General features: G+C 54.8%; 50 protein-coding genes and 1 pseudogene (2 of these 51 only partly in view). 25 read left to right on the top strand and 26 right to left on the bottom strand.

Annotated elements, in window-relative coordinates:
• Positions 1-2,885, bottom strand: partial view of an efflux RND transporter permease subunit gene (locus tag KGP25_RS22190; RefSeq protein ID WP_045910145.1) — the 5' portion only. 229 nt of this gene lie to the left of the window's left edge; only the first 2,885 of its 3,114 coding nucleotides appear in the window; the start codon lies at positions 2,883-2,885; the stop codon falls past the left edge of the window.
• A gap of 11 nt (positions 2,886-2,896) precedes the next feature.
• On the bottom strand, positions 2,897-4,036 hold the full coding sequence (locus tag KGP25_RS22185; RefSeq protein WP_069719890.1) for an efflux RND transporter periplasmic adaptor subunit: 1,140 nt from the start codon (positions 4,034-4,036) through the stop codon (positions 2,897-2,899).
• A 389-nt stretch (positions 4,037-4,425) separates the two neighbouring features.
• Here KGP25_RS22185 and envR point away from each other — a divergent pair, with 389 nt between their 5' ends.
• On the top strand, positions 4,426-5,145 hold the full coding sequence (gene envR / locus KGP25_RS22180; protein ID WP_063622571.1) for an acrEF/envCD operon transcriptional regulator: 720 nt from the start codon (positions 4,426-4,428) through the stop codon (positions 5,143-5,145).
• On the opposite strand, the gene KGP25_RS22175 is transcribed toward envR, so the two are convergent.
• The 14 genes from KGP25_RS22175 to KGP25_RS22110 all read right to left on the bottom strand — a co-directional run bounded on the left by KGP25_RS22175 (position 5,061) and on the right by KGP25_RS22110 (position 17,980).
• Positions 5,061-7,142, bottom strand: a complete 2,082-nt coding sequence (locus KGP25_RS22175) for a bifunctional diguanylate cyclase/phosphodiesterase (protein WP_223539633.1) — start codon at positions 7,140-7,142, stop codon at positions 5,061-5,063. The genes envR and KGP25_RS22175 overlap by 85 nt on opposite strands.
• A gap of 139 nt (positions 7,143-7,281) precedes the next feature.
• Positions 7,282-7,446 (bottom strand): DUF2556 family protein, encoded by a 165-nt coding sequence (locus KGP25_RS22170; protein WP_008502862.1) that lies wholly within the window; start codon positions 7,444-7,446, stop codon positions 7,282-7,284.
• A gap of 177 nt (positions 7,447-7,623) precedes the next feature.
• The gene (fis, locus tag KGP25_RS22165; protein WP_000462905.1) at positions 7,624-7,920 is read right to left on the bottom strand and encodes a DNA-binding transcriptional regulator Fis; all 297 of its coding nucleotides are present in this window, start codon (positions 7,918-7,920) and stop codon (positions 7,624-7,626) included.
• A 23-nt stretch (positions 7,921-7,943) separates the two neighbouring features.
• Complete coding sequence (gene dusB, locus KGP25_RS22160) at positions 7,944-8,909, bottom strand: tRNA dihydrouridine synthase DusB (protein WP_008502861.1); 966 nt, start codon at positions 8,907-8,909, stop codon at positions 7,944-7,946.
• Between the two features lie 330 nt (positions 8,910-9,239).
• A complete protein-coding gene (locus tag KGP25_RS22155; RefSeq protein WP_223540599.1) occupies positions 9,240-9,980 on the bottom strand; it encodes a carbonic anhydrase family protein in 741 nt (246 codons plus the stop codon).
• A 128-nt stretch (positions 9,981-10,108) separates the two neighbouring features.
• On the bottom strand, positions 10,109-10,990 hold the full coding sequence (prmA, locus tag KGP25_RS22150; protein WP_223539632.1) for a 50S ribosomal protein L11 methyltransferase: 882 nt from the start codon (positions 10,988-10,990) through the stop codon (positions 10,109-10,111).
• Between the two features lie 11 nt (positions 10,991-11,001).
• A complete protein-coding gene (gene panF, locus KGP25_RS22145) occupies positions 11,002-12,453 on the bottom strand; it encodes a sodium/pantothenate symporter (RefSeq protein ID WP_032650448.1) in 1,452 nt (483 codons plus the stop codon).
• On the bottom strand, positions 12,443-12,685 hold the full coding sequence (locus tag KGP25_RS22140) for a YhdT family protein (RefSeq protein WP_069719892.1): 243 nt from the start codon (positions 12,683-12,685) through the stop codon (positions 12,443-12,445). Before KGP25_RS22140 ends, panF begins: the two co-directional genes overlap by 11 nt.
• Before the next feature lie 108 nt (positions 12,686-12,793).
• Positions 12,794-14,143 (bottom strand): acetyl-CoA carboxylase biotin carboxylase subunit, encoded by a 1,350-nt coding sequence (gene accC / locus KGP25_RS22135; protein ID WP_024906319.1) that lies wholly within the window; start codon positions 14,141-14,143, stop codon positions 12,794-12,796.
• Between the two features lie 10 nt (positions 14,144-14,153).
• Entirely contained in the window at positions 14,154-14,618 is a 465-nt protein-coding gene (gene accB, locus KGP25_RS22130) for an acetyl-CoA carboxylase biotin carboxyl carrier protein (RefSeq protein ID WP_013098992.1), read from the bottom strand.
• A 21-nt stretch (positions 14,619-14,639) separates the two neighbouring features.
• Positions 14,640-15,092, bottom strand: a complete 453-nt coding sequence (gene aroQ / locus KGP25_RS22125) for a type II 3-dehydroquinate dehydratase (protein ID WP_024906320.1) — start codon at positions 15,090-15,092, stop codon at positions 14,640-14,642.
• Between the two features lie 234 nt (positions 15,093-15,326).
• Positions 15,327-15,926, bottom strand: a complete 600-nt coding sequence (msrQ, locus tag KGP25_RS22120; protein WP_223539631.1) for a protein-methionine-sulfoxide reductase heme-binding subunit MsrQ — start codon at positions 15,924-15,926, stop codon at positions 15,327-15,329.
• A complete protein-coding gene (gene msrP, locus KGP25_RS22115; RefSeq protein WP_048028796.1) occupies positions 15,927-16,928 on the bottom strand; it encodes a protein-methionine-sulfoxide reductase catalytic subunit MsrP in 1,002 nt (333 codons plus the stop codon).
• Between the two features lie 77 nt (positions 16,929-17,005).
• Entirely contained in the window at positions 17,006-17,980 is a 975-nt protein-coding gene (locus KGP25_RS22110) for an MDR family oxidoreductase (protein WP_048028798.1), read from the bottom strand.
• A gap of 182 nt (positions 17,981-18,162) precedes the next feature.
• On the opposite strand from KGP25_RS22110, the gene csrD reads away from it, so the two are divergent.
• From csrD to tldD, 8 genes are all read left to right on the top strand, one after another.
• Positions 18,163-20,103 (top strand): RNase E specificity factor CsrD, encoded by a 1,941-nt coding sequence (csrD, locus tag KGP25_RS22105; protein WP_063622563.1) that lies wholly within the window; start codon positions 18,163-18,165, stop codon positions 20,101-20,103.
• Between the two features lie 281 nt (positions 20,104-20,384).
• Entirely contained in the window at positions 20,385-21,428 is a 1,044-nt protein-coding gene (gene mreB, locus KGP25_RS22100; protein WP_000913396.1) for a rod shape-determining protein MreB, read from the top strand.
• Between the two features lie 62 nt (positions 21,429-21,490).
• Positions 21,491-22,507, top strand: coding sequence for a rod shape-determining protein MreC (mreC, locus tag KGP25_RS22095; protein WP_223539630.1), 1,017 nt, complete (start codon positions 21,491-21,493; stop codon positions 22,505-22,507).
• Positions 22,507-22,995, top strand: coding sequence for a rod shape-determining protein MreD (gene mreD / locus KGP25_RS22090; protein ID WP_023309399.1), 489 nt, complete (start codon positions 22,507-22,509; stop codon positions 22,993-22,995). The genes mreC and mreD overlap by 1 nt, the downstream gene beginning before the upstream one ends.
• 9 nt (positions 22,996-23,004) lie before the next feature.
• Positions 23,005-23,598, top strand: a complete 594-nt coding sequence (locus tag KGP25_RS22085; protein WP_045910135.1) for a nucleoside triphosphate pyrophosphatase — start codon at positions 23,005-23,007, stop codon at positions 23,596-23,598.
• Positions 23,588-25,057 (top strand): ribonuclease G, encoded by a 1,470-nt coding sequence (gene rng, locus KGP25_RS22080; RefSeq protein WP_008502847.1) that lies wholly within the window; start codon positions 23,588-23,590, stop codon positions 25,055-25,057. Before KGP25_RS22085 ends, rng begins: the two co-directional genes overlap by 11 nt.
• Before the next feature lie 41 nt (positions 25,058-25,098).
• Positions 25,099-28,902 carry an AsmA2 domain-containing protein YhdP gene (gene yhdP, locus KGP25_RS22075; protein WP_223539629.1) on the top strand — a complete coding sequence of 1,268 codons (3,804 nt, stop codon included), beginning with the start codon at positions 25,099-25,101 and terminating at the stop codon, positions 28,900-28,902.
• An 84-nt stretch (positions 28,903-28,986) separates the two neighbouring features.
• Positions 28,987-30,432: a metalloprotease TldD gene (gene tldD, locus KGP25_RS22070; RefSeq protein ID WP_045910133.1), complete on the top strand. Its 1,446-nt coding sequence runs from the start codon at positions 28,987-28,989 to the stop codon at positions 30,430-30,432.
• 47 nt (positions 30,433-30,479) lie between these two features.
• Here tldD and KGP25_RS22065 read toward each other — a convergent pair whose 3' ends face one another.
• Together KGP25_RS22065 and aaeR are read right to left on the bottom strand one after the other, a co-directional pair.
• A complete protein-coding gene (locus KGP25_RS22065) occupies positions 30,480-31,094 on the bottom strand; it encodes a YagU family protein (RefSeq protein WP_032642433.1) in 615 nt (204 codons plus the stop codon).
• 219 nt (positions 31,095-31,313) lie between these two features.
• Entirely contained in the window at positions 31,314-32,240 is a 927-nt protein-coding gene (gene aaeR / locus KGP25_RS22060; RefSeq protein ID WP_023309395.1) for an HTH-type transcriptional activator AaeR, read from the bottom strand.
• 179 nt (positions 32,241-32,419) lie between these two features.
• On the opposite strand from aaeR, the gene aaeX reads away from it, so the two are divergent.
• From aaeX to KGP25_RS22035, 5 genes are all read left to right on the top strand, one after another.
• Positions 32,420-32,623 carry a p-hydroxybenzoic acid efflux pump operon protein AaeX gene (aaeX, locus tag KGP25_RS22055; protein WP_003860416.1) on the top strand — a complete coding sequence of 68 codons (204 nt, stop codon included), beginning with the start codon at positions 32,420-32,422 and terminating at the stop codon, positions 32,621-32,623.
• Between the two features lie 7 nt (positions 32,624-32,630).
• On the top strand, positions 32,631-33,563 hold the full coding sequence (aaeA, locus tag KGP25_RS22050; RefSeq protein ID WP_023309394.1) for a p-hydroxybenzoic acid efflux pump subunit AaeA: 933 nt from the start codon (positions 32,631-32,633) through the stop codon (positions 33,561-33,563).
• 5 nt (positions 33,564-33,568) lie between these two features.
• A complete protein-coding gene (aaeB, locus tag KGP25_RS22045) occupies positions 33,569-35,536 on the top strand; it encodes a p-hydroxybenzoic acid efflux pump subunit AaeB (RefSeq protein ID WP_045910132.1) in 1,968 nt (655 codons plus the stop codon).
• A 90-nt stretch (positions 35,537-35,626) separates the two neighbouring features.
• Positions 35,627-37,081: an NAD-dependent succinate-semialdehyde dehydrogenase gene (locus KGP25_RS22040; RefSeq protein WP_032664520.1), complete on the top strand. Its 1,455-nt coding sequence runs from the start codon at positions 35,627-35,629 to the stop codon at positions 37,079-37,081.
• Positions 37,082-37,126: 45 nt separating this feature from the next.
• The gene (locus KGP25_RS22035) at positions 37,127-37,399 is read left to right on the top strand and encodes a barstar family protein (RefSeq protein WP_008502839.1); all 273 of its coding nucleotides are present in this window, start codon (positions 37,127-37,129) and stop codon (positions 37,397-37,399) included.
• 61 nt (positions 37,400-37,460) lie between these two features.
• On the opposite strand, the gene yhcN (KGP25_RS22030) is transcribed toward KGP25_RS22035, so the two are convergent.
• From yhcN (KGP25_RS22030) to argR, 3 genes are all read right to left on the bottom strand, one after another.
• Complete coding sequence (yhcN, locus tag KGP25_RS22030; RefSeq protein WP_008502838.1) at positions 37,461-37,727, bottom strand: peroxide/acid stress response protein YhcN; 267 nt, start codon at positions 37,725-37,727, stop codon at positions 37,461-37,463.
• A 110-nt stretch (positions 37,728-37,837) separates the two neighbouring features.
• The gene (gene yhcN / locus KGP25_RS22025; RefSeq protein WP_045910130.1) at positions 37,838-38,101 is read right to left on the bottom strand and encodes a peroxide/acid stress response protein YhcN; all 264 of its coding nucleotides are present in this window, start codon (positions 38,099-38,101) and stop codon (positions 37,838-37,840) included.
• Positions 38,102-38,476: 375 nt separating this feature from the next.
• Positions 38,477-38,947, bottom strand: coding sequence for a transcriptional regulator ArgR (gene argR, locus KGP25_RS22020; RefSeq protein ID WP_008502836.1), 471 nt, complete (start codon positions 38,945-38,947; stop codon positions 38,477-38,479).
• Positions 38,948-39,344: 397 nt separating this feature from the next.
• Here argR and mdh point away from each other — a divergent pair, with 397 nt between their 5' ends.
• Positions 39,345-40,283, top strand: a complete 939-nt coding sequence (gene mdh / locus KGP25_RS22015) for a malate dehydrogenase (protein WP_045910129.1) — start codon at positions 39,345-39,347, stop codon at positions 40,281-40,283.
• Between the two features lie 56 nt (positions 40,284-40,339).
• On the opposite strand, the gene degS is transcribed toward mdh, so the two are convergent.
• The 3 genes from degS to zapG form a co-directional block, all read right to left on the bottom strand.
• On the bottom strand, positions 40,340-41,407 hold the full coding sequence (gene degS, locus KGP25_RS22010; protein ID WP_008502834.1) for an outer membrane-stress sensor serine endopeptidase DegS: 1,068 nt from the start codon (positions 41,405-41,407) through the stop codon (positions 40,340-40,342).
• A 91-nt stretch (positions 41,408-41,498) separates the two neighbouring features.
• Positions 41,499-42,866, bottom strand: coding sequence for a serine endoprotease DegQ (degQ, locus tag KGP25_RS22005; RefSeq protein ID WP_045910128.1), 1,368 nt, complete (start codon positions 42,864-42,866; stop codon positions 41,499-41,501).
• A gap of 172 nt (positions 42,867-43,038) precedes the next feature.
• A complete protein-coding gene (gene zapG, locus KGP25_RS22000; protein WP_008502832.1) occupies positions 43,039-43,437 on the bottom strand; it encodes a Z-ring associated protein ZapG in 399 nt (132 codons plus the stop codon).
• A 189-nt stretch (positions 43,438-43,626) separates the two neighbouring features.
• On the opposite strand from zapG, the gene zapE reads away from it, so the two are divergent.
• From zapE to KGP25_RS21950, 10 genes and pseudogenes are all read left to right on the top strand, one after another.
• Positions 43,627-44,751, top strand: coding sequence for a cell division protein ZapE (zapE, locus tag KGP25_RS21995; protein WP_223539628.1), 1,125 nt, complete (start codon positions 43,627-43,629; stop codon positions 44,749-44,751).
• A gap of 302 nt (positions 44,752-45,053) precedes the next feature.
• Positions 45,054-45,482, top strand: coding sequence for a 50S ribosomal protein L13 (gene rplM / locus KGP25_RS21990; RefSeq protein ID WP_003860434.1), 429 nt, complete (start codon positions 45,054-45,056; stop codon positions 45,480-45,482).
• 15 nt (positions 45,483-45,497) lie between these two features.
• Entirely contained in the window at positions 45,498-45,890 is a 393-nt protein-coding gene (gene rpsI, locus KGP25_RS21985; RefSeq protein WP_003860436.1) for a 30S ribosomal protein S9, read from the top strand.
• Between the two features lie 308 nt (positions 45,891-46,198).
• Entirely contained in the window at positions 46,199-46,837 is a 639-nt protein-coding gene (sspA, locus tag KGP25_RS21980) for a stringent starvation protein SspA (protein ID WP_025756674.1), read from the top strand.
• Between the two features lie 5 nt (positions 46,838-46,842).
• Complete coding sequence (gene sspB, locus KGP25_RS21975; RefSeq protein ID WP_045355426.1) at positions 46,843-47,340, top strand: ClpXP protease specificity-enhancing factor; 498 nt, start codon at positions 46,843-46,845, stop codon at positions 47,338-47,340.
• Between the two features lie 448 nt (positions 47,341-47,788).
• A complete protein-coding gene (locus KGP25_RS21970; RefSeq protein WP_223539627.1) occupies positions 47,789-48,469 on the top strand; it encodes a DUF1120 domain-containing protein in 681 nt (226 codons plus the stop codon).
• A 120-nt stretch (positions 48,470-48,589) separates the two neighbouring features.
• The gene (locus KGP25_RS21965; RefSeq protein WP_223539626.1) at positions 48,590-49,294 is read left to right on the top strand and encodes a fimbria/pilus chaperone family protein; all 705 of its coding nucleotides are present in this window, start codon (positions 48,590-48,592) and stop codon (positions 49,292-49,294) included.
• A 15-nt stretch (positions 49,295-49,309) separates the two neighbouring features.
• Complete coding sequence (locus tag KGP25_RS21960) at positions 49,310-51,724, top strand: fimbrial biogenesis outer membrane usher protein (protein ID WP_223539625.1); 2,415 nt, start codon at positions 49,310-49,312, stop codon at positions 51,722-51,724.
• Positions 51,721-52,280 (top strand): annotated as a pseudogene (locus KGP25_RS21955) (hypothetical protein). The gene KGP25_RS21960 and the pseudogene KGP25_RS21955 overlap by 4 nt, the downstream one beginning before the upstream one ends.
• 185 nt (positions 52,281-52,465) lie before the next feature.
• On the top strand, positions 52,466-53,140 hold the full coding sequence (locus KGP25_RS21950) for a DUF1120 domain-containing protein (protein ID WP_223539624.1): 675 nt from the start codon (positions 52,466-52,468) through the stop codon (positions 53,138-53,140).
• A gap of 65 nt (positions 53,141-53,205) precedes the next feature.
• On the opposite strand, the gene gltD is transcribed toward KGP25_RS21950, so the two are convergent.
• Positions 53,206-54,624, bottom strand: coding sequence for a glutamate synthase subunit GltD (gene gltD, locus KGP25_RS21945; protein ID WP_014833470.1), 1,419 nt, complete (start codon positions 54,622-54,624; stop codon positions 53,206-53,208).
• Positions 54,625-54,633: 9 nt separating this feature from the next.
• Positions 54,634-57,671, bottom strand: the 3' portion of a protein-coding gene (gene gltB, locus KGP25_RS21940) for a glutamate synthase large subunit (RefSeq protein WP_048225139.1). The gene runs 1,423 nt beyond the window's last position; the window shows 3,038 of its 4,461 coding nt (coding positions 1,424-4,461); its start codon lies beyond the right edge, outside the window; the stop codon is at positions 54,634-54,636.

Raw genomic sequence — 57,671 nt, 5'->3', positions numbered from 1 at the left:
GCCTCAATGATGCCTTTACCCTCTTTCTCCATCAGGTCCTTAGCAAATTCGACGATTAAAATGGCGTTTTTCGCTGACAGACCAATCGTGGTCAGCAGGCCGACCTGGAAATAGACGTCATTGTTTAACCCGCGCAGCGAGGCTGCGAGAAGCGCCCCGATGACCCCCAGCGGCACAACCAGCATGACGGAGAACGGAATGGACCAGCTTTCATACAGCGCCGCCAGACACAGGAACACCACGATCAGTGAGATGGCGTACAGTGCAGGCGCCTGGTTACCCGAAAGCCGCTCCTGGTAAGACATTCCCGTCCAGTCATAACCGATGCCGGAAGGCAATTTTGCCGCGAGGCTTTCCATCATAGCCATGGCTTCGCCGGTACTTTTACCCGGGGCTGATTCACCGAGGATCTCCATAGAGGGCATTCCGTTGTAGCGCTCCAGACGAGGTGAACCGTAAACCCAGTGAGCGTTGCTAAAGGCTGAGAACGGCACCATTTCCCCGTTCGCACTGCGCACGTAAAGGTTGTTAATATCTCCTGGCAACATACGGAATTTTGCATCAGCCTGGACATAGACCTTTTTCACGCGCCCATGATCGATAAAGTCATTCACATAGGTGCCGCCTAAGGCTGTCGAAATCGTCTGGTTGACGTCAGAAAGACTGATGCCCAGCGCCTGGGCTTTCTCCTGGTCGACGTCCAGCTTGAACTGTGGCGTATCCTCCAGACCGTTAGGACGCACGCGTACCAGCAGGTCGGGGTGCTCTTTCACCATGCCGAGCAGTTGATTACGCGCCTGCGTCAGTTGGGTATGTCCGAGGTTAGCCTGATCGATCAGTTCAAAGTCGAAGCCCGTTGCGGTACCCAGCTCAATAATGGCAGGCAGGTTAAACGGGAAAACAAGGCCGTCTTTAATCTGACTGAAGGCTTTCGTCGCACGACCCACAATCGCCTCGACCCCATTTTGTGCCCCAGGTCGCTCCTCCCAGGGTTTGAGGCTGATGAAGGCAATACCGGAGTTCTGGCCCTGGCCGCTAAAGCTAAACCCGTTTACGGTAAAGACGGATTCAACATTCGCCTTCTCTTTATTCAGGTAGTAGTCCTGAACCTGGTCGAGGACCTGCTGAGTACGCGTCTGGGTTGCCCCCGCAGGCAGCTGAACCATCGTCATAAACACCCCCTGATCCTCTTCGGGGAGGAAGGAGGTGGGTAAGCGCAGGAAGAGCACCGCCATCCCACCGACAATAATGACGTATACCACTAGGTAGCGCCCGGTTTTGCGCAAGATACCGCTCACGCTGTGACTGTAGTGCTCCACGCTCTTATCAAAAAGCGCATTAAACCAGCCGAAGAAGCCCCCTTTTTTCTCATGATGATCGGCGGATACGGGCTTAAGCAACGTTGCACAGAGTGCAGGCGTCAGGATTAGCGCAACCAGTACGGACAACGCCATCGCGGAAACGATAGTCAGCGAGAACTGGCGATAGATCGCCCCCGTCGAGCCGCCAAAAAAGGCCATCGGGATAAAGACCGCCGAGAGCACCATGGCGATCCCCACCAGCGCACCCTGAATCTGCCCCATCGACTTCTGCGTGGCCTCTTTAGGCGGCAGCTTGTCCTCGACCATGACGCGTTCAACGTTCTCGACGACCACAATAGCATCATCAACCAGCAGGCCTATCGCCAGCACCATGCCGAACATTGTCAGGGTATTGATGGAGAAACCGAACGCCGCCAGAACCGCGAAGGTACCCAGCAAAACGACCGGAACCGCGATCGTCGGGATGAGCGTTGCCCGCAGGTTTTGCAGGAACAGGTACATGACCAGGAAGACGAGAACGATCGCCTCAAACAGGGTCTTCACCACTTCGTGGATGGAGATTTTCACAAACGGCGTGGTGTCATAGGGGTAGACGACTTTGAGCCCCTGCGGGAAGAACGGCTGCAGTTGTGCCAGCTTGCTCTTGATGGCTGCTGCCGTATCCAGCGCATTGGCCCCGGTTGCCAGCTTAATCCCCAGGCCGGTTGCTGCCTGCCCGTTGATTTTTGTCACCATGTTGTAGTTTTCGCCACCCAGCTCAATGCGAGCCACGTCCTTCAGATGCACCATCGAGCCGTCCTGGTTCACCTTGAGCGTCACGCGACCGAACTCTTCCGGTGATTTCAGACGGGTTTGCGCGATGATCGAGGCATTCAGCTGTTGTCCCGGGATGGACGGCGTCCCGCCCAACTGGCCTGCCGCTATCTGGTCGTTCTGCGTTTTCAGCTGGTTGATGATATCCAGCGGCGTCAGCTGGTATTTGTTCATCGCATTGCTGTCGAGCCAGATACGCATCGCATACTGGGCGCCAAACAGCTGCACGTCACCGACGCCAGACGTTCGGCTGATGGCATCTTTGACGTTCGAGGCGACATAGTCGGAGATGTCATCCTGCGTCAGGTTTTTGTTGTCTGATACAAAACCGGCAACAAGCAGGAAGCTGCTGCTGGACTTCTCAACGCCAATCCCCTGCTGCTGCACCTCTTGCGGCAGCAGCGGCATGGCGAGCTGCAGCTTGTTCTGCACCTGCACCTGGGCGATGTCCGGATCGGTTCCGGACTCGAAGGTCAGGGTGATCGTGACGTTACCCGCTGAATCGCTGGTGGAGGACATATACATCAGGTTATCGATACCGTTCATGTTCTGTTCGATAACCTGGGTCACGGTATCCTGTACCGTCTGGGCATCTGCTCCCGGGTAGGTCGCGGATATCGCCACGGCGGGAGGTGCAATGGTCGGATACTGTGCGACGGGAAGTTTGAGAATGGCCAGTCCGCCTGCAATCATCAAAATGATGGCAAGTACCCAGGCGAAAACCGGTCTCTGAATAAAGAAATTAGCCATGTCGTCGTCCCTTAACTGGCCGGAGCGGTGGTGGTATCAGGCGTAGCGACGACGGTTACGCCCGGTCTGACCTTCTGTAGTCCGCTGACAATCACGCGGTCACCGTTTTTCAGCCCTTCCGTTACCAGCCAGCGGTCGCCAATCGCCTGTGGCGCAACGACGGTGCGAGACTCAACCTGATTTTTATCGTTCACCACCATAACGGTGGCATCGCCTCGCGGTGTGCGGGTCACGCCTTGCTGGGGAACCAGAATCGCATCCGGCTGCGTACCTTCATCAATGCGGGCGCGAACGAACATACCGGGTAACAGCAGATGTTGAGGATTCGGGAAAATGGCGCGTAAGGTAATCGAGCCGGTACTTTCATCCACCGTGACGTCGGAGAACTGCAATGTGCCTTTCAGTGGATAGGGCTGCCCGTTCTCCATCAGTAGCTCAACGCTGCTGGCGGTATCGCCTTTTTGCAGGCTCGTCTGCTTCAGACGCATAAAATCATTACTGGACTGGGTCACATCAACGTAAATCGGATCAAGCTGCTGGACCGTTGCCAGCGCCGCGGTTTGTCCGTTCGTCACGAGCGCGCCTTCCGTCACGCTGGATTTGCCGATGCGACCATCGACGGGAGACGTCACTTTGGTATAAGCAAGATTGATGCGTGCACTTTCAACGCCCGCTTTGGCGGCGACGACGCTGGCATCTGCCTGCTGGGCCGTGGCGACGGCCTGGTCATACTCTTGCTTGCTAACATACTGTGTGCCGACCAGCGGGAGATATCGTTTCACCGTCAGGTGCGCAATATTGGCCGCCGCCTGGGCCTTCGCCAGCTCGCCTTTCGCGTTATCGTAAGCCGCCTGATAGGTAGCAGGATCAATCTGATAAAGCGAATCCCCGGCTTTTACATCGCTGCCTTCCGTGAAGTTGCGGCGCAGGATGATACCGCTAACCTGCGGACGAACCTCTGCCACGCGGAACGCATCAGTTCTGCCCGGGAGTTCAGTGGTGACAGCCAGCGGTGCGCTTTTCACAATATGCACGCTGACCTGGGGGGCCTGCGGATGTTGCGGTTGGTTTTCCTGGCCATCGCATCCTGAGAGCAGTACAGCGCAGACAATGAAACCGGCTAAAGGTAAGCGTCTGAAATGATTCGTCATTACTGGTCCTTTAAATACCCGGAAACCGATATTTGGCGTGAATCGGTAGCAGGGGCAGCGGGATAAAAAATAAAATGTAGCTGCGTATAATAATGAGGGTATTTAATGTTTTTTAATTTATAAGTGCGAATGACAAGGTCTGAGCGGAAAAATCAGAATCAGGCTCGGTTTATTTCTCCGTCATCTTCCGGCAAGCTAATCAGTTAAATAGCGCTTAACGTGATTTAATTATTCATGTTGTGAATTTAAACTTAAATATGTATTTAGCTAAGCTATAAATTAAGAAGATTGACTTTTTTTGTGCAAAATTAAAACGGAATTTGGTGAATACTTTCTTTCTCCTGACCCCTGTGTTACGTATAAATCTTGTGAGTAGCGAGTAGTTGTCTATGGCGCGTAAAAAGAAAGAAGAAGCTCAACAAACCCGGCAGCAGCTGATTGAGGCGGCTATCGGGCAGTTTGCGACGCGTGGCGTAGCCAACACGACGCTGACGGACATCGCGGATGCCGCAAAGGTTACGCGCGGTGCCATTTACTGGCACTTCACCAGTAAAGCCGAAATATTTAATGCCATCTGGGAGCAGCAATTGCCGCTTCGCGACATTATTCGCGACCGGCTTTCCCTTTCCGAAGGTGATGATCCATTGTTAATACTTCGTGAGCAATTTATTACTGCGCTGCAGTATATTGCGCGTGAGCCCCGACAATGTGCCCTTTTACAAATTCTGTATCACAAATGTGAATTTAGCAGTGATATGATTTCTGAGAGTGAGATAAGAAAACGGATTGGATTCAATTATGACACGCTGCGTGCCACGCTGGAGGCCTGTATTTCACGTAACATCATTTCGCCAAAGGTAAATGTTGATCTGACCCTGATCGTATTCCACGGTTTTTTTAGCGGAATCATTAAAAACTGGTTAATGAATAACGACAGTTTCAATCTTTTTCAGCAGGCTCCCGCCCTGGTTGATAGCATTCTGGCGACACTGCCTGTCATTCGCGTATCGCCTCATGATGATGCTTACAGCTCAGCGCAAGGTAACATTTCCCCTCGCGCGCAAAGTGCCTCAATGGTTTGCGCGCTGACGGGTTTACCTAACAGATAACCCTGAAGGGTATTGCAGCCCAGCTCGGTTAAAAAGGCTTGCTGTGCTTCGGTTTCCACACCTTCAGCCACGACTTTCAGGTTGAGTGTTTTGGCGAGGGCCACAATCGCTGAGACAATGGTGGCATCCTCGCTTTCCCCGCTTAGCTCTTTCACGAACGCCCTGTCGATTTTCAATTCACAGGCCGGTAAGCGCTTGAGGTACAGCAGGCTCGAATATCCGGTACCAAAGTCATCAATGGAGGCCTTTACGCCCGCTTCTGTCAGCTCTGTCAGCACCCGTACACTTTCATCCGGGTTGCTCATTGCCGTGGTTTCCGTCACTTCCAGGATCAACATTTCTGGTGGCACATGATGAAGTGCCAGGCAGTTGAGAACCGTGTTGACCAGCGAAGGCTGTTCAAACTGCAGCGTCGACAGGTTTACCGCCATTGACCAGCTTTGATGTCCCTGAAGATGCCATTCACGCAGCTGGCGACAGGCTTCATTAATTACCCAGTTGCCGATAGGTATAATTAGCCCCGTTTTCTCCGCCAGCGGCAGGAAAAGGTCCGGGGTCAGTAACCCCTGCTTGGGATGCTGCCAGCGCAATAACGCCTCAAATCCAAGGATAGGACCGGCGGGAGCGTGAAATTTTGGCTGGTACAGCAGGCGTAGCTCATTGCGATCGATCGCCATCCATAGATCGTTCATCAACTGAAGATGGGTCTGCGCCAGCGTATTCATCGAGGGCTGGAAAAAGTGGTAACCGTTCCGGCCCATGTGCTTGGTATGGTACATTGCCGCGTCGGCGTTAAACATGAGCTCACGTTCGGTTTTGCCGTCGTGAGGATACAGCGCGATCCCAATGCTGAGGGTCACCACCAGTTCATAGTGGTCGAGGTTGAACGGGCTATCGATCGCGCGCACCAGCGAATTCGCCAGCGATGCCGCATCGTCCGGGCCTTCTCCCTCAGCCAGCAGAACAAACTCATCACCGCCGATACGTGCCAGGGTGAACTGGCCCTTCAGGAGATGCAGCAGACGCTCCGTAACGGCAATCAGCAGCTTGTCACCGACATCATGGCCGTAAGCGTCATTGATGGCTTTAAAACCGTCGAGATCCATGAACATCAGGGCGAAATGGGTCCCTTCACGATCGGCTTTGCTGATGGCCTGATCGAGTCGATCTTCCAGCAGGATACGGTTGGGGAGACGCGTCAGGGTATCGTGCAGGGCCAGTTGTGCGAGTTCCCGGTTAGCTTCTGCAAGCGACGAGGCCAGAAGGGCGGTACGTGCCTGAAGGCGGGCATCCAGCATTGATACCAGCAGGGTAATCCCAAGAATAGAAAGCGCGACGACGCTAACCAGCACCGCCAGCCAGCTCCCGTTGATACCCTCATGGTGAACCATTGTGGACATCGGAAACTGTGCGGCTTTCATCCCGGCGTAGTGCATCCCGGCAATGGCAATGCCCATGGTGATGGCGGCACCCGTGCGCATCAGCACGACCTGAGCGGCATCGTGACGCAGGCGGAAGGTCAGCCATAATGCAGCGAGTGAAGCGGCAAGCGCAATGGCGACCGAAATGGCCACCCAGACCTTGTCCCAGATAATCCCGGGCATAACCTCCAGCGCAGCCATGCCGGTGTAATGCATGGCAACAATACCGCTTCCCATCACCAGCGCACCGGGCAGCAGGCGGCGCAAGCGTAACCGATCGCAGCTAACGAGCCAGAGCGCAAACAGTGACGAACCCACGGCGATGACCATCGATAACACCGTCAGGGTGGCGTTGTAGCTCATGCTCATGGAGAGGTCCATCGCCAGCATGCCGATAAAATGCATGGCCCACACGCCTATGCCCATTGCAATACCGCCGCCAGCCAGCCAGACGCGGGCAGCGACACCCTGACTCCCGGCGACACGTGCCGCCATATTCAGTGCGGTATATGCGGCAAGAATGGCAACAACAAAGGAGAGGACAACAAGGATATGGTTGTATTGGCTGACCAGCATGGACGGTTCTACTCGAGTGTGAGGTTACGCTAGAGCGGTTGAGAAGGGCGAGACATTATCACCGTCGGGTAATGGCTCAAAGGGATTTAAATCCCCGTTTTTAGTGGGTAATAACGGGGAGATTTGCGCAATCAGGCGATTAGTCGAGCTCTGAGCAGTTCACCAGTTTCAGGGGATTCACGGAGTTCATATTGCGACACTTATCGGTTTCGGTGCTCATCAGTTCAATCCACTGCATCAGGAGTGCATCGAAAATCAGAACGGAGATTGCAAAGACAACCAGCCACCAGTATTTACGAATCATTGTGTCATTCCGCGAGAAGAGCGCCAGTAGAGTGGGGGAAATATACACCAAAAGCGGCGGTTTTAAAGCGGGATAAGCGAAGGTTTACAAAGCGTTGACGGACTGAAGCAGGCAATAAAAAAGGCGCTTCCCCATGCCGAAGAGCGCCTTTTTAAACAAGCATTTAACTGATTAGTATCAGTTCATGCCGTATTTTTTCAGTTTCTTACGCAGAGTACCACGGTTGATACCCATCATCAGCGCAGCGCGGGTTTGGTTACCGCGGGTGTATTGCATCACCATGTCCAACAGTGGCTGTTCAACTTCAGCCAGTACCAGCTCATACAGGTCATTAACATCCTGACCGTTCAGTTGAGCAAAATAGTTCTTCAGTGCCTGTTTAACCGAGTCACGCAGGGGCTTTTGAGTTACCTGGTCCTGAGAGTTAACGGTAGAAACGGTCAGTACGTCAGAATTTACGCGTTGTTCGAACATAGTTCTGTCAGCTCTTTATTTCATTACGCAAGATTTTCGAAGTATGCCTCCAACGCCTCCAGCTGTTCGCTGGCATCCTCTATGGCGTTGAATGTGCGCCGAAACTGGTCATCTGGAGCGTGCTCCTGGAGATACCAGGAAACGTGTTTACGCGCAATTCGGTACCCTTTCGCCTGACCGTAGTGGTCATGCAGTTCCCGAACATGCGAACAAAGCAAGCGCTTAACCTCTGCCAGAGGCAGTGGAGCAAGCAGCTCTCCAGTGTCCAGATAATGCTGGATTTCCCGAAAGATCCAGGGTCTTCCCTGAGCGGCACGTCCTATCATCAGAGCATCAGCTCCCGTATAGTCGAGCACAGCTCTGGCTTTAAGCGGGTCAGTTATGTCGCCATTCGCGATAATCGGAATGGAAACTTTCTGCTTAACTGCCCGAATGCTGTCGTATTCAGCTTCACCGTTGAACAAACAGGCACGCGTGCGTCCATGAATGGTCAGGGCCTGAATGCCACAGTCTTCGGCCAGTTGGGCAATCTCTACACAGTTACGGTGTTCCGGCGACCAACCCGTGCGAATCTTTAACGTAACAGGAACGTCCACTGCGCTGACAACCGCCGTCAGGATAGCTTTCACCTGGTCGGGGTATTGCAGAAGGGCTGAACCTGCAAGCTTGCGATTCACTTTTTTGGCCGGGCACCCCATATTGATATCAATAATCTGGGCACCACTTTCCACGTTGATACGCGCGGCATCTGCCATCTCTTCAGGCACGCTTCCGGCAATTTGCACGGTGCGAATACCCGGTTCATCAATGTGCACCATCCGAAGGCGGGATTTATCGCTTTCCCAAACCTGCGGGTTAGACGACATCATCTCGGATACGGTTAAACCGGCTCCCATCTCATAGCACAGCGTCCTGAACGGCCGGTCGGTAATACCTGCCATAGGGGCTGCGATCAGGCGATTTCTAAGCTGGTGGTGTCCGATGCGCATGAGTTAAGAAATGACCATACTGTGACTGCAAGGCGGCGTATATTACGCATTTTTTGCACGAGATGAAAGGCCAAACTTTGAACAATCCACTGTTGTAGATCAAGGAATCGCCGCTCAATCTTTCCGTTAAGAATTATTCACTATTTAAATCATTATGTTATGTGGGAATGGCTATTTTATGGGCGCTTACAATTTCCCGTAACTTCTCATCATTTCTGAATAAACGGCTTACCTCAGCGGGATAATCTGCTGTTTTTAGCAGCAGATTTTCCCTCTTCTTTGCGATCTGCGTCGCATTTTAGAACATGATCTTAAGGCTCAGGATGGGCGTTATTCGACCACAACACGCCCATGCAGAGACTGTACCGGACGGTTATTATCGTGATGCATGGTATGAGTAAATTTCTCAAGCTGTTCTGCTGAGACGGTTAACGGCTGTTTGAGCACGATCCAGGTGACCCCTTCAGAACACGGTGGCGTGGTCAACGAGCCACTAAAGCGCCAGTAGGTTTTCACCTTTGGCAGCAATTTGTTCAGGTTGAGATCCTTCTCAAGGGTTACGTTCTGTTCAGCCTGCTGCGGCATCACGCTCCACAGCTTTTCCAGCTCCGGATTCGAAGCACCTTTATCAAACATGACGGCCACCACGGCCAGCTCACCCGCGCTGTTTTTATGAACCAGATGCATCTCCATCGCGTACTTTTTGCCGTGCACGGTGTTTTCGCTCGGCGCATGGAAGTGGAACTGCTGTAGCGTCCAGGTTTGCTTGTCCAGGGTGATCGTGTTGCGTGTATCTGCCTTTTCGCTGGCCTGGATGGTATGGCCATTGTTTGTCAGCCCCACTGGGCCATCAATGTAGTGCGTTTTAAGCGGGGAGAGATGGGCGTTAGCGGTTGAATCAATATTAATTGGAGACTGGTTCATCCCGCTTTGACAGGTCTTGTAAGCCTCGTCCAGTTCGCCCCAGTGTTCCGGTGAACCTTCCCCTTCGTAGCTCCAGTGTGACGCAAATGCTGAAGCCGAAACCATGCTCAGCGCCAGCAGCGCTGCCTTGCCTGTAATGTGTTTCATCATATTCTTCCGGTGAATTTTTATAATACAAATCAACATGATTTGTATGGTTATTTTACCGAAGAATGGCAGAGGGAGAGAGGATTATCAGTGGGAGAAAGGCGTGGTCAGATGACCACGCCAAATGCTTATTTTTTACGACCGGTAATACGACACCACTCTTCTTTCTCCACCACCGGGTCGAGAGTGAAAAGATCGGCGTAGGCGTCGCACACGCTGTCCGCCTGGCTTGCCAGGATACCCGAAAGCCCCAGCAGACCGCCCTCAACGGGCAGCACGCTGATTAACGGGGCCAGCTCACGCAGTGGGCCTGCCAGAATGTTTGCGACTACCACGTCGGCTTTCATGGCTTCTGACTGTGCATCAGGCAAATACAGCTCCAGACGATCGGAAACGCCGTTACGCTCGGCGTTGTCGCGGCTGGCCTGAATGGCCTGCGGATCGATATCGATCCCGATGGCTTTAGCCGCGCCCAGTTTCAGGGCGGCAATCGCGAGGATCCCGGATCCACAGCCGAAGTCGATCACCGTCTTACCGTCCAGATCGATACCATCCAGCCACTGCAGGCACAGGGACGTCGTGGGATGGGTGCCGGTACCAAACGCCAGACCCGGATCGAGCATGACGTTAACCGCGTTTTCATCAGGAACCTCGCGCCAGCTCGGGCAGATCCACAGACGCTTGCCGAACTGCATCGGGTGGAAGTTATCCATCCACTCGCGTTCCCAGTCTTTGTCTTCCAGCTGTTCGATTTTGTGCGCAAACCCAGCGCCCAGCAGAGGGTGGTTTTCCAGAATCGCGACGACCTCTTTCATGTCGGTTTCAGCATCAAACAGGCCGATAACGTCGGTATCACCCCACAGGCGGGTTTCGCCCGGCAGAGGCTCAAAGACCGGCGTGTCATGCGTGTCCTGGAAGGTGATAGAGACCGAGCCGGCCTCCATCAGCGCATCGCTCAGTTCCTCGGCGTTAGCGCCGGTTGTGTTCAGTTTTAGTTGGATCCACGGCATGGCAAAACTCTTTATTTATCAGTAGAAATCATAGCGGGCTGTGGGACGGGCTGACCAAAACGGTTCCCCACCACAAACGCCAGTAAACTTAGCAGTAACGAAGGCACAATCGGATGGAAGCCCAGGTACTGAATCTTAAACGTTGCGAGGACGGCGTACAGCACACCGCCGACAATCATGCCGCTCAGCGCGCCCGCCGCGTTTGCACGCTCCCAGTAGAGCCCTAACACCAGCGGCCACAGGAATACCGCTTCAAGCCCACCAAACGCCAGCAGGTTCAGCCAGATGATCATCTCCGGCGGGCGCCATGCGGCTAACATCATCAGAATGCCGAGCACCAGCGTGGTCCAGGTCGAGATGCGTTTCAGCTTTTGCTCATTATGCATTTTAGCCGGACGCGCGCTAAGCCACAGATCTTTGATGATAGTGGCGGAAGCCTGCAGCAGGTGCGCGTTAACGTTAGACATGATGGCCGCCATTGGTGCAGCAAGGAACAAACCTGCGGCCCACGGGGGCAGGACCTGCACCATCAGCGTAGGGATCACCTGATCCGGCACGGTCAGGTGAGGTAATACGGCCCGCCCCAGCGCGCCCGCCAGATGCATACCCAGCATCAGCAGCGCGACAACGACGGTACCAATCACAATTCCCCGATGAACGGCTTTGCTGTCTTTATAGGAGATACAGCGCACGGCGGTGTGCGGCAGACCGATAACCCCGAAGCAGACCAGCACCCAGAAGGAGGTCATAAACGCGGGCGTCAGGATATCATCAGCACCATGAGGGCTGACCAGTTTAGGATCGATCTGCTCCAGCGTTTGCACCGCATTGTGTAATCCACCGGCCGCGTAGATGACGCCGACCAGCAGCACAAGGGTGCCTATCAGCATCACCATGCCCTGCATGGTGTCGTTCAGCACGCTGGCGCGGAAGCCGCCAAACGCGGTGTACAGCGCAATTGTGATCCCGAAGATGAGCAGCCCGGTCTCGTACTTAATACCCGCTGCCGTTTCCAGCAGTCGCGCGCCGCCAATAAACTGAACGGCAATGGCGCCGACGAAGGCGACAATCAGGCTGATACTGGCAATCCAGACCACCGCGCGGCTCTGATAACGCGCCTGCAGCATATCGTTTAGCGTAATGGCGTTATAGCGGCGAGCGAGTATGGCAAATTTTTTGCCCAGAATACCCAGTGACAGCCAGATCGTGGGCACCTGGATCATGGCCAGCAGTACCCAGCCCAGCCCGTATTTATACGCCGCGCCCGGCCCGCCAATGAACGAACTGGCGCTCACGTACGTGGCGGTCAACGTCATCGCCAGCACAAACCCGCCCATCGAACGGCTGCCGAGGAAATATTCGCTCAGGAACGATCCGGTACTGCGTTTGCGCATGGCATAGAAAGAGAGGCCAAAAACCACGATCAAATAGACAACCAGTACGGTGATGATTTCAGTTTGCATCACTGTCCTCCAGCGGGAAATCGCGGAAGATAAAGCGCACCATTAGCCAGCTCAGCAAAATGAAAATCAACGGTACCAGCAGACACGCCATTTCAAACCAGTGCGGCAGGCCGGTGATACCGGAGGCTGAGCTCGGTAAGTAAGCAGTTACTAACCATGCGGCGAGATAGAGAAGGGTCAGCCACAGCGCCCAGCGCGCTTCTTTATGGGCCTGAACAAAACGTTTGTCCATTTTTTGTCCCTTGTGGATGAAGAAAGCGGGGATTGTACATGATGAGGCTTTCCAGGCCCCAGAAATAAAAAAGGCCGGATAATCCGGCCTTTTCGTGCGCGCGCAGTCTTACTTCTCGTTAAGACCGAGTTTCTTCTCGAGATAGTGGATGTTGGTTCCACCATTCTGGAAGTGCTCGTCGCTCATGATACGCATCTGCAGATCAACGTTGGTTTTGATACCGTCGATGATCAGCTCCTGCAGGGCGTTCTTCATGCGGGCAATTGCCACGTCACGGTTTTCGCCGTAGCAGATGAGCTTGCCGATCATTGAGTCATAGTACGGCGGTACGGTGTAACCGGCGTAGATATGAGACTCCCAACGCACACCAAAACCACCCGGCGCGTGGAAACGCGTGATTTTACCTGGGCTTGGCAGGAAGGTGTTCGGGTCTTCGGCGTTGATACGACACTCGATCGCATGGCCTTTCACCACAACTTCTTCCTGCTTGATGGAGAGCGGCTGGCCTGCAGCGATACGCAGCTGTTCTTTGATCAGGTCAACGCCGGTGATCATTTCGGTAACCGGGTGTTCAACCTGAATACGGGTGTTCATTTCGATGAAATAGAACTCGCCGTTTTCGAACAGGAACTCAAAGGTACCCGCCCCGCGATAGCCGATATCGACACACGCTTTGGCGCAACGCTCGCCGATGTAGCGACGCAGTTCCGGGGTAATACCCGGTGCTGGCGCTTCTTCGACCACTTTCTGGTGACGACGCTGCATGGAGCAGTCACGTTCTGCCAGATAGATCGCGTTACCCTGACCGTCGGCCAGCACCTGAATTTCGATGTGGCGTGGGTTTTCCAGGTATTTTTCCATGTATACCATGTCATTGCTGAAAGCGGCTTTCGCTTCAGCTTTGGTCATGGAGATGGACTGCGCCAGGTCGGCATCGCTACGCACAACGCGCATACCGCGACCGCCGCCGCCGCCAGACGCCTTGATGATAACCGGGTAGCCAATGCGTTTAGCATGAGCACGGTTAGCATCCATGTCGTCGGTCAGAGGGCCGTCAGAGCCTGGTACGGTTGGCACACCGGCTTTTTTCATCGCGGTGATTGCAGACACTTTGTCGCCCATCAGGCGGATGGTGTCGGCTTTCGGACCGATGAAGATGAAGCCAGAGCGTTCAACCTGCTCAGCAAAGTTGGCGTTCTCAGAGAGGAAGCCGTAACCCGGATGAATTGCCACCGCGCCGGTGATTTCAGCGGCGCTGATGATAGCCGGGATGTTCAGATAGCTTTTTACGGACGGAGCCGGGCCAATACAGACCGTCTCATCCGCCAGCAATACGTGTTTTAAATCGCGATCCGCGCTTGAGTGCACCGCGACGGTCTTGATGCCCAGTTCTTTACAGGCACGAAGAATACGCAGAGCAATCTCGCCGCGGTTGGCGATAACAATTTTATCCAGCATGTTCGCCTCGTTACTCGATGACGACCAGCGGCTCGTCAAATTCAACCGGCTGACCACTTTCGACCAGAATCGCTTTCACAGTACCTGATTTGTCTGCTTCGATCTGGTTCATCATTTTCATCGCTTCAACGATGCACAGGGTATCGCCTACGTTGACTTTCTGACCCACTTCGATGAACGCCTTCGCGTCCGGGCTCGGGGTGCGGTAGAAAGTACCAACCATTGGGGAACGTACGATGTGACCACTGATTTCTGCTGCAGCGGCAGGTGCGGCTTCAGTTGCTGCTGGCGCAACGGCTGCGGAGAGCGCAGGCTGCTGCACTGGCGCAGCATAAGCCTGCTGCATTACCGGGAAGCTAGCGGCTGGGGCTGCACGGCTGATGCGTACAGACTCTTCGCCTTCAGAAATTTCCAGTTCGGAGATGCCTGATTCTTCAACCAGCTCGATCAGTTTTTTAATCTTACGAATATCCATGAGTGGGTTCCGTACTCTTGTTTAGTGTGATTGTGACAAGCGTTTTACCGCTGTCTGTAAAGCGTATGAATAGCCGTCTGCGCCCAGTCCACAGATAACGCCAGCAGCGATATCTGACAGATACGAATGGTGGCGGAACGGCTCTCGGGCGTGCACGTTACTCAGGTGGATCTCGATAAACGGGATACTCACCGCGAGCAGTGCGTCGCGGATAGCAACACTGGTGTGCGTAAACGCGGCCGGATTGATCAGGATATAGTCCACATTGTCTTTAGCCTGATGAATACGGTCGATGATTGCGTACTCCGCATTCGACTGAAAATGATCCAAATCCACATTCAGTGACGCTGCTTCCGTTCCCAGACGGTTAACAATTTCACTCAATGTCAGCGTGCCGTACTTCTCTGGCTCACGGGTTCCGAGCATGTTCAGGTTCGGTCCGTTCAAAACTAAGATATGGAACTTATCAGTCATTATGCCGCTATCTCCTGCGATTTTCGGGTAAAAAACAAAATATACCTTCGAAACGCAAATGTCACCTTTTCAGAGGCTTAAAACCGCTGTCAGGCGAACCAAGGTCGCACATTATAACGATTTCGTAGCATTTAGCAGCTAAATACTGGTCTTATCAGGGAAGATTATCAACCGCTATCCGAAAAAGATTTGCGGTTGACGGGGAATATGCGGGAAAACGCACAGTTTCGCGCACTATCGCAACCACTGGCGGAACTTCTTGTAACGCCATGCTAAAAGCGCCACGGCGGCCAGTGCGTACAGGACCGGCTGCGGGGAGAGGATCTTCACCGACCACAGGTAATGAAAAGGGGCGAGGATCGCGACAAGATAGACGAAGTTGTGCAGCAACTGCCAGCGCCTGCCCAGTTTTCGCTGTGCATATTGCGTGGAGGTCAGCGCTAACGCCAGTAAAATCACCCAGCTCACAATACCCAGCGTCAGATAAGGGCGTGTCACCAGTTCGCGGCCAAGCAGTGCCAGATTGTTAATTCCCAGCTCCAGCAGGGCATAGCTGGTGAGATGCAGCGTCGCCCAGGCAAAACACCATAGCCCTAACAGCCGACGGGTGCGTATCAACAGTGGCTGTTTAGCGTAGCGCGCCAGCGGCGAGACGAGCAAGGTGGCCAGCAAAAATTTCAGAGCCATCCGACCGGTAAAATGCTGGATATCCTTGGCCGGGTCGGCGCTAAAGAGCCCCTGGCTGGCGGCCCAGAACAGCCATATAAAAGGAAGCAGCCCGGCCAGATGCAGAAGCACTTTAAGCCAGGTAATCTGTTTTGCCGTTAAACGCACTCAGAAGTTCTCCCGTAAATTGAGGCCACGGTACAGCGAGGCCACTTCATCCGCATAACCGTTAAACAGCAGCGTGGGCTGACGCTTCACGTCCAGCGCACCGCCGGAACCGATAAACCGCTCGGTCGCCTGCGACCAGCGCGGGTGATCCACATGCGGGTTCACGTTGGCGAAGAAACCGTATTCGTCCGGGGCCGCCAGATTCCAGGTGGTAGGCGGGCGCTCGCGGGTGAGCTTAATGCTGACGATGGACTTAATTCCTTTGAAACCGTATTTCCACGGTACGGTTAAACGAATGGGGGCACCGTTCTGCGGCGGAAGCGCCTTGCCGTACACGCCGACGGTCAGCAGGGTAAGCGGGTGCATCGCCTCATCGAGGCGTAACCCTTCCACATACGGATACTCAAGCCCGCCGCCAATAAACCGGTCTTTTTGTCCAGGCATCTCGTCCGGCGCATAGCGCGTCTGGAAGGCGACATATTTTGCGTTGCTGGTGGGCTCAACCATCGCCAGTAATTTATGCAGCGGGAAGCCAATCCAGGGCACCACCATCGACCAGGCTTCCACACAGCGCATACGGTAGATACGCTCTTCGAGCGGGAAACGGGTGGTCAGATCGTGATGATCCAGCGTCAGAGGTTTCGCCACTTCGCCCTCAATCTTCAGCGTCCACGGATCGGTTTTGAGGCTACCGGCGTTGGCGGCAGGATCGGCCTTGTCGAGACCAAATTCGTAGAAGTTGTTGTAGCCGGTGACTTTATCTTCTGGCGTAAGCGCGAGTTTGTTCTGCCATTGGGCGGGTTTCGTAAAGGTGAGCGGGGCGCCGGAAGGGGCCTTCGGCCGATCGTTGCCTTTAAACCAGTCGAGCAGGTCGGCGTGTGCTGCCGGCGAGAGCGAGAGCGCGGTGGCGCTGATGCCAAGCATTTTCAGGATCTGGCGGCGCTGTAACATAAAGACAGACTCAGACGTTACGTCGGCTTCCGTCAGTTTTCGGTTTTTCATGGCATCCTCCGTCATGCGTTTTCCTAAGCATGACGGAGGAGAGGGATTCGCGCGAATATGTCACGAAAATTTGAAGATTAGGCGATTTTCACCAGCGCGCGACCGTGGAACTGGTTGTCCATGATCTTACTGGCATAGTCCGGTGCCTGGCTGAGCGTAATCTCCGTGGCGCTCCGGGTGTAGAAGGATTCCGGCAGGTCGCGTACCAGACGTTCCCATGCCTGCGTACGGCGAGCCGCTGGGGTCATCACGGAATCCACACCCTGCAGGCGGACGTTACGCAAAATAAATGGCATCACGGTGGTGGGCAGGGCAAATCCGCCCGCCAGTCCGCAGGCAGCCACGCAGCCGCCGTAGTTCATCTGCGCCAGGACTTTTGCCAGCACCTTATCACCGACGGTATCTACCGCGCCTGCCCAGACCTGTTTTTCCAGCGGACGGGTTTCAGCGAATTCGTCACGGCTGAGAATGCGGTTTGCACCGAGCTGGCGCAGGTAATCGTGGGTGCTTTCACGACCGGAAACCGCCGCGACCTGATAGCCCAGTTTGTGCAGTAACGTCACTGCCGTGCTCCCCACGCCCCCGCTGGCACCGGTGACGACAATTTCGCCCGATTCAGGGCGGATACCCGCCTCTTCCAGCGCCATTACGCACAGCATCGCGGTAAAGCCTGCCGTGCCGACGATCATCGCTTTGCGGCCATCCATGCCTTTCGGCATCGGCACCAGCCAGTCGCCCTTCACGCGCGCCTGCGTGGCCAGCCCGCCCCAGTGATTTTCACCTACGCCCCAGCCGGTGAGCAGCACCTGCTGGCCCGGGTGGAAGCGCGGATCCTCGCTGGTATGAACCCGGCCCGCGAAATCAATACCTGGCACCATAGGGAAATTTCGGATGATTTTACCCTTACCGGTAATCGCCAGCGCATCTTTATAATTTAAACTAGACCAGTCGATGTCGACGGTTACTTCGCCTTCCGGCAGGCGACTCTCTTCTACCGCCTGCACTGAGGCAAGCGTTTTGCCGTCCTGCTGTTCTAAGATCAAAGCCTGCATACGGGGTCCTCTCGACTCATATGATTGGAAAATAATTTCTGAAGACTATACTCGCTCAGGGAAACGCAGTGCCGATTTAACGCAATAAATTGCCAGATACACCCGATTTGGTAGTATGCCGCATTCGAAATGCAAGTTAGCGCTTACTCGCTACCCCATCAACCCACGGAGTAATCTCAAGGATGCGATTAACGACGAAATTCTCAGCTTTTATCACTTTGCTGACGGGGCTTACCATTTTTGTCACCCTTCTGGGCTGCTCTCTGAGCTTTTACAACGCCATTCAGGACAAACTGGTCAACCGGGTGCAGTCCGTCGCGTCGGTGATTGATACGCGTCTGCTGACGACGCCGCTACCGGCGCTCACCCGTGAGCTCGATGAGTTGATGGTACCTGTTGATATTGTTCAAATCGACATTCAGCAGGGAAAGCATCGTGTGTTAAGCCATGAACGGCCGGGAGGTTATCGGCCTGCGGGCGTGGTGAGCCAGTACCGGGAAGTGACGGTGCATTCCCTGAAAAATCCGGGGATGACCATCCACATGGTCTACCTCGATCCGATGGCCAGCTATTTCCGTTCCATGATGACCACCGCGCCGCTCACCGTGGCGGTGGCGTTTATCGTCCTGCTGATCTTTCTCGCGGTCCGCTGGCTGCGTCGCCAGCTCTCCGGACAGGAGCTGCTGGAGATGCGCTCCGTGCGGATCCTTAACGGTGAGCGCGGCCCGCAGGTGCGTGGTTCCGTCCACGAATGGCCGTCACGCGCCAGCAGCGCGCTGGATACGCTGCTCTCGGAAATCCAGTTTGCCAGCGACCAGCGCAGCCGTATGGATTCGCTGATCCGCTCCTATGCCGCCCAGGATAATAAAACTGGCCTGAACAACCGCCTCTTCTTTGATAATCAACTCGCCACGCTGCTCGACGATTCGGAAAAAGTGGGGACGCACGGGGTGGTGATGATGATTCGCCTGCCTGACTTTGATCTCCTGCGCGATACCTGGGGACAGCGGGCCGCGGAAGAAAATCTCTTTACGCTGATCAACCTGCTCTCCACCTTTATTATGCGCTACCCGGGTGCGCTGCTGGCCCGCTATCACCGCAGCGACTTTGCCGTGTTGCTGCCGCACCGAACGCTGAAAGAGTCAGAAAGCATCGCCAGCCAGTTGCTGAAGGCGGTGGATGCGCTGCCGCAGAGCAAAATGCTCGACAGGGACGATATGGTCCACATGGGGATCTGCGCCTGGCGTGGCGGGCAATCGACAGAACAGGTGATGGAACATGCGGAAGCGGCCACCCGCAACGCCGTGTTGCAGGGCGCGAACGGATGGGCGGTGTATGATGACTCCCTGCCGGAAAAAGGGCGCGGTAACGTGCGCTGGCGAACGCTGATTGAGCAAATGCTGAGCCGCGGCGGACCGCGTATTTATCAAAAACCCGCGGTCATGAAAAACGGCAACGTTCACCACCGTGAACTGATGTGCCGTATTTTTGACGGTACGGAAGAGGTTATCTCGGCGGAATATCTGCCAATGGTCCTGCAATTTGGTCTGTCCGAAGAGTATGACCGCCAGCAAATTACCCGGTTAATTCCGTTTTTATCTTTCTGGCCGGAAGAGAGCCTGGCGCTGCAGGTCACCGTGGAGTCGTTAATACGCCCACGTTTTCAGCGCTGGCTACGTGATACATTAATGCAATGCGAAAAATCGCAACGCAAACACATTATTTTTGAACTTGCTGAGGCCGATGTAGGTCAACACATCAGCCGGTTACGTCCGGTGGTACGTTTGATCAATGCGCTCGGTGCGCGTGTCGCGGTGACGCAGGCAGGTTTAACGCTGGTCAGTACCGACTGGATTAAGGCGCTGGATGTGGAGTTATTAAAGCTACATCCAGGGCTGGTAAGGAATATTGAGAAGCGTACGGAAAACCAGCTGCTGGTACAGAGTCTGGTAGAAGCATGCAAGGGAACGCGAACACAAGTATTTGCTACGGGCGTGCGCTCCAGAGGGGAATGGCAGATGTTAACAGAGCGCGGTGTCATGGGTGGTCAGGGGGATTTTTTTGCTGCCTCTCAACCGCTTGACACCAACGTGAAAAAATATTTGCAAAGATACTCTGTTTGACCTGCCGTTTACGCTGTTTTCACGTAGAATATCGCGCCTGTAGCTTTGAGTATGTCGAGCAAAAAGCCAGTGAACGACCTTAACGGGTTACAAACGTCAGTGGGGAACGCTACTGTTTACTCAGCCCTGAGGGAGTCAGGGGATGATTTTGTAACATCAGGAAACGTACTGCACAAATTTTCACCGTTGCAGATGATTTTTGCGCCTTGTCGCTGCTGCGTGTGGTTGGTAAAGTAAGCGGATTTTGTTTTCCGCCCCAGCTTTCAGGATTATCCCTTAGTATGTTGAAAAAATTTCGTGGCATGTTTTCCAATGACCTGTCCATTGACCTGGGTACTGCGAATACCCTTATTTATGTAAAAGGACAAGGCATCGTATTGAATGAGCCTTCCGTTGTGGCCATTCGTCAGGATCGTGCAGGCTCGCCGAAAAGCGTGGCCGCTGTGGGTCATGACGCGAAGCAGATGCTGGGTCGTACCCCTGGCAACATCGCCGCTATTCGCCCAATGAAAGACGGCGTTATCGCCGACTTCTTCGTGACTGAAAAAATGCTTCAGCACTTCATCAAGCAGGTTCACAGCAACAGCTTCATGCGTCCAAGCCCGCGTGTTCTGGTGTGTGTGCCGGTTGGCGCAACCCAGGTAGAGCGTCGCGCAATTCGTGAATCTGCCCAGGGTGCTGGTGCGCGTGAAGTGTTCCTGATTGAAGAGCCAATGGCGGCGGCAATCGGTGCAGGTCTGCCTGTGTCTGAAGCGACCGGTTCCATGGTGGTGGATATCGGTGGTGGTACCACTGAAGTGGCCGTTATCTCTCTGAATGGCGTGGTGTACTCCTCTTCCGTACGTATCGGTGGTGACCGCTTCGACGAAGCCATCATTAATTATGTACGCCGTAACTACGGCTCTCTGATCGGTGAAGCCACCGCAGAGCGTATCAAACACGAAATCGGCTCTGCGTATCCGGGCGATGAAGTGCGTGAGATCGAAGTACGTGGCCGTAACCTGGCTGAAGGTGTGCCACGCGGTTTCACCCTGAACTCCAACGAAATTCTGGAAGCACTGCAGGAACCACTGACGGGTATCGTGAGCGCGGTAATGGTCGCGCTGGAACAGTGCCCACCAGAGCTGGCGTCCGATATCTCCGAGCGCGGTATGGTTCTGACCGGTGGTGGTGCGCTGCTGCGTAACCTCGACCGCCTGTTAATGGAAGAGACAGGTATTCCTGTCGTAGTTGCAGAAGATCCACTGACTTGCGTCGCCCGTGGTGGTGGCAAGGCGCTGGAAATGATCGACATGCACGGCGGCGATTTGTTCAGCGAAGAGTAGTCGAGTTTGAGAGGGTAGCAATTTGCTACCCTTTCTCTCTGACGCGAGAATACGCATAGCCTATGAAGCCAATTTTTAGCCGTGGCCCATCGCTACAGTTTCGCCTCATTCTGGCGGTTCTGGTTGCGCTTGGGGTCATTATTGCCGATAGCCGCCTCGGTACGTTCAGCCAGATCCGAACGTACATGGATACCGCCGTCAGTCCTTTCTACTTTATATCCAATGGTCCCCGTGAACTGCTCGACTCCGTTTCTCAAACGCTGTCTTCACGTGACCAACTCGAACTCGAAAACCGGGCATTACGTCAGGAACTGTTGCTGAAAAACAGTGAACTGCTAATGCTGGGGCAATACAAGCAGGAAAATGCGCGTCTGCGTGAACTGCTCGGCTCGCCGCTGCGTCAGGATGAGCAGAAAATGGTCACTCAGGTGATCTCCACCGTGAACGACCCTTACAGCGATCAGGTTGTGATCGACAAAGGGAGCGTGAACGGGGTGTATGAAGGTCAGCCTGTTATCAGTGATAAAGGCGTCGTGGGCCAGGTGGTTGCCGTGGCCAAACTGACCAGCCGCGTGTTGCTGATTTGTGATGCCACGCATGCGCTGCCGATCCAGGTACTGCGCAACGACATCCGCGTGATTGCGGCCGGGAATGGCTGTACGGATGACCTGCAGCTGGAACACCTGCCAGCCAACACGGATATCCGCGTGGGCGACGTGCTGGTGACCTCCGGTCTGGGTGGCCGCTTCCCTGAAGGCTATCTGGTTGCGGTGGTCTCTTCGGTGAAGCTGGATACGCAGCGTGCCTATACCGTGATTCAGGCGCGTCCAACCGCCGGTTTGCAGCGTCTGCGCTATCTGCTGCTGCTGTGGGGCGCCGATCGTAACGGGGCTAACCCGATGACGCCTGAAGAGGTGCATCGTGTGGCAAATGAACGCCTGATGCAGATGATGCCGCAGGTTCTCCCGCCTGCGGACTCCATGGGGCCGCCTGCGCCAGTCCCGGCGCCGGCAACCGGGTTAACGCAGCCGCTGCCGGATGCGCCGCCACCGCCTAAACTCTCTTCGGGAGGGCAGTAGTGGCAAGCTATCGTAGCCAGGGACGCTGGGTCATCTGGCTCTCGTTTCTCATTGCACTGTTGCTGCAAGTGATGCCCTGGCCGGATGACATTCTCGTTTTCCGGCCAAACTGGGTATTGCTCATTTTGCTCTACTGGATCCTTGCCCTGCCGCATCGCGTAAATGTCGGCACAGGTTTTGTGATGGGTGCCATACTGGATCTCATTAGCGGCTCAACGCTTGGCGTACGCGCCTTGTCCATGAGCATTATTGCGTACCTCGTCGCACTCAAATTCCAGCTCTTCCGTAACCTTGCGCTCTGGCAACAGGCCCTGGTTGTGATGTTGTTGTCGCTCGCTGCGGATATCGTTGTTTTCTGGGCAGAGTTTTTAGTGATCAACGTCTCTTTCCGACCGGAAGTGTTCTGGAGTAGTGTAGTAAACGGTGTGCTCTGGCCATGGCTGTTCCTGCTGATGCGTAAGGTTCGCCAGCAGTTTGCTGTGCAATAAAAGGTTTCTATGACGTCTTTGTATCTCGCTTCCGGCTCCCCGCGCCGTCAGGAACTCCTGACGCAGCTAGGGGTCTCTTTTGAACGCATCGTGACCGGCATTGAAGAAAAACGTGCTGAGGGCGAAAGTGCTCAACAGTACGTGTCACGTCTGGCGCGTGAGAAAGCGCAGGCGGGCGTGGCCAGTGTGCCACGCGATCTCCCTGTGCTGGGGGCAGATACCATCGTTATCCTGAACGGTGAAGTGCTGGAGAAACCGCACGACGCCGATCATGCAGCGCGCATGCTGCGCAAGCTGTCCGGACAAACGCATCAGGTGATGACTGCCGTCGCGCTGGCCGATCGCCAGCACGTGCTGGACTGCCTGGTGGTGACGGAAGTGACCTTCAGAGTACTTACCGACGACGACATCGCCGCTTATATTGCCAGCGGTGAACCGATGGATAAAGCAGGTGCATACGGTATTCAGGGGCTGGGTGGCTGTTTTGTCAGGAAGATTCATGGCAGCTATCACGCCGTAGTCGGCTTACCGCTGGTGGAAACGTATGAGTTGCTGAGCAATTTTAACTCACTGCGTGAGGGAAGGGATAATTATGACGGCTGAATTGTTGGTAAACGTAACGCCATCGGAAACCCGTGTGGCCTATATTGATGGTGGCATTCTTCAGGAAATTCATATTGAGCGTGAAGCGCGGCGCGGAATAGTAGGCAATATCTACAAAGGTCGTGTCAGTCGTGTACTACCGGGTATGCAGGCGGCTTTTGTAGATATTGGACTCGATAAGGCGGCATTTTTACATGCCTCCGATATCATGCCGCACACCGAGTGCGTCGCGGGCGAAGAGCAAAAGCAGTTTGCCGTGCGCGACATTTCTGAGCTGGTGCGTCAGGGACAGGATCTGATGGTGCAGGTGGTGAAAGATCCCCTCGGCACCAAAGGCGCCCGTCTGACCACCGATATCACCTTACCTTCCCGCTATCTGGTCTTTATGCCCGGCGCGTCGCACGTGGGCGTCTCACAGCGTATTGAGAGCGAAAGCGAGCGCGAGCGTCTGAAAAAAGTGGTCAGCGCCTACTGCGATGAACAGGGCGGATTTATCATCCGTACCGCCGCGGAGGGGATCAGCGAGGAGGACCTGGCGTCGGATGCGGCTTACCTGAAGCGCGTCTGGACAAAAGTGATGGAGCGTAAAAAACGCAACCAGACCCGCTATCAGCTCTATGGTGAGCTGGCGCTGGCGCAGCGCGTTCTGCGTGATTTTGCCGACGCGCAGCTCGACCGCATCCGCGTGGACTCTCGCCTGACGTATGAAGCGTTGCTGGAGTTTACCGCCGAATATATTCCGGAGATGCCAGGCCTGCTGGAGCACTACACCGGGCGTCAGCCGATCTTCGATCTCTATGATGTCGAAAACGAGATCCAGCGTGCTCTGGAGCGTAAGGTTGAGCTGAAGTCCGGCGGCTATCTGATCATCGATCAGACCGAAGCGATGACGACCGTCGATATCAACACCGGTGCGTTCGTCGGCCATCGCAATCTCGATGACACCATTTTCAACACCAACATCGAAGCCACGCAGGCCATTGCGCGCCAGCTTCGTCTGCGCAATCTGGGCGGCATTATCATCATCGACTTCATCGATATGAGTAATGAAGACCATCGTCGCCGCGTGCTGCACTCGCTTGAGCAGGCCCTGAGTAAAGATCGTGTGAAAACCAGCATCAACGGCTTCTCACAGCTGGGGCTGGTGGAAATGACGCGTAAGCGTACCCGCGAGAGCGTGGAGCATGTGCTGTGTAATGAATGCCCAACCTGCCATGGACGCGGAACGGTAAAGACGGTTGAGACCGTCTGTTACGAGATCATGCGTGAAATTGTGCGTGTGCATCATGCCTACGACTCCGACCGTTTTCTGGTCTATGCTTCCCCTGCGGTGGCTGAAGCGCTGAAAGGCGAAGAGTCACACGCGCTGGCGGAAGTGGAAATCTTTGTCGGCAAACAGGTAAAAGTACAAATTGAACCGCTCTATAACCAGGAGCAGTTTGACGTCGTGATGATGTAAGCGCAGTACGCTGCGTGACGAATGCTGACAAGGAGAGATGCGTGAGGCGATTGCCGGGGATTTTATTGCTTACAGGGGCAACGCTGGTCGTGATTGTCGCGTTGCTCGTGAGCGGGCTACGCCTCGTTTTACCGCATCTGGACAGCTGGCGTCCGCAGCTGCTGGCGAAAATCGAATCCACTACCGGCGTGCCGGTGGACGTCAGCCAGGTCAGCGCTAACTGGCAGAATTTTGGCCCGACGCTCGATGTCCGGGATATCAACGCCAGCCTGAAAGATGGCGGCTACCTGAAAATCAAACGCGTGACCCTGGCGCTGGACGTCTGGCAAAGCCTGCTGCATCTTCGCTGGCAGTTTCGCGATCTCACCTTTTATCAGCTCCAGTTCCTGACCAATACGCCGCTGTCTGGCGGCGATAGCGGTCAGGGTCTTGAAGCCAACCGCTTCAGCGATCTTTTCCTCCGCCAGTTCGATCATTTCGATCTGCGCGACAGCGAAGTGAGCTTTATTACTCTTTCCGGCCAGCGCGCCGAGCTGGCAATCCCGCAGCTGACCTGGCTCAACGGTAAGGATCGGCACCGCGCCGAGGGGCAGGTCAATCTCTCAAGCCTGAACGGCCAGCACGGCGTGATGCAGGTGCGCATGGATCTGCGCGACGATGACGGCCTGTTAAATAACGGCAAAGTCTGGCTGCAGGCCGACGATGTGGACGTCAAGCCGTGGCTGGGCGACTGGCTCCAGCAAAATATGCAGCTGGAAACGGCCCGCTTCAGTCTTGAAGGCTGGTTGACCCTGACGAAAGGCGAATTTGCCAGCGGCGATATCTGGCTCAAGCAGGGAGGCGCGAGCTGGAAAGGTGAAAACCAGCAGCATCAGCTTTCCGTCGATAACCTCACCGCGCACGTGACGCAGGAGAAAGAGGGCTGGCAGTTTGCCATTCCCGATACGCGCATCACGATGGACGGCAAGCCGTGGCCGCGCGGTGCGCTGACGCTGGCCTGGATGCCGGAGCAGGACGTTGGCGGCACGGCCAGTAAACGCAGCGACGAGCTGCGTATCCGTGCCAGTAACCTGGATTTGGCCGCTATTGAAGGGCTGCGCTCGATGGCGGCAAAGCTCTCTCCTGACCTGGGCGAGATCTGGCTGGCTACGCAGCCGAGCGGAAAGATTGATTCTCTGGCGCTGGATATCCCGCTTCAGGCGACGGAAAAAACCCGTTTCCAGGCGACATGGAAAGATCTTGCCTGGAAGCAGTGGAAGCTGTTGCCGGGTGCGGAGCACTTTAGTGGCAAGCTGGAAGGCAGCGTGGAGAACGGCAGGCTGACGGTTGATATGCACGACGCCAAAATGCCTTACGAGACGGTCTTCCGCGCGCCGCTGGAAATCGAACAGGGCAACGCAGTGCTTAACTGGCTCCGTAACGACAAGGGTTTCCAGCTCGATGGCCGGCATATCGACGTCAAAGCGAAAGCGGTGCACGCGCGCGGCGACTTCCGCTATTTGCAGCCTGAAGGGGATGAGCCGTGGCTGGGGATTCTGGCCGGGATCAGTACCGATGACGGCTCCCAGGCCTGGCGCTATTTCCCGGAAAACCTGATGGGGAAAGCGCTGGTAGACTATCTGAGCGGTGCGATTCAGGGCGGTCAGGCGGATAATGCCACGCTGGTTTACGGCGGTAATCCCCATCTGTTCCCGTATAAGCATAATGAAGGTCAGTTCCAGGTTCTGGTGCCGCTGCATGACGCCACCTTCGCGTTCCAGCCGGGCTGGCCCGCGCTGAAAAACCTGGATATCGAACTTAATTTCCTTAATGACGGCCTGTGGATGAAGTCCGACAGCGTGGCGCTGGGCGGCGTGACGGCCAGCAACCTGACGGCCAACATTCCGGACTACTCAAAAGAGAAGCTGCTGATTGATGCCGACATCAATGGTCCCGGCAAGGCGGTGGGACCGTACTTTGAGGAGACCCCTCTGAAAGAGTCGCTGGCCGCGACGCTTCAGCAGCTCCAGCTTGATGGCGATGTGAATGCTCGCTTACATCTTGATATCCCGCTGGACGGTGAGATGACCACCGCGAAAGGCGACGTCCGTCTGAAGAACAACAGTCTGTACATCAAACCCCTTGAGAGCACCCTGAAAAATCTCAGCGGGCAGTTCAGCTTTGAGAACGGTAACCTGAAGAGCGAACCGCTTACCGCCAGCTGGTTTAATCAGCCCGTGAATATCGACTTCACGACCACAGAGGGTGAAAAGGCGTATCAGGTGGCCGTCAATCTGGACGGCAACTGGCAGCCAGCGCGAATGGACGTCCTGCCGAAGCCGATTGAGGCGTCCGTGGAGGGCGCGGTCGCCTGGAAAGGTAAAGTGGCAATAGACCTGCCTTATCACGCGGGCGCGCAGTACAAGGTCGACATCACGGGCGATCTGAAAAACCTTCACAGCCAGCTGCCTGCGCCGCTGGATAAACAGGCCGGACAGCCGCTGCCGGTGAAGCTGAACGTGGATGGCAACCTGAACAGCTTCGCGCTGACCGGCAGCGCGGGCGGGACGAACCACTTCAACAGCCGCTGGCTGCTTAACCGCAAGCTCACCCTCGACAAAGCCATCTGGACGACGGATAGCCGCTCCACGCCACCGCTGCCGGAGCAGGCGGGCATTGAGCTGAATCTTCCGCCGATGGACGGTGCAGAGTGGCTGGCGCTGTTCCAGAAAGGCGTTGGGCAAAACGTCGATGAAACCGCCCAGTTCCCGCAAGCCATTACCGTACGCACGCCGTCGCTAATGCTCGGCGGGCAGCAGTGGAACAACCTGAGCATCGTCTCACAGCCTGGCGCTAACGGTACGAAGGTGGAAGCCCAGGGCAGAGAGATCAACGGTACGCTGACCATGCGCAATCACGCGCCGTGGCAGGCGGCGATCCGCTACCTCTACTACAACCCGGCAAGCGCCGCGAGCGGGAAAGACAAACCGGCTGCGACGTCGCCGCTGAGTCAAATCTCCCGCGTCGATTTTAGCGGCTGGCCCGATCTCCAGCTGCGCTGTGCAGAGTGCTGGCTGTGGGGGCAGAAATATGGCCGCATCGACGGTGATTTTGCCATCCAGGGAAACACGCTTACGCTCTCGGGCGGCCTGGTTGATACCGGCTTCGGCCGCATGACGGCGGGCGGGGAATGGGTGAATAATCCGGGCGAGCAGCGGACGTCCCTCAAGGGCGACATTAAAGGCAACAAACTGGATGCAGCAGCCAATTTCTTTGGCATCAGCACGCCGCTGCGCGGTTCATCATTTGACGTTAATTACGATCTTCACTGGCGCGACGCACCGTGGAAGCCAGATGAGGCCTCGCTGAACGGCATTCTGAAAACCCACTTCGGCAAAGGTGAGATCGCCGACGTGAGCACGGGGCGCGCCGGGCAGATCCTGCGCCTCCTCAGCTTTGATGCGCTGCTGCGCAAGCTGCGCTTCGATTTCAGCGATACCTTCAGCGAAGGGTTCTACTACGATTCCATCCGCAGTACGGCGTGGATCAAGGATGGCGTTCTGCATACGGACGATACGCTGGTGGATGGCCTGGAAGCGGACATTGCCATGAAAGGCTCCGTTAACCTCGTGCGCCGCGAGCTGGATATGGAAGCCGTGGTGGCACCGGAAATTTCCGCGAGCGTGGGCGTTGCGGCGGCCTTTGTGGTGAACCCGATTGTCGGTGCGGCGGTGTTTGCCGCCAGCAAAGTGCTGGGGCCGCTGTGGAGCAAGGTCTCCATTCTGCGCTACCGCATTACCGGTCCGATCGATAAACCGCAGATTAACGAGGTGCTGCGCCAGCCGCGCAAAGATGCACAGCAATGATTTGACGTGGGCAGGTAATTGCCTCACTCTCAATAAATACGATCTTTATACCGCCACGGGCGGCAACGAACGAGTAGCAATACGATGAGTCTGAACCTGGTAAGTGAACATTTGCTCGCAGCGAACGGCCTGAGCCATCAGGACCTGTTCTCCATTCTTGGTCAACTGACCGAACGCCGTCTCGACTACGGCGACCTTTATTTCCAGTCGAGCTATCACGAATCCTGGGTTTTAGAAGACAGCATCATCAAAGATGGCTCTTACAACATTGACCAGGGCGTCGGCGTCCGCGCCGTCAGCGGCGAGAAAACCGGTTTTGCCTATGCGGATCAGATTAGCCTCGCCGCACTTGAGCAGAGCGCGCAGGCGGCGCGCACCATTGTGCGTGATACCGGTGATGGACGTGTGAAAACGCTGGGAGAAGTGCAGCACTCTGCGCTCTATACCAGCATCGATCCGCTGCAGAGCATGAGCCGTGAAGAGAAGCTGGATATCCTGCGTCGCGTGGACAAAGTCGCCCGCGCGGCGGATAAACGCGTGCAGGAAGTTTCTGCCAGCCTGAGCGGTGTGTATGAACTGATTCTGGTGGCGGCAACCGACGGCACCCTGGCGGCTGATGTCCGTCCGCTGGTGCGTCTCTCAATCAGCGTGCAGGTCGATGAGGACGGCAAACGCGAGCGCGGCTCAAGCGGCGGCGGCGGTCGTTTTGGCTATGACTGGTTCCTGGGCGACGTTGACGGTGAAGCGCGCGCTGACGCGTGGGCAAAAGAAGCCGTGCGCATGGCGCTGGTGAATCTGAATGCCGTCGCGGCACCGGCGGGGTCATTCCCGGTGGTGCTGGGTGCCGGCTGGCCGGGTGTGCTATTGCACGAGGCGGTGGGTCACGGTCTGGAAGGCGATTTTAACCGTCGCGGGACCTCAGTGTTCAGCGGTCAGATCGGGCAACTCGTCTCCTCTGAGCTGTGCACCGTGGTGGATGACGGCACCATGCTTGACCGTCGTGGCTCGGTGGCTATCGACGATGAAGGTACGCCAGGTCAGTACAATGTGCTGATTGAAAATGGCGTGCTGAAAGGCTACATGCAGGACAAACTCAACGCGCGCCTGATGGGCGTCGCGCCGACGGGCAACGGACGTCGCGAATCTTACGCGCACCTGCCGATGCCGCGCATGACCAACACGTATATGCTGCCGGGCAAATCCACACCGCAGGAGATTATCGAATCCGTTGATTACGGTATCTTTGCGCCAAACTTTGGTGGTGGCCAGGTGGACATCACCTCCGGTAAGTTTGTCTTCTCTACCTCAGAAGCGTACCTGATTGAGAAGGGCAAAGTGACCAAAGCGGTGAAAGGTGCGACGCTAATTGGCTCCGGTATTGAAGCCATGCAGCAGATCTCGATGGTCGGTAACGATCTGAAGCTGGATAACGGCGTGGGCGTCTGCGGTAAAGAGGGCCAGAGCCTGCCGGTGGGCGTGGGCCAGCCAACGCTGAAAGTGGACAACCTGACGGTAGGCGGCACAGCCTGACCTGAATCGGCATAAAAAAATGGCGCTACTGATGTAGCGCCTTTTTTTTAACGTAAGTTACCCAGCGGTATCTCCGGATCCGGCTCGTGTGTGATGCGGTTACGCAAGTCACGACGAATAATTTCGATCGACCAGAACCAGACCAGATGGCCTACGATCTCTGAAACGTGTTCATACCACGGCAGCTCAAACAGCGGTGGCGTCAGCCCCATCAGCGGGAAGGAGATCATATGCACAAAGAGCTGAGCTAACGCACCCGCCAGCAAACCCTGCCAGAGTTTAATTTTCGGGAAGACTTCAGCCACGACACAATAGCCAACAGCGAAGACGATTGAGAAAATAATATGCGTCACGCCAACCCAGTTAAATATATGTCCGGCAAATGTATAAACTGCCGCGTTAGGATCAACAACGCCCAGCCAGTCGCGTAAAAATACATAGGGAGGGTTTAAAAAATTGCGGGAACAGTCAATCTGGCTTGCGGCTCTTATTAATTGCTCGGGTCCACATGCGCCGGTGAATAAGTCGGTGGGGCTGCGTGGCGGAAGCGGTACTTCGGCTCCCCATTTGACAAACGCGGAGACAATCCCTGCAATTAAACCGATGAACGCGGCGAGTCCATAGCGCCTGCGTGAAGGCGGTGTTTGTTCAAATAGATTCATTTCTTTTCCTTGTTTAACGTCATCCTGCGGAATACATTTTATTATTCATATCAGCAACAAATTAATAACAGTCCGACAAGCAGACTGCATATAAAGTAATGGGCTGGCGGCAGTAGTGTCAATTCTCTATTCCTGATAGTGGCGAAGGAATATTCCTGAATGAACAAGAGATTCATCCTGGGAATATTCATTGCCTCTATGCGTTCAGAAATAAATTGATTATTCCTTTCTTCTTCCTCGCATCCCCTGAAACAGCTCCGCCACGTCCACAAAATACTCGGTCAGATAGTTAATACACACCTGGACTTTCAGCGGAAGCTTGTCTTTTTCGGTATACAGGGCGTACACCGGACGCGGATCGGACTGGTAGCGCGGGAAGAGGATCTCCAGCACGCCGCTGTTGATCTCGTTGATCACCCACATCAGCGGCACGTAGGCGATCCCGGCACCGGCCACCAGCCAGCGCGAAATGGTCATCGGATCGTTAGTGACAAACCGTCCCTCCGGCAGCAGCCGGGTGGAGATCCCCTCCGGGGCAATCAGCTCAAATTCATTGTCGGGCCGCACGCTGTACTCCAGCCACGAGTGGTTGGTGAGGTCGGCGGGTTTCTCCGGCACACCGTACTGGGCCAGATAGCTCTTCGAAGCGCAGACGACCATCGGCATGCTGCCCAGCCGACGCGAGAACAGGCTGGAATCCTGCAGCGCGCCGACGCGGATCACCACGTCCAGACCGTCGGCTATCAGATCCGGCGCCGGGATGCCCGTCACCAGATTAACGGTAAGCCCGGGATACTCTTTCAGCATATCCGCCGTCATGGCAGCGAGAACATTTTGTGCCATAGTTGAAGAACACCCGATGCGCAGCGTGCCGATGGGGGTGTTGTTGAAGGCGTAGAGCTGTTCGTGAACATCCTGCACTTCCAGCAGCATACGGCGACAGCCCTGATAGTAAATTTTGCCCGCTTCCGTCAGCCCAATGCTGCGGGTACTGCGGTTGAGCAGCTTGACCTGAAGCTCATCTTCCAGTTTAGACACCGTCTGGCTGATGGATGAGACGCTCATCTGAAGCTGGCGTGCAGCGGCGGTAAAGGAGCCCAGTTCAACCACTTTGGCGAAGACTGACATGCGTTTTAAACGTTCCATTGTTCACTCTGGCTTAAAAGTGATTTAGATCACATATTATAGATAACAGCATAACAGTTACGTTAATATATTATTTATTACATAACGGCTGCGCCATTCTCGCCCGGCGTTTCTTGCTCTCCTGCGATGGCGTGCGCTAAAAAATTCTGAAGCCTGCACTCTCTCTAATCAAGGTCAACATGAGTCTGTTTCCCGTTATCGTGGTGTTCGGTTTGTCCTTCCCACCGATATTTTTCGAGCTTCTTTTATCACTGGCGATCTTCTGGCTGGTGCGCAAGGTGCTGGTCCCTACCGGGATCTACGATTTCGTCTGGCACCCTGCATTGTTCAATACCGCGCTGTATTGCTGCCTGTTCTACCTTATATCGCGCATGTTTGTCTGAGGTTGATGTGAAAACGCTAACAAGAAAAATCTCCCGCACTGCCATCACCATGGCGCTGGTTATCCTCGCCTTCATCGCTATTTTCCGCGCCTGGGTCTATTACACCGAATCACCGTGGACGCGTGATGCACGCTTCAGCGCCGATGTGGTGGCGATCGCCCCTGACGTGGCCGGTCTCATCACGGCGGTCAACGTACACGATAACCAACTGGTGAAAAAAGATCAGGTTCTGTTCACCATCGACCAGCCTCGTTACCAGAAAGCACTGGAAGAGGCGGAAGCGGACGTGGCCTATTACCAGGCGCTGGCTGCGGAGAAACGCCGCGAAGCTGGCCGCCGTAACCAGCTTGGCGTTCAGGCAATGTCCCGTGAAGAGATTGATCAGTCCAACAACGTGCTGCAAACCGTGCTGCACCAGCTGGCGAAAGCACAAGCAACGCGCGATCTGGCGAAGCTCGATCTGGAGCGTACCGTGATCCGCGCGCCGTCTGATGGCTGGGTGACCAACCTTAATGTGTATGCCGGGGAATTTATTACCCGTGGCTCAACCGCCGTGGCGCTGGTGAAACAGAACTCCTTCTACGTACTCGCCTATATGGAAGAGACCAAGCTGGAAGGCGTACGTCCGGGCTACCGGGCAGAAATCACGCCGCTGGGCAGCAACCGCGTCTTTAAAGGTACCGTCGACAGCGTCGCCGCAGGAGTGACCAACTCCAGCAGCTCGAACGATGCAAAAGGAATGGCAACGGTGGATTCCAATCTCGAGTGGGTGCGTCTGGCCCAGCGCGTGCCGGTCCGTATCCATCTGGACGAACAGCAGGGCAACCTGTGGCCTGCGGGTACCACGGCGACAGTGGTGATTACCGGTGAAAAAGATCGGGATGCCAGCCAGGACTCGTTCTTCCGTAAAATCGCCCACCGTCTGCGCGAGTTTGGTTAATCGCTATGGGCATCTTTTCCATCGCCAGCCAGCACATTCGCTTCGCCGTGAAGCTGGCGTGTGCCATTGTGCTGGCGCTGTTTGTTGGCTTTCACTTCCAGCTTGAAACCCCTCGCTGGGCAGTGCTGACGGCTGCGATTGTCGCGGCGGGCCCGGCCTTTGCTGCGGGTGGGGAACCCTATTCAGGCGCGATCCGCTATCGCGGGATGCTGCGTATCATCGGGACGTTTATCGGCTGTTTCGCGGCGCTCACCATTATTATTCTGATGATCCGCACGCCGCTGCTGATGCTGATGGTGTGCTGTATCTGGGCGGGCTTTTGCACCTGGATCTCGTCTCTGGTGAAAGTGGAGAACTCCTACGCCTGGGGGCTGGCGGGCTATACCGCGCTGATTATTATCATCACCATCCAGTCCGAGCCGCTGCTGGCTCCGCAGTTTGCGGTGGAGCGATGCAGCGAAATTGTCATTGGTATCGTGAGTGCGATTGTCGCGGATCTGCTGTTCTCCCCGCGCTCCATCAAGCAGGAAGTCGACCGTGAGCTTGACGCGCTGATTGTCGCTCAGTACCAGCTGATGCAGCTCTGCATCAAGCACGGCGACAGCGAAGAGGTGGATAAAGCCTGGAGCGGACTGGTTCGCCGCACGCAGGCGCTGGAGGGGATGCGCAGCAATCTTAATATGGAGTCGTCACGCTGGGCCCGCGCTAACCGTCGTCTGAAAGCCCTTAATACGGTCTCGTTAACGCTGATTACCCAGGCATGTGAAACCTATCTGATTCAGAACACCCGGCCGGAAGCGGTCACCGATACCTTCCGCGAACTGTTCGCCGAGCCGGTGGAAACGGTGCAGGACGTGCACAAGCAGCTGAAGCGTATGCGCAGGGTGATCGCCTGGACAGGGGAGCGCGACACGCCGGTAACCATCTACACCTGGGTCGGCGCCGCGACGCGCTACCTGCTGCTGAAACGCGGCGTGATCGGAAATACCAAAATCAGCGCGGCGGAAGAAGAGGTGCTGCAGGGCGAAGTGGTGATCAAGGCGGAATCCGCCGAGCGCCATCACGCGATGGTTAACTTCTGGCGTACGACGCTTGCCTGTATGCTCGGCACGCTGTTCTGGCTGTGGACGGGCTGGACGTCCGGCAGCGGCGCGATGGTGATGATTGCCGTCGTGACCGCACTGGCGATGCGTCTGCCTAATCCGCGTATGGTCGCCATCGATTTCCTGTACGGCACCATTGCCGCCCTGCCGATAGGCGCGCTCTACTTTCTGGTCATCATCCCGTCGACGCAGCAGAGCATGCTGCTGCTCTGTATTAGCCTGGCGGTAATGGCGTTCTTTATCGGCATTGAAGTGCAAAAGCGACGTCTGGGATCGCTGGGGGCGCTGGCGAGTACGATTAACATCATTGTGCTCGATAACCCGATGACCTTCCATTTCAGCCAGTTCCTCGACAGTGCGTTAGGTCAGCTGGTGGGCTGTTTCCTGGCAATGATGGTGATTCTGCTGGTCCGCGATAATTCGCAGGCAAGAACGGGCCGCGTGCTGTTGAACCAGTTTGTGTCGGCCGCCGTGTCGTCGATGACAACCAACACCGCGCGCCGTAAAGAGAACCATCTGCCCGCGCTCTACCAGCAGCTGTTTTTACTGCTGAACAAGTTCCCGGGCGATATCGGCAAGTTCCGGCTGGCGCTGACCATGATCATTGCACACCAGCGTCTGCGTAACGCACCGGTGCCGATCAACGACGATCTGTCGGCCTGGCACCGCCAGCTGCGTCGTACCGCTGACCACGTGCTTTCCGCCAGCAGTGATGACAAACGACGTCGCTACTTTACGCAACTGCTTGAAGAGCTGGATATCTACCAGGAGAAGCTTAAAACCTGGGAAGCGCCGCCTCAGGTGACCGAGCCGGTAGGACGGCTGGTGTTTATGCTGCATCGCTACCAGAATGCCCTCACGGATAGCTGACCGAAGTAAAAAAACCGACGCCAAAAGCGTCGGTTTTTTTGTGGCTATACTTATTCCAGCACGTTCTTACATTTCAGGAAGGGAGGACACATGACGACCCAGGCGCTTCAGGATCACATCCTTTTTCAGACCGGTTATCTGGTCAACGGAATCTGGAAAACGCTGGACACGACCTTCGATGTGCTTAACCCCGCAACCGGGGAAGTCATCGCGAAAGTGGCAAAAGCGGGTAAAGCACAAACCGAAGACGCTATCGCAGCGGCCACCAAAGCCTTTCCGGCCTGGCGTGCCAAAACCGCAAAAGAGCGCTCGGCGATTCTTTATCGCTGGTACGAACTGATCATTGAGAATAAAAGCTGGCTCGGGCAGTTAATGACCACCGAGCAGGGTAAGCCGCTGAAAGAGGCCGAAGGCGAGGTGGAGTACGCTGCCAGCTTTATCCAGTGGTTTGCCGAAGAGGCCAAGCGCGCGAACGGTGAAATTATTCCGCCGATCAAACCCGGCTCGCGCATTCTGGCGACCCGTGAACCCATTGGTGTGGTCGCGGCGATAACGCCGTGGAACTTTCCGATGGCCATGCTCACCCGCAAGTTAGGCCCGGCGCTGGCTGCAGGGTGTACCGGGGTGATCAAACCGGCCAATAACACGCCGCTCAGTGCCTTTGCGCTGCTTACTCTGGCAAAACAGGCTGGCGTGCCCGACGGCGTGCTCAACGCCGTGGCCGGGAATACGCATGAAATCAGCGATGCGATCATGGCAAGCCGCGACGTGCGTAAAATCTCCTTTACCGGCTCGACCTCCGTCGGCAAAACGCTGGTGCGTAATGCTGCCGAAACCATGAAGAAAGTCTCGATGGAGCTGGGGGGAAATGCCCCGTATATCGTTTTTGAGGATGCAGACATCGACGCGGCGGTGAAGGGGGCGATTGCCAACAAGTTCCGCAATGCCGGGCAGGTCTGCGTCAGCGTGAACCGTTTTTATATTCAGGAAACCGTCTACGACAAGTTTGTGAATAAACTTGCCGATGCCGTGAAGGCGCTCAAGGTGGGGAATGGCCTTGACGAGGGCGTTGTTGTCGGGCCGCTGATTGAATCTGCTGCGGTCGACAAGGTGCGTGAGCATGTCGACGATGCCGTCTCTCGGGGGGCAACCGTACTGGCAGGGGGTAAGCCCCATCCGCTTGGCGGGAATTTCTGGATGCCAACCGTGCTGGGCGACTGCCATGAAGGCATGAAGCTGGCAGAAGAAGAGACGTTTGGCCCGGTTGCGGCATGTTTCCGTTTCACCTCGGAAGATGAAGTTATCCAGCGTGCCAATAACACGCCCTATGGGCTGGCGGCTTACTTCTATACCCAGAATCTCTCACGTGTTTTCCGCGTTTCGCAGGCCATCGAGAGTGGGATGATCGGCATTAACGAGTGTGCCGTCTCCACGGAGCTGGGGCCCTTTGGTGGCGTAAAAGAGTCAGGCCTGGGTCGTGAGGGCTCCGTGCTGGGCCTGGAAGAGTACCTGGAAGTGAAAACCCTTCACATCGGGGGATTATAATAGACAGGGCGGCATCTGCCGCTCGCCTGGACTGGGTGGCTGGCAATGAAAACCTATACTTTTGATTTTGACGAGATCGACAGTCAGGAAGACTTCTACCGCGAATTTATCCGGGTGTTTGATCTTGAACGGGAAAGCGTGACGAATCTGGATACGCTGTGGGACGTGGTGACCGGGAGTCTGCTGCCGCTACCGCTGGAAATTGAGTTCATCCATTTGCCCGATAAGCTGCGCAGACGCTTTGGCGCACTGATATTACTGTTTGATGAAGCGGAAGAAGAGCTGGAAGGGCAGCTGCGTTTTAACGCGCGGCACTGAATGAAAAAAGCCCCTGACCTTGAGGCCAGGGGCAAGTCGTATGATGAGATACGACGAGGGTTTATTTATACAGTTCTGCAGTTGCATGCCAGTGGTCACCCTGATTCAGTTCGGTGACGCGATAGCTGCTGGCACCCGCTTTTTCAGCTTTGGCAGCCAGTTCGTGACGGATATCCATCGGAGAGCCGGTAACAGACGTCACGGAGATGCTGCCCATAGGCTGCAGATTTTGTGCCTGGTCGGCATTCACCTGCTGTACGGCTGCGCTTGCGCCGAAAGAGAGAACAGATGCCAGACCGAGGGTTGCGATGATCAATTTGGTTTTCATAGTCTTTACTCCTGAATAGGGTTTTTGCTCAACGGCGAGAAGGGTTGAACCACTATTTTTATGCCTGGTGCCGTTGAGTGGAGATTTACGTTTTCAGTTATTGCCCAAACTTATTTGTACAGCTCAGCGGTGGCGTGCCAGTGGGCACCAGAACGCGCTTCGATGATGCGGTAGGATGACGCACCCTTTTCTTCCGCTTTTTTGTTCAGCATCTCACGCATGTCCATTGGCGATGTGCCGACCGCGCCGACAGAAACCGTACCGATGGTCTCGCGTGATTGCGCCTGATCAGCATTGATAGCGTCAGCCGCGAAAGCACCGAATGACAGGACAGACAGGACGCTCAGCGCCGCTACAGTTGATTTGATTTTCATGATTTTTACCTCGTCGAATTTTTTAGTGGGGTCTTGTTTCGTGACCCTCATCACAAAATCAAGTATACACTAATAACGGTAAAAATTAATACCAGACTAATGGTTTCTATTGTTATTACGTGTTAACCACTCAGTTTTTTATAACCAAATTGCATAATATTGGGCATTTTTTGCGCATTTATGTTGGTTATATCTAATAAAATCATATGGATATCAGCTTTTGATTTTTTGTGCGATTTTTTGATTTAGCATTCACCAGATGAATGTTAATGGGCGGTAAAAAGCACTATTTGTCAAAGTCAGGGGCAGTGGAAAAGAGGGGGAAACGGCGTGGGGGCAGAACGATCCCCGCAGCGGCGCTACGGGGAAAGGGGATTAGAGTTCCTGTTCGAACAGAACCAGAATCGCTTCGTGGAGATCTTTAACGGAGAAACCGCTAGCCGGCGTGGTAAAGATGGTGTCATCGCCGGCGATAGTCCCGAGGATGCCTTCTGTTTTACCCAACGAGTCCAGCATGCGGGCAATCAGCTGTGCGGCCCCAGGGCTTGTGTGGATCACCACAACGGCGTCGTTGTAGTCGATATCCAGAACCAGATTCTTCAGCGGGCTGGAGGTGGTCGGCACGCCAAGTTCCGCCGGCAGGCAATAGACCATCTCCATCTTGGCGTTACGGGTACGCACCGCGCCAAATTTCGTTAACATGCGGGAGACTTTCGACTGATTGATGTTATCGAAGCCTTGTTCCTGCAGCGCCTGAACAATTTCTCCCTGAGAACTGAATTTCTCTTCTTTAAGTAGCGCTTTAAACGCCTTGACTAATTCTTCTTGCTTAGACGAGCTTCGCATAAGTCACCCGGAATATGACGATAGAAACAACATTATTATGCATGTGGATGAATTTTTATGCAAATTATCTACTCAGCGCCAGGCTGAAATAATGTTATGAAAGGGAGTGATTTTATCAGAATTCGTTATCAGAAAACATGCCTGGGTCACGCCGCGCAAATAAGCTTAAAAGTAAATTAAATGTTATCAAAATGATGTTGTTTTGGTGGCGGGGCAGGGTGTATTGTAACCACCTCTTAATTCGTCGCCGTCTGTCGTCAGAGCGTCTTCTGAAGAGAGATAAAGTCGCGTGACCTCAAATTCTTTAGCTACGAAAATTGTAATTATTTACTTGCTGAATTATGGTCGCCGCAACGGATTTACAGATACTTAAGTTAACCATAATAAGGAGTTTAGGATGAAAGTCGCAGTCCTCGGCGCTGCTGGTGGTATCGGCCAGGCGCTTGCCCTACTACTGAAAACCCAACTGCCTTCAGGCTCAGAACTCTCCCTGTACGATATTGCTCCGGTAACCCCAGGTGTGGCGGTTGACCTGAGCCACATCCCAACTGCTGTAAAAATCAAAGGCTTCTCCGGTGAAGATGCGCGTCCTGCACTGCAGGGTGCCGACGTGGTGCTGATTTCTGCAGGCGTGGCGCGTAAGCCAGGCATGGATCGTTCAGACCTGTTCAACGTCAACGCGGGCATCGTGAAAAACCTGGTGCAGCAGATTGCAGAAATCTGCCCGAAAGCATGCATCGGTATCATCACTAACCCGGTGAACACCACCGTTGCTATCGCGGCAGAAGTGTTGAAGAAAGCGGGCGTTTACGACAAAAACAAACTGTTCGGCGTAACCACGCTGGATATCATCCGCTCCAACACCTTTGTTGCTGAGCTGAAGGGCAAACAGCCAACAGAAGTGGAAGTGCCGGTCATCGGCGGTCACTCTGGCGTTACCATCCTGCCTCTGCTGTCGCAGATCCCAGGCGTAAGCTTCACCGAGCAGGAAGTAGCTGACCTGACCAAACGCATCCAGAACGCGGGCACCGAAGTGGTGGAAGCGAAGGCGGGTGGCGGTTCTGCAACCCTGTCTATGGGCCAGGCGGCTGCACGTTTCGGTCTGTCACTGGTTCGCGCGCTGCAGGGCGAGAAAGGCGTTGTTGAATGCGCTTACGTTGAAGGCGATGGCGAACACGCTCGCTTCTTCTCTCAGCCGCTGCTGCTGGGTAAAAATGGTATCGAAGAGCGTAAATCCATTGGCAAGCTGAGCGCGTTTGAACAACACGCGATGGAAGGCATGCTGGATACGCTGAAGAAAGATATCACCCTGGGTGAAGAGTTCGTTAACAAGTAATACGAACCGTCTCCTGGCAAAAAAACGGAGCTTATCGCTCCGTTTTTTTATGCCTGTCAGTTCGTTGCCGGGTATTCCTGAATGGTGACTTGCAGCGTCAGTTTCTTATCGTTGCGCATGACTTCAACAGGGATAATAGAGCCCGGGCGAATTTCTGCCACCTGGTCCATCGTCTCCAGCGCAGAAACCGCTGGCGTACCGTTGACCGACACAATGACGTCATTGACCTGAATCCCCGCGTTGGCCGCCGGACCCCCTGGCGCCACCTCGTTCACCACGATGCCCTGGATCTGATCGATACCGCCACCCTGGGTATGCATCGGCGCAATTTCGCGACCACCGATACCGATATAGCCGCGGATCACGCGTCCGTCGCGGATCAGCTTATCCATAATTTTGGTCGCCAGCTGGAACGGAATGGCAAAGCCGATCCCTTCCGGCGTCTCACCGTCGTTACTCTTATCGAACGACAGGGTGTTGATCCCCATCAGTTCGCCCAGCGAGTTGACCAGCGCACCGCCGGAGTTACCGTGGTTGATGGAGGCATCGGTTTGCAGGAAGTTCTGCCGCCCGGAGGGGTTCAGACCAATACGGCCGGTCGCGCTGATGATCCCCTGAGTGATGGTCTGGCCCAGGTTGTAAGGGTTACCAATCGCCAGGACGACGTCGCCTATATGCGGGGTACGTTTACGGTTGATCGGGATGACCGGCAAACCGCCCGTGGCGTTAATCTTCAGGACGGCGAGGTCGGTCAGGCTGTCAGAGCCAACGAGTAATGCCTCAAACACGCGGCCATCCTGCAGGGCGACGATGATCTGGTCGGCATCGTTTATCACGTGCTTGTTGGTAATAATGTAGCCGCGCTCGTCCATGATCACGCCGGAGCCGAGGGTGCGGATCTCCAGCTGGTTGTGGGCTGAGGTATTCAGGCCACGGTTATAGACGTTAACCACGGCAGGTGCGGCTCGGCGGACGGCCTGATTATAGGTGGCCGGTGTTTCATCCGTGCTATCGAACTGGGGAGCCGACAGTTTATTGAACTGACGTAAAGACGGCAGCGCCAGCAGCAGCAGGCCAGCGACAATCAAACCGATGACAATAGAACGTAAGAGCTTTAAAAGCATGATGCGCGTGTCGTTAAAAAAGGAACGATTTGCAGCATAACATGAGTTATCCGGACATCACACGCAGCGGTGATGTCCGGGTCGCAAATGCTTAGCGCAACAGAATATAGATAGACTCATTGCCGCGCATGACCTGCAGGGCAATAACCGCCGGTTTACTCTCCAGCACCTTGCGCAGTTCGGCAATGGACTGCACGCGATTGCGGTTTACGCCAATGATCACATCTTCCTGATGCAATCCGGCCTGAGCGGCAGGGCTGCTCTTTTCAACGGTGTCGATGCGAATGCCTTTCGTACCATCTTTCAACTGTCCATCGCTCAGCGTCGCACCCTGCAGCGCCGGGGCGATCAGCTCCGCACTGGCAGAGGAGGAGGTGCTCTTATCCAGCGTCACTTCAACGTTCAGCGGCTTACCGTCACGGATCAGACCCAGCTTCACTTTGGCGCCGGGTTCGGTGGTGGCTATCCGCGAGCGCAACTCGGCAAAGCTGCTCAGCGGCTTGTCGTTGAGGCTGACGATCACATCGCCCGATTTAATACCTGCTTTTGCCGAGCCGGAGTTAGGCAGCACTTCACTGACAAACGCCCCGCGCTGTACGTTGATGTTGAACGCTTTTGCGATATCCGCGCTCATCTCCATACCTTTAATACCCAGCAGCCCGCGTTTGATTTCACCGAACTGAATGAGCTGCTGTGCCAGCGTTTTGGCCATATTGCTGGGAATCGCAAAACCGATCCCAATGCTGCCGCCGCCCGGGGCCAGAATCGCCGTGTTGATCCCAATCAGCTCACCGTTAAGGTTGAGCAATGCCCCGCCGGAGTTCCCGCGGTTGATTGAGGCATCGGTCTGGATAAAGTTTTCCAGCCCTTCCAGATTGAGGCCGCTACGTCCCAGCGCGGAGACGATCCCGGAGGTGGCGGTTTGCCCTAAGCCAAAGGGGTTGCCTACGGCGACGGCAAAGTCGCCGACGCGCAGTTTGTCGGAATCCGCGATGGCAATCTGGGTCAGGTTGCTCGGGTTTTGCACCTGCAGCAGCGCGATGTCGCTCTGGTCATCGCCGCCAATCAGTTTGGCATCAAATTCGCGGCCATCGTTTAGCTGGACGCTGATTTTATCGGCCTGGCTGATGACATGATTGTTAGTCAGAATATAGCCTTTTGCCGCATCGATAATGACGCCAGACCCCAGGCCTTCAAAAGGCTGGGCCTGCTGGTCGGGAGACTCATCGCCAAAATACTTCTTCAGTTCTTCAGGGACGCGTTGGCTTTGTACCGCCGTGCCTTCAACCTGAACGCTGACGACCGCAGGCAACACTTTTTCCAGCATGGGTGCAAGGCTTGGAATGGCCGCCTGGCCAGGCACCTGGGAGGGAATGGCGGCAAATACAGGAACGGACGCCGAGAGAGATAACCCGACACTTAACGCGATAGCGCTCAACAGCTGGTTTTTTTTCTTCATCGATGTTGACTCTCGTAACCTGGAATAAAAGGAAAAACGGCCCCAAAAACACGTTGATGTTATTGAATTTTAAACCGCTGAACAATGAGGTGTTTAACTAAATGATAGCTGGGGTCATGAAGAAAGGACGGGCGCAATCGCTGCGCCCGTAAAATAAATTCAGGTTGTGCGATTAATCGCGTTTTACACCGCCACGCAGCAGGCCGGACGCGCCGTCTGAATAGTCGCGAGGCATCTGAACGGGCGCCTGATCGTTACCGGCCTCAGAGTCTGCCAGACGGTTGCGGAACGGGTTGGTTTCCGCCGTCATTTCCGGCAGCAGGCTGCTGGAGCTTTTTGCCATATGCTGATACAGCTGGCGATAGTCGGTCGCCATGTTGTCCAGCAGCTCGGCGCTACGGGCAAAATGGCTGACCAGCTCTTCACGATACTCTTCCAGCTCGGCTTTGTTCTTTTCCAGTTCGTACTGCAGTGACTGCTGCTGACGCAATTTGCGATTACCGAAACGCATGGCCACAGCACCAATGACGATGCCGACGACTAAACCGATTAGCGCATATTCCCAGGTCATGAACTTCTCCCGTTGTCTTGTTGTTCCGTAGGGTGTTGGCTCGGCTCCTGCCTGTGCCTGATAATGCCACTATAACCGCTATTTCCGTAGAAGTGGAATCCTGACGTATCATCGCGTAGTGTAGAACGGCCTTTTTTTCATCAGTCACGTCTGCTGGTGAGCGTTAATTGAAGGAATAACAATAAGATTATGCAAAACCTGTCCCCTGCATCGCGATATCAACTGGCCCTTACCGAGGGTACCCATCAGCCGGATGACGTTCAACGTGAGGCGGTAAGCCGTCTGGAGATGATTTATCAGGAACTCACGGCCAAACCCGCTGAAACCGAGCAGAATGGCGGGCTAAAGGCGGCATTTGGGCGGTTGCTCGGAAAAAAAACGCCACAGGCTCACGCGCCGGTGCGCGGTTTATACATGTGGGGCGGGGTCGGTCGCGGAAAAACCTGGCTGATGGACATGTTCTACCAGAGCCTGCCGGGGGAGCGTAAACAGCGTCTGCACTTCCACCGCTTTATGCTGCGGGTACATGAAGAGTTGACTGCGCTGCAGGGTAAAAGCGATCCGCTGGAGATTGTGGCCGACCGGTTCAAGGCGGAAACGGACGTGCTCTGCTTCGATGAATTTTTTGTGTCTGATATCACCGATGCCATGCTGTTAGGCGGCCTGATGAAGGCGTTATTTGCCCGCGGGATTACGCTGGTGGCCACGTCGAATATCCCGCCGGACGAGCTGTACCGCAACGGCCTGCAGCGGGCACGCTTCCTGCCCGCCATCGACGCCATTAAGCAGCACTGCGACATTATGAACGTCGATGCCGGTGTCGATTATCGTCTGCGCACGTTAACCCAGGCGCACCTGTGGCTCTCGCCGTTAAATGCAGAGACCACCCGCGAGATGGATACACTCTGGCTGGCGCTGGCGGGGGCAAAACGCGAGCACGCCCCGGAACTCGAGATTAACCATCGCCCGTTGCCTACGCTCGGCGTTGAAAACCAAACGCTGGCGGTCTCCTTTACGACGCTCTGTGTCGACGCCCGTAGCCAGCACGACTACATTGCGCTTTCGCGTCTGTTCCACACCGTGATGGTGCTGGATGTACCGGTGATGACGCGGCTGATGGAGAGCGAGGCGCGGCGCTTCATTGCGCTGGTGGACGAGTTTTATGAGCGCCACGTCAAGCTGGTGGTCAGCGCCGAGGTTCCTTTATATGAGATCTACCAGGGCGAGCGGCTGAAGTTTGAGTTCCAGCGCTGCCTGTCTCGTCTGCAGGAGATGCAGAGCGAGGAATACCTGAAGCTGGAGCATATGCCATAATAAATGCCACCCTCTCCCTGAGAAGGGAGCCTTGTAGGCCGGGTAAGGCGCAGCCGCCACCCGGCATTTTCACCCCCCTCGAAAAACCCATTCCAAATCACATTTAAGGGTCGATCTTTGACCTCAACTTCTCTATAATCTTGCGACCCCACGTTACGAGAAGGTTTTTTTCCCGAAACTTTCTATGTGTCGGCATGAGCTATTCGAAGGGGTAGGTTTGCCGGACTTTGTCGTGTGAACCTCAACTGACTAAACGTTTGGGTGTTCACCAACGTGTAACTTATTATTTGGGTAAGCTTTTAATGAAAACTTTTACAGCTAAACCAGAAACCGTACAGCGCGACTGGTATGTTGTTGACGCGACCGGTAAAACTCTGGGCCGTCTGGCTACTGAACTGGCTCGTCGCCTGCGCGGTAAGCACAAAGCGGAATACACTCCGCACGTTGATACCGGTGATTACATCATCGTTCTGAACGCTGATAAAGTTGCTGTAACCGGCAACAAGCGTACTGACAAAATGTACTACCACCACACCGGCCACATCGGTGGTATCAAAGAAGCGACCTTTGAAGAGATGATTGCTCGCCGTCCTGAGCGTGTGATTGAAATCGCGGTTAAAGGCATGCTGCCAAAAGGCCCGCTGGGTCGTGCTATGTTCCGTAAACTGAAAGTTTACGCAGGCAACGAGCACAACCACGCGGCACAGCAACCGCAAGTTCTTGACATCTAATCGGGATTATAGGCAATGGCTGAAAATCAATACTACGGCACTGGTCGCCGCAAAAGTTCCGCAGCTCGCGTTTTCATCAAACCGGGCAGTGGTAAAATCGTAATCAACCAGCGTTCTCTGGAACAGTACTTCGGTCGCGAAACTGCCCGCATGGTAGTTCGCCAGCCGCTGGAACTGGTTGATATGGTAGAAAAACTGGATCTGTACATCACCGTTAAAGGTGGTGGTATCTCCGGTCAGGCAGGTGCGATCCGTCACGGTATCACCCGCGCTCTGATGGAGTACGACGAATCCCTGCGTTCTGAACTGCGTAAAGCTGGCTTCGTTACTCGTGACGCGCGTCAGGTTGAACGTAAGAAAGTGGGTCTGCGTAAAGCACGTCGTCGTCCACAGTTCTCCAAACGTTAATCCATTCTGCTTACGCAGAACGATTGGCGAAAAACCCGCTTCGGCGGGTTTTTTTATGGATAATGCGCAGGTTATCCACAATATCCATGCATATATCTTCTCTTTTTCCACATTTCCAGAATCCCCTCACCACAAAGCCATCAAAATCTGGTAAACTATCATCCAATTTTCTGCCCAAATATCGGTGAATACTCGATTTTTGTTCGATTCTTGAACAATGTGTCTTCTCTGGGATGGGCGATACAACATCTGGCTGGCCCCTGTTGGGCTGGTAGCAGTAAAAATTCTGAATATACCTGGAGGTTTTCATGGCTGTCGCTGCCAACAAACGTTCGGTAATGACGCTGTTTTCTGGTCCTACTGACATTTATAGCCATCAGGTTCGTATCGTGCTGGCCGAGAAGGGTGTCAGTTTTGAGATCGAGCATGTGGAAAAGGATAACCCGCCTCAGGATCTGATCGATCTCAACCCGAGCCAAAGCGTACCGACGCTGGTGGATCGCGAGCTGACCCTGTGGGAATCCCGTATCATTATGGAATATCTGGATGAGCGTTTCCCACATCCGCCGCTGATGCCTGTTTACCCTGTTGCGCGTGGTGAAAGCCGCCTGTACATGCAGCGTATCGAGAAAGACTGGTATTCGCTGATGAACGTGATTACCAGCGGATCCGCTGCCGAAGCCGACGCTGCGCGTAAGCAACTGCGTGAAGAACTGCTGGCAATCGCCCCGGTGTTTGGTCAGAAGCCGTTCTTCCTGAGCGATGAGTTCAGCCTGGTAGACTGCTACCTGGCACCGCTGCTGTGGCGTCTGCCAACCCTGGGCGTAGAGTTCAGCGGTCCTGGCGCGAAAGAGCTGAAAGGCTACATGACTCGCGTATTCGAACGCGACTCTTTCCTGGCATCTTTAACTGAACCGGAACGTGAAATGCGTCTCGGCCGAGGCTAATGACTGTGGAAATGTCACAACTTACCCCACGCCGTCCGTATCTGCTGCGCGCCTTCTATGAATGGCTGCTGGATAACCAGCTCACGCCGCACCTGGTTGTGGATGTGACGTTGCCGGGCGTGCTGGTTCCAATGGAATACGCACGTGACGGACAGATCGTACTGAACATCGCCCCGCGCGCGGTGGGTAACCTGGAACTGGCGAACGATGAAGTGCGCTTCAACGCGCGTTTCGGCGGCGTACCGCGTCAGGTTTCCGTGCCGCTGGCCGCTGTGCTGGCTATCTACGCCCGTGAAAACGGGGCGGGTACTATGTTTGAGCCGGAAGCGGCGTATGATGAAGAGGTTGCCAGCCTGAATGATGACAATGCATCTGATGAGCGCGAAAGCGACACGGTGATGTCACTTATCGATGGCGACAAACCCGATCATCACGACGACAATGACCCTGATGACGATCCGCCTCCGCGCGGTGGTCGCCCGGCGCTACGCGTCGTCAAATAAATCCCTTTGTCGTCCGTTTATAAAAGCCAGTGATTCACTGGCTTTTTTCTTTATATCCATCAACCGCTGCAACATTTTTAAATAAGCATTGTTTATATCTCTTATTTCTTTATTGTCTGGTTAATAATTAACTAGATTTATAAATGGTGTGAATCAATGAGGTGTAAAGTAATATCAAAGCGCTGAGAAAAGTAAAGTTAAATTCAGAGTAGTATTCTTTTTTTGATGTTAATCTCTTTTTTTAAATGGGTAATTCCTTAATAAATTAAGGAAAAGATCAGTTTTTCGTTATCCTTAATAGAATCGTTAATTTTGCTAAATTGCATGTATTTATAAAAACAATACTATGTGCACATGCTGACAAGCATGACGACAATCAGTAACTGGTAAAGGTATTTATCATTACTGGATTAAATATTGCAATTACTCATATGTTAAGGATTAACAAGTGAAAAAAGTTTTACTCGCGACTGCGCTTTCTCTGTGTGTGACATCAGCATTTGCTGCAGACCCTTCAGCGGTACTGAAGGTTAAAGGTACGCTGACGAATGCAGCATGTACACCCGTTCTGAGCAACGGTGGTACTGTTGACTACGGTACAATTAACCTGGGCGATCTGAGTGCGACTGCAACCAACCAGTTGGGCCAGAAAAATATCGACCTGACCATTAACTGCACCGCGGCAACAAAAGTGTCCTGGAATATGGTAGACGACCGCGTGGATTCTAACGCGAACCTGACGGTAACAAACGGTCAGTTTGGTGGTGGCTCTCAAGGTAGCGGCACTGGCCAAACTTACGGTGTGGGCAAAACCGAAGGTGGCGTTAACATCGGTACTTACGCTCTGTTTGTTAAAGCAGACAGCGTAACGGCTGATGGTGCTGCGGCAGATCCAATCTATCAGCAGAACGCAACGGGTAACTGGACCAAAACCACCAATGGTTCTACTCAGGGCAGCCATATTCGTGACTTCACCGTCGCGTCTACGGGTACTCTGGACCCGCTGGCTTTCCAGACTGCGACCTTCCCACTGGTGACCTCACTGGCTGTTCAGAACACCGCAACTCTGGCGATTACCGATGATACTCAGCTTGACGGTCAGTTGACCATCAGCCTGCGTTATCTGTAAGACTTTATTGAGTAAAAGTAATTTTAAAATAATCCAGAGAGTGAATGTTCTGCATTTACTCTCTTTTTAACAGCGCGATAAACATGGAATGTTCTGTTGGGCTATCAAGGAGATAATATTATGCAATGCGTAAAATCGAATATATTTAAAACACTTTTCACCCTCGCTTTATTTTCTACCCATTTTGCAGTACATGCAGAAGGTATGGTGCCGGAAACCAGCCTGCTGATTATTGATGAAGCCACGCACAGCGGTACCATCAACGTAAAAAATACGGATTCACACCCATCCCTTTTATATACGAACGTGGTTGACCTGCCGGATGATCAGGGGCTTAAGCTGATCGTCACGCAGCCTGTAGTTCGCCTTGAACCCGGTCAAACGCAGCAACTTCGTTTTATTTTGCAAAGCAAGCAACCGCTGGACGTTGAGCATTTCAATCGCGTAACGTTTGACGGCATTCCGCCAAAAAATGACGATAAAAAAATTAAAATTGGTATTAACATCCGCCAGGATATTCCAGTGCTAATACGCCCGGCTACGCTGGGGGTTGTGACGGACGCATGGAAATACCTCAAATGGTCAACCGTCGGGTCGTCTGTAAAAGTCACCAATCCAAGTAAGTACGTTGTCCGTCTGGCACAAAAAGTCGTATTACAGCCTTCAGGCGCAAACGCCACGCTTTCCAAAACTTACCTTCTGCCAGGTGAGACGATGACGGCTGCGTTGAATAAAACAACCAGTGGTGACAGCCACGTTAAATTTTTCCCGGCCAGCCGCTATGGCGTTGAAGTGCCGAGCTTTACCTCTGAATTAAATAAATAAAATAGGGATAAAACGGTGAATAAAAAAAGCCGTATTGCACTTTGTGTCCGCGCAGTTCTCTGCGGCACCTTGCCTCTGATGATGTTTGACTCCGCTTCCGTACTCGCAAGGGAAGTGACGTTTGATACGGGAGTAATGAAAACGCTGGGGTTAACGAGCGATTTGAACCATTACTTCGCTGAAGCACCGCGTTTTCTGCCCGGAACCCATTCCGTGAACGTCAAAGTGAATGGTGAAGATCGCGGCATGGCCGCCGTCCGTTTCGATAAGGACGGCGTGCTGTGTTTTGATAACGATCTGCTTGATTTCGCCGGTCTTATGCCGGTTCCGCTGAAGGCAGGCGAGGCGTGCCATGACATCCGTGACGATTACCCGAAAGCGGTGATCAACGCGTTGCCAAACCAGGAAGCCGTTGAGTTATACCTGCCGCCTGAAGCGGTAAACAGCCTGTCGTCGGATATCCGAAACTTCCAGCACGGCGGTGCCGCCGGGATGCTCAACTATTCGCTATTCAGCACCCGTAACGAATATGGCGGTAGCGACAATTCCCGCTACTCGCAGGCCAATCTGGAAGCGGGTTTCAACGCTTTTGACTGGTCGCTTCGCAGTAATTACATCCTGACGGATGACAATGGCAAGAAAAATGCCGACAGCATTTACACCTATGCGGAGCATGTTTTTGTCCCGCAGAAGTTAACCATGCAGGTTGGTGAAATTAACGCCCTGTCTAATGTGTTGAGCGGCATACCCATTACCGGCATCCAGCTTATGCCGACCAACGGGCTGACAAGAGACGGTAGCGGCGTCAGCGTGTCCGGCATTGCCCGTTCTTCGCAGGCTCGCGTGGAGATTCGCCAGAACAATCAGCTGATTTTCAGTACGCTCGTGCCCGCGGGGCCATTTACGCTGGATGACGTGCCGATTGCGCGTAACAACGTCGATTTGGACGTTTCCGTCGTGGAGTCTGACGGCTCAACGAATCACTTTATTGTTCCTGCAGCCGCCGTGAAGCAGCGCAACCTTTCACGCCCGCAGGGGCTTACCGTGTCAGCGGGTCAGGTGCGCAGCATCGACAGCGACTACAGCGATCCGCTAGTGATGAACGTGTCCGACGGCTGGCGCATTTTCCCGTGGATGAACCTTCTGGCCTCCGGTACTGCCGCTCAGGATTACCAGGCGGCTGGCGGTCGCACCGATTTTCTGATCAACGACCTCTGGTCTGTCTCCACGACGGTTGCGGCAAGCCAGGAATCGTTTGGTGACAGCAACAGTGGCCTTAAAACCGAGCTGGGAAGCGACCTTACGCTTTCCTCCCATGTCTCGCTTTCCACCAGCGCGACGCACTACAGCGGCGGCTATCGTGAGATGGCAGAAGCAATGGACGACGATTACCAGGGATACGATAACGCCTATTCCGGCAGCGTACATTTTTCATCCGATCTGGCAGGCGTTTTCTCAGCAGGCTTCAACTACAACCAGAGCAGCGGGGACTATGAAGATTCCCGCTATCTGCTTCTGTCGTGGGGTAAGACGTTCAAATATGCCAGCGTGACTGCAAACTGGCAAAGCGCTGTGGGCAACGTCGATGACGACCAGGATGATGAAATGCTGTACATCAACGTCAGCATTCCGTTGAGTCCAGGGCAATCTGTGAGCACCTACATGCGCAAGCAGGGCGACAATACCACTTACGGTGTCGCCAACAGCGGCTCGATGGGCGACAACACGCACTACTATATCGCCGCGGATCGTGACCAGTCCTCCAGTGATAATAGCTTCAACGGTAACATCAACACCAACCTGCATTATACCCAGCTGAGCGTGGGTGGCGGCACCAGCGGTGATAATCAGCGTAACTATAACGCCACCCTGGCGGGCGGCATCGCTATGCACAAAAATGGCGTGACGTTCTCGCCGTATGCGATTCGCGATACCTTTGCCATTGCCAGACTGAGCGAGAAGAAAAGCGGGGTAGAAATCGCCACACCACAGGGTACGGTCTGGACCGATGCCTGGGGGCAGGCGGTCGTACCTTCGCTAAACGAGTGGCGCAATTCGCGTATTGAAGTGGATGCCAACAAGCTGCCGCAGAATATGACGCTGGCAAACGGCACCCGATATATCGCCGCAGGTCACGCTTCAGTCAGCGAGCTTGACTTCAGGGTGCTAAACAGCCGTCGTGTGATGCTGCGTATGAAGCAAGCCGATGGTCAGCCGCTGAAAAAAGGGCTGACGGTCGTGGATGAGAAGGGCAACTACATTGTTACGGTCGTTGATGATGGTCATGTCTTTATCAACGATGCGGATCAGCTATCGGCGCTCTACGCCATGGATGCCAACAACAATCGTCTGTGCAAACTCGATTTCGCTCTTCCAGAGAAACGCGATGAAGATGCCTTCTATGAAGAAGTAAACGGAGTATGCCGATGAATTATCAACAAACAGTTGGATTAACCGCGCTGGGGATACTTTTCTTCGCGGCGACTGCACATGCGGAAGATTGCCAAATAACGCTCTCGCAGCCGGTGGTGGATTACCACGAAATGCGTCGAGATAATATCGATAAAACCCAGCAGAACTGGCACAAAATGGCGGACCGTACCCTCAACGTTAACGTTTACTGTCCGCAGCCGCAGCAAATGGCGGTGTTGCTGCAGGGGACGGCAGGCGATAAAGGGCGCTTCACATTCGGCCAGTCTGGCGGAATGGCGGTGAAAATCGATGAGATGACCGTCGATGGTAAAAATTATACCGTCGGTAAAACGGTCGACCAGCTCAATTTTACTCCGCAAAGCGGCACGCCTTCGCCATTTTATGTGCGTAATAATGAAGCGGTTATTGCGGTTGATAATAATCAGGTGCCTTCAGGCCAGCAGATGAATTTCCGGGTGACGCTATCCCCGTGCTGGATGACAATGCGTTTAGCCGCATCACCGATCAAACCGCACTGGAAAGTGATTTAACCTGGACCCTGCTGACGAAGTAGCGGTTCGGGTATTAAATAAAAATAATGAAGAGAAAATAAGCTTCATTATTTTTGTCGTCGATGAAATGAATATTTTTATCCTTTCTGATAAGTGAATGCGCTGGGAGGAAAGATATATATTCATTTAACGGCATGAATGCCGTAATTGGTTTGTTATAAATAGATTAAACGTTAAGGATTAACGAATGAAAAAAGTATGGCTTGCAACTGTTCTGTCTCTTTGTGTCTCTTCTGCATTTGCAGCTGACCCGAGCGCCGTTTTGAAGTTAAAAGGTACGTTAACTAATGCGTCCTGTACCCCAACGCTGAGCGGCGGCGGCACCATTGACTACGGCACCGTCAATCTGGGCTCGCTGAGCGCCACTGCAGTTAACCAACTGGGACAAAAAGACTTCTCCCTGACGATTAGCTGCCAGGCGCCTGTCAAAGTGGGCTTTAGCGTGAATGATGACCGTAGCGGCACGGCGGCGAATGTGGTCGTTAAAAACGGTACCGTAGCCGGTGTTGACGTCCTCCAGCCGGTAAACCTGTTTGGCGTAAACACCACGGCAGGCAACGTGAAGATTGGTAACTACAGCATGTTTGTTAAAACCGACAGCGTAACGGCAGATGGTAATGCAGTCGGAGTGACCTACAGCTCAGATAATGGAACGTCCTGGTCTAACGTGGGTTCACTGATGCAGAACAACGCCAGTGAAATTGTGACTGTTGCAACCACCGGAGAAACGGCACCACTGGCCTTTACTCAGGCCGTTGTACCAATGGCTATTTCGCTTGCGATTCAGGACACCACGACGCTGGCAATTACCGATGATACCAGCATTGATGGGCAGGCAACCTTCACGCTGAAATATCTGTAATTTATATTTTAATTACGCTTTATTTAGCAAAGGGAATAAACCGGAAGGTTTATTCCCTTTTTTTCTTACACTTCCAGGTAATTCAGTATACCGTCAGCCGCCTTGCGGCCTTCGGCAATCGCCGTCACCACCAGGTCGGAACCGCGAACGATATCGCCACCCGCGAAGATTTTCGGGTTGCTGGTCTGGAATGCGTTATCGCTACCTTCTGGCGCAATAATACGGCCCTGTGAATCCAGCTCAACGCTGTGCTTCGCCAGCCATTCCATGCTGTGAGGGCGGAAACCGAACGCCATCACCACGGCGTCGGCCGGGATCACGTGTTCAGAACCGGCCACGATCTCGGCGCGACGACGGCCTTTCGCATCCGGTGCGCCCATCTCGGTACGCGCCATCTTCACGCCGCTCACTTTACCGTTGGCATTCACTTCTATACCCAGAGGCTGGATGTTGAACTGGAACTCCACGCCCTCTTCACGCGCGTTTTTCACTTCGCGCTTAGAGCCCGGCATGTTCTCTTCGTCACGACGGTAGGCGCAGATCACGTGTGCCGCATTCTGACGAATGGAGGTACGCACGCAGTCCATCGCGGTATCACCGCCGCCCAGCACCACTACGCGTTTGCCTTCCATGCTGACGAAAGGCTCATCGGCGGTTTCGCCGTAGCCCATGATCTGCTTGGTGTTGGCAATCAGGAACGGCAGCGCGTCGTACACGCCCGGCGCGTCTTCGTTCTCCAGACCGCCGCGCATGGACTGATAGGTGCCCACACCCAGGAACACGGCGTCGTAATCCTTCAGCAGGTCGTCGAGCTGCACGTCGCGGCCCACTTCCACGTTCAGTTTGAACTCAATGCCCATGCCGGTGAAGATTTCGCGGCGACGGGTCATGACCTCTTTTTCCAGCTTGAAGGCCGGGATACCGAAGGTCAGCAGGCCGCCGATCTCCGGATGACGGTCAAAGACCACCGCCTTCACGCCGTTGCGGGTCAGCACGTCCGCACAGGCCAGGCCCGCCGGGCCCGCGCCGATGATCGCCACGCGCTTGTCGGTTTGCTTCACGCCGGTCATGTCCGGACGCCAGCCCATCTCAAACGCTTTATCGTTGATGTAGCGCTCGATGTTGCCAATCGTCACCGCGCCGAACTCGTCGTTCAGCGTACAGGAACCTTCGCACAGACGGTCCTGAGGACACACGCGGCCGCACACTTCCGGCAGGGTGTTGGTCTGGTGAGAGAGCTCGGCGGCTTCAAAAATACGTCCTTCGTTGGCCAGCTTCAGCCAGTTCGGGATGTAGTTGTGTACCGGACATTTCCATTCGCAGTAAGGGTTACCGCAGGACAGGCAGCGGTCTGCCTGTGCTTTGGCCTGGCCTTCTGAAAACGGCTCGTAGATTTCAACAAATTCAATTTTACGGATCTTCAGCGGTTTCTTTGGCGGATCAACACGCTGCAGGTCGATAAACTGGTATACGTTCTGGCTCATCTGAATTCCTTACTGCGCCTGCACGCGCAGCTCTGCTGCGCTACGACTACGGTGACCCAACAGGGCTTTAACATCGCTGGACTTCGGCTTAACCAGCGCGAATTTCGCAGAGAACGCCGGCCAGTTCGCCAGGATCTCTTCGCCGCGCGAAGAACCGGTATGCTGCACGTGTTCGGTAATCAAACCCCGCAGGTGTTCTTCGTGGATAGCCAGCGTGTCAACGTCCAGCACTTCCACCAGCTCCGGGTTCACGCGTTTGCGGAACTCACCGTCTTCATCCAGGACGTAGGCAAAACCACCCGTCATGCCTGCGCCGAAGTTCACGCCGGTTTTACCCAGAACGCAAACAATCCCGCCCGTCATGTATTCACAACCGTTATCGCCAATGCCTTCCACCACGGTGATGGCACCGGAGTTACGCACCGCAAAACGCTCGCCCGCACGACCTGCTGCGAACAGACGACCGCCGGTCGCGCCGTACAGGCAGGTGTTACCGATAATGCTGGCTTCATGGCTGCGGAAGGCTGAGCCGACCGGAGGACGCACCGCCAGCAGACCACCCGCCATGCCTTTGCCGACGTAGTCGTTGGCATCGCCAGTCAGATACAGCTCAACGCCGCCTGCGTTCCACACGCCGAAGCTCTGACCCGCGGTACCGCTGAAGTGCGCGGTAATCGGATCGGCCGCCAGCCCCTGGTCACCGTGCGTTTGCGCGATGTAACCGGAGAGGGAGGCACCCACGGAACGGTCGGTGTTGCGGATATCAAACCAGAACGTTTTGCTCTGCTTGTCGTCCACATACGGCTTCGCCTGCTGCAACAGCTGCGCGTTCAGCACGCCGTTATCGAACGGCGGGTTGTTCTCGGTGCAGTAGACCGCTTTGCCAGGGTGCGGCTGCGCGGTTTCCAGCAGCTTGCTCAACTCCAGCTTCTGCTGCTTGGCGGTGAAGCCTTCCAGCTCTTTCAGCAGATCGGTGCGGCCAATCAGGTCTACCAGACGCTTCACGCCCAGCTGCGCCATCAGCTCGCGGGTTTCGCGGGCGATGAACTCAAAGTAGTTGGTCACTTTGAACGGCAGGCCGTGATAGTGGTTCTTACGCAGCTTCTCGTCCTGGGTTGCAACGCCGGTTGCGCAGTTGTTCAGGTGGCAAATACGCAGGTATTTACAGCCCAGCGCGACCATTGGACCGGTACCGAAACCGAAGCTTTCCGCACCGAGGATCGCCGCCTTGATGATGTCGAGGCCGGTTTTCAGACCGCCATCCACCTGCAGGCGGATCTTATGACGCAGACCGTTAGCCACCAGCGCCTGCTGGGTTTCCACCAGGCCAAGCTCCCACGGACAGCCTGCATATTTCACGGAGGAGAGCGGGCTTGCACCGGTACCGCCGTCATAACCGGCGATGGTGATAAGGTCCGCATAGGCCTTCGCCACGCCGGTCGCGATGGTGCCGACGCCCGGTTCGGAAACCAGCTTCACGGAGATCATCGCCTTCGGGTTGACCTGCTTCAGGTCGAAAATCAGCTGCGCCAGGTCCTCGATAGAGTAGATATCGTGGTGCGGCGGCGGGGAGATCAGCGTCACGCCCGGTACCGAGTAGCGCAGTTTGGCGATGTACGGCGTAACTTTATCACCCGGTAACTGACCGCCTTCGCCCGGTTTCGCACCCTGAGCGACCTTAATCTGAATCACGTCGGCATTGACCAGGTACGCTGGCGTCACGCCAAAGCGGCCGGATGCCACCTGCTTGATACGGGACACCTTGTTGGTGCCGTAACGGGCCGGATCTTCACCGCCTTCGCCGGAGTTAGAGTTGCCGCCGATGCTGTTCATGGCTTCCGCCAGCGCTTCGTGGGCTTCAGGGCTCAGGGCGCCGATGGACATCGCCGCGGTATCGAAGCGTTTGAACAGTTCGGATGCCGGCTCAACGTCGTCAATGCTGACCGCTTCATCACCCGGATTCAGGGCAATGAGGTCGCGCAGCGTTGCTGCCGGACGGTTGTTCACCAGCTCAGCGTACTGCTGATAATCACGGTATTCGCCGCTCTGAACCGCCTGCTGCAGCGTGCGCACCACGTCCGGGTTGTAGGCGTGGTATTCGCCGCCGTGAACGTATTTCAGCAGACCGCCCTGATCCAGCGGCTTACGTGCCAGCCAGGCGCGTTTGGACAGGTTCACCAGATCCTGCTGGAAGTCAGCAAAACCGGCGCCGCCGATGCGGCTGACCACGCCCTGGAAGCAGAGGTTGGCGACCTCGTCATGCAGGCCGACCGCTTCAAACAGCTTCGAGCAGCGGTAGGAGGCAATGGTCGAGATGCCCATTTTGGACATGATCTTGTACAGGCCTTTGTTGATGCCGTTACGGTAGTTCAGCATCACCGCGCGGTAATCTTTGTCGATCGCGCGGGTATCCACCAGACGGGCCAGCGTTTCGTAGGCCAGGTACGGATAGATCGCCGTCGCGCCAAAGCCCAGCAGCACGGCAAAGTGGTGCGGATCACGCGCGCTTGCGGTTTCAACAATGATGTTGGCGTCGCAGCGCAGGCTCTTATCGACCAGACGCGTCTGGATAGCGCCCACTGCCATCGGGGCTGGTACCGGCAGACGGTTTTTCGCGATGTTACGGTCGGACAATACCAGCAGCACGGTACCGTTACGCACCATCTGTTCGGCTTTGTCACACAGCGCATTCACCGTCTCTTCGAGGCTCGCTTCGTTCACGTCGAAGGTAATGTCGAGCGTGTCGGCGCGGTAGTGCTCCTCTTTCATGGTGGTGAGCTGTTTGAAATCGGAGTACAGCAGGATCGGCGATTTAAAGGTCAGACGGTGCGCCTGGCCTTCGGCCTCGCAGAAGACGTTCATCTCGCGACCGATGCTGGTGGCTAGCGACATCACGTGTGCTTCACGCAGCGGGTCGATTGGCGGGTTAGTCACCTGCGCGAACTGCTGACGGAAGTAGTCATAGATGATGCGCGGCTGGCTGGAGAGCACGGCAAACGGGGTATCGTCACCCATCGAGCCGACCGCTTCCTGGCCGTTTTCACCGA

The organism is Enterobacter sp. JBIWA003, from assembly GCF_019968825.1.
In the GTDB taxonomy this organism is placed as follows: Bacteria; Pseudomonadota; Gammaproteobacteria; order Enterobacterales; family Enterobacteriaceae; genus Enterobacter; species Enterobacter quasiroggenkampii.
Note: the sequence above shows the minus strand (reverse complement) of the source record. Positions and strands in the feature narration are given on the sequence as shown.

Bases quoted from the DNA above. Each gene is read 5' to 3' on its own strand.
- KGP25_RS22185 (WP_069719890.1), bottom strand. From the start codon at position 4,036: ATGACGAATCATTTCAGACGCTTACCTTTAGCCGGTTTCATTGTCTGC.
- envR (WP_063622571.1), top strand. From the start codon at position 4,426: ATGGCGCGTAAAAAGAAAGAAGAAGCTCAACAAACCCGGCAGCAGCTG.
- KGP25_RS22175 (WP_223539633.1), bottom strand. From the start codon at position 7,142: ATGCTGGTCAGCCAATACAACCATATCCTTGTTGTCCTCTCCTTTGTT.
- KGP25_RS22170 (WP_008502862.1), bottom strand. From the start codon at position 7,446: ATGATTCGTAAATACTGGTGGCTGGTTGTCTTTGCAATCTCCGTTCTG.
- fis (WP_000462905.1), bottom strand. From the start codon at position 7,920: ATGTTCGAACAACGCGTAAATTCTGACGTACTGACCGTTTCTACCGTT.
- dusB (WP_008502861.1), bottom strand. From the start codon at position 8,909: ATGCGCATCGGACACCACCAGCTTAGAAATCGCCTGATCGCAGCCCCT.
- KGP25_RS22155 (WP_223540599.1), bottom strand. From the start codon at position 9,980: ATGAAACACATTACAGGCAAGGCAGCGCTGCTGGCGCTGAGCATGGTT.
- prmA (WP_223539632.1), bottom strand. From the start codon at position 10,990: ATGCCGTGGATCCAACTAAAACTGAACACAACCGGCGCTAACGCCGAG.
- panF (WP_032650448.1), bottom strand. From the start codon at position 12,453: ATGCAAACTGAAATCATCACCGTACTGGTTGTCTATTTGATCGTGGTT.
- KGP25_RS22140 (WP_069719892.1), bottom strand. From the start codon at position 12,685: ATGGACAAACGTTTTGTTCAGGCCCATAAAGAAGCGCGCTGGGCGCTG.
- accC (WP_024906319.1), bottom strand. From the start codon at position 14,143: ATGCTGGATAAAATTGTTATCGCCAACCGCGGCGAGATTGCTCTGCGT.
- accB (WP_013098992.1), bottom strand. From the start codon at position 14,618: ATGGATATTCGTAAGATTAAAAAACTGATCGAGCTGGTTGAAGAATCA.
- aroQ (WP_024906320.1), bottom strand. From the start codon at position 15,092: ATGACTGATAAGTTCCATATCTTAGTTTTGAACGGACCGAACCTGAAC.
- msrP (WP_048028796.1), bottom strand. From the start codon at position 16,928: ATGAAAAACCGAAAACTGACGGAAGCCGACGTAACGTCTGAGTCTGTC.
- KGP25_RS22110 (WP_048028798.1), bottom strand. From the start codon at position 17,980: ATGCAGGCTTTGATCTTAGAACAGCAGGACGGCAAAACGCTTGCCTCA.
- csrD (WP_063622563.1), top strand. From the start codon at position 18,163: ATGCGATTAACGACGAAATTCTCAGCTTTTATCACTTTGCTGACGGGG.
- mreB (WP_000913396.1), top strand. From the start codon at position 20,385: ATGTTGAAAAAATTTCGTGGCATGTTTTCCAATGACCTGTCCATTGAC.
- mreC (WP_223539630.1), top strand. From the start codon at position 21,491: ATGAAGCCAATTTTTAGCCGTGGCCCATCGCTACAGTTTCGCCTCATT.
- KGP25_RS22085 (WP_045910135.1), top strand. From the start codon at position 23,005: ATGACGTCTTTGTATCTCGCTTCCGGCTCCCCGCGCCGTCAGGAACTC.
- rng (WP_008502847.1), top strand. From the start codon at position 23,588: ATGACGGCTGAATTGTTGGTAAACGTAACGCCATCGGAAACCCGTGTG.
- tldD (WP_045910133.1), top strand. From the start codon at position 28,987: ATGAGTCTGAACCTGGTAAGTGAACATTTGCTCGCAGCGAACGGCCTG.
- KGP25_RS22065 (WP_032642433.1), bottom strand. From the start codon at position 31,094: ATGAATCTATTTGAACAAACACCGCCTTCACGCAGGCGCTATGGACTC.
- aaeR (WP_023309395.1), bottom strand. From the start codon at position 32,240: ATGGAACGTTTAAAACGCATGTCAGTCTTCGCCAAAGTGGTTGAACTG.
- aaeX (WP_003860416.1), top strand. From the start codon at position 32,420: ATGAGTCTGTTTCCCGTTATCGTGGTGTTCGGTTTGTCCTTCCCACCG.
- aaeB (WP_045910132.1), top strand. From the start codon at position 33,569: ATGGGCATCTTTTCCATCGCCAGCCAGCACATTCGCTTCGCCGTGAAG.
- KGP25_RS22040 (WP_032664520.1), top strand. From the start codon at position 35,627: ATGACGACCCAGGCGCTTCAGGATCACATCCTTTTTCAGACCGGTTAT.
- KGP25_RS22035 (WP_008502839.1), top strand. From the start codon at position 37,127: ATGAAAACCTATACTTTTGATTTTGACGAGATCGACAGTCAGGAAGAC.
- yhcN (WP_008502838.1), bottom strand. From the start codon at position 37,727: ATGAAAACCAAATTGATCATCGCAACCCTCGGTCTGGCATCTGTTCTC.
- yhcN (WP_045910130.1), bottom strand. From the start codon at position 38,101: ATGAAAATCAAATCAACTGTAGCGGCGCTGAGCGTCCTGTCTGTCCTG.
- argR (WP_008502836.1), bottom strand. From the start codon at position 38,947: ATGCGAAGCTCGTCTAAGCAAGAAGAATTAGTCAAGGCGTTTAAAGCG.
- mdh (WP_045910129.1), top strand. From the start codon at position 39,345: ATGAAAGTCGCAGTCCTCGGCGCTGCTGGTGGTATCGGCCAGGCGCTT.
- degS (WP_008502834.1), bottom strand. From the start codon at position 41,407: ATGCTTTTAAAGCTCTTACGTTCTATTGTCATCGGTTTGATTGTCGCT.
- degQ (WP_045910128.1), bottom strand. From the start codon at position 42,866: ATGAAGAAAAAAAACCAGCTGTTGAGCGCTATCGCGTTAAGTGTCGGG.
- zapG (WP_008502832.1), bottom strand. From the start codon at position 43,437: ATGACCTGGGAATATGCGCTAATCGGTTTAGTCGTCGGCATCGTCATT.
- zapE (WP_223539628.1), top strand. From the start codon at position 43,627: ATGCAAAACCTGTCCCCTGCATCGCGATATCAACTGGCCCTTACCGAG.
- rplM (WP_003860434.1), top strand. From the start codon at position 45,054: ATGAAAACTTTTACAGCTAAACCAGAAACCGTACAGCGCGACTGGTAT.
- rpsI (WP_003860436.1), top strand. From the start codon at position 45,498: ATGGCTGAAAATCAATACTACGGCACTGGTCGCCGCAAAAGTTCCGCA.
- sspA (WP_025756674.1), top strand. From the start codon at position 46,199: ATGGCTGTCGCTGCCAACAAACGTTCGGTAATGACGCTGTTTTCTGGT.
- KGP25_RS21965 (WP_223539626.1), top strand. From the start codon at position 48,590: ATGCAATGCGTAAAATCGAATATATTTAAAACACTTTTCACCCTCGCT.
- KGP25_RS21950 (WP_223539624.1), top strand. From the start codon at position 52,466: ATGAAAAAAGTATGGCTTGCAACTGTTCTGTCTCTTTGTGTCTCTTCT.
- gltD (WP_014833470.1), bottom strand. From the start codon at position 54,624: ATGAGCCAGAACGTATACCAGTTTATCGACCTGCAGCGTGTTGATCCG.